Origin of the sequence: Celeribacter neptunius (genome assembly GCF_900113955.1) — a bacterium.
Lineage (GTDB): Bacteria > Pseudomonadota > Alphaproteobacteria > Rhodobacterales > Rhodobacteraceae > Celeribacter > Celeribacter neptunius.
Genome location: NZ_FORH01000001.1, coordinates 290,279 through 344,493 on the forward strand (window position 1 = coordinate 290,279; position 54,215 = coordinate 344,493).

A 54,215-nucleotide genomic window follows, 5' to 3' on the forward strand; every position below is an offset into this window, starting at 1 on the left:
GTGTCCGATGTCACGGCCTTCATCGACGCGTTCAAAACGCCCGCGGGGTTGGAGAGCCGATATACCGGCACCTATGGCGCGTCCTATGCCTGTGCCGCGGGCTGGTTCAACCCCTATGACTGGTGCGATGTCAACGATGGGTACAACGGATATGTCTGGAACATCAGCGGCGACAGCTGGTACGAGACCTTCGCGATCCGCGATCTCTCGCCCGTGCCGGTTCCGGCGGGTCTGCCGCTTCTGGTCGGGGCGCTCGGTGGCCTTGGTCTGATGCGCCGTCGCAGCGCGAGCCGCGGCTGACCGATCCGCTTCGACATCCCCCGCACACACATCCGTCGTAAACACATCCCTCGTAAACGCAGACACCCGCGCCATGGCGCGGGTGTTGTGGTCTGTGCGTCGCTCTTGGTGGAGAACGGGGGCCGCTTAGCCCGCCTGACGCTCGTCAAAGCTCAGGGCGATGAAAGAGGGCAGGTGGTCGCCGAGACCGATGACCTTGGTGTCATCATCCTTGCGGCCCCGGCCACGGCGGGATTTGCCCTCGGGCTTGTCCTGACGGTCCTGGCGGCGCTCTTGTCTCGCCTCTTTCGGGGGCTCTTCGCTGCGGGTGTCTTGCCCGGCGTCGGCCGAGCCGGACTCGACCGCGGTCTTCTCTTCGGCTGGCTTGTCACTCTTGCGCTTGCGGGTCCGCGTCCGCTTCGGTTTCTCGGACTTGACCGCTTCTGCCTCGGACGCCTCTTCGCTCGGCTGGCCCAGCGGGTTCTCGAGACGCGGGATCTCTTTCGCGATCAGGGCTTCGACATCGGCGAAATTCTTTTCATCGCGGGGCTCGCAGATCATGATCGCCTTGCCGTCGCGACCGGCACGCCCGGTGCGGCCGATGCGGTGGACATAATCCTCGGCATGGCCGGGCACGTCGAAGTTGAACACATGGGTGATCGAGGCGACGTCGAGACCGCGCGCCGCCACATCGGAGGCCACGAGGATCTTGATCTCGCCATTGCGGAACTTCTCCAGCGTCGCGTTGCGCTGCGACTGGTCCAGGTCGCCATGGATCGGCGAGGCCTGATAGCCGTATTTGTTCAGCGATTTCGAGACGATATCCACATCGGTCTTGCGGTTACAGAAGATGATGCCGTTTTTCAGCTTCTCACCCTCGGCGTCGATCAACGCGCGCAGCAACTGACGTTTCTCGGAGGCGGCACGGTCGCGGCGCGAGCCTTTGAACATCACCACATGCTGTTCGATATTCTCGCCCGAGGTGGCCTGGCGGGCGATCTCGATCCGCGCAGGCGCAGAGAGGAAGGTGTTGGTGATGCGTTCGATCTCGGGCGCCATGGTGGCCGAGAAGAACAGGGTCTGGCGGGTGAAGGGCGTCAGGCCGAAAATGCGTTCGATGTCGGGGATGAACCCCATGTCGAGCATCCGGTCGGCCTCGTCCACCACCATGACCTTCACATCGGAGAGAATGAGCTTGCCACGTTCGAAATGATCGAGAAGCCGGCCCGGGGTGGCGATCAGCACATCGACGCCCTTGTCAATGAGCGCATCCTGTTCCTTGAAGCTCACGCCGCCGATCAGCAGCGCCTTGGTGAGTTTCATGTACTTGGTGTACGTGTCGAAGTTCTCCGCCACCTGCGCCGCCAGTTCGCGGGTCGGGCAGAGCACCAGCGAGCGCGGCATGCGCGCACGCGCCCGGCCACGCGCCAAGTTGGTGATCATCGGCAGCACGAAAGAAGCGGTCTTGCCGGTCCCGGTCTGGGCGATGCCCAGAACGTCCTTGCCCTCCAGAGCGGGCGGAATGGCGCCGGCCTGAATGGGGGTCGGGCTCTCGTAGCCGACATCTTCGATGGCTTTGAGAACTTTCGGGGCGAGATTGAGATCGGTGAACTTGGTCAAATTGTGCCTTTCGCGATGTACGGCTGTTAAATGGCCGCAAATACCCGCGCGGCCCGCCCGGCCAGATTGCCGGTACGTCTTTGGACCGCCTTCTACGCCGCACGGGCACAAAGGTCAAGAAAAGCCGCGAAAAGCAGGTTCGGGAGGCCTCGGAGCTGGCCGAGCCCGGTTCCCTGCGGCGAAGCCGTGGGCTCAGCCGCCGACGATCACCGCGTTTTCCAGTGTGGCCGCCTGCCAGGTCTCCGGGTCGAGCATCGGCCGCATATCGCCGCGCAGGGTGATCCGCGTGCCCTCTTCCAGCCCGATGATCGGCTGGTCGAGATTGACCTGAATCGAGGCGCCGTGCTCGCCGGAGCCGCAGAACGGGCAGAGCCCCATGTCGGACACCAGGATCAACTGGGAGACATCGGCGCCCGGGGTGAGCGGCACGGCATAGCCGGTGAGCTCCATCCCGTCGACGCCGTTCTTGAGCCGCTCGGGAAAGCCCTTTTTCACCTCATAGCTGGTCTCGGTGACGATTTCTTCGATGCTGATCCCCTTGAGATCGTCCCAGCCCGGGGCATCGGCGAAGGCGGCAGAAGACAGTGTGGTCGCAGAGGCGGTGAGCCCGGCGGTGAGGGCGAGGCGGCTGCTGTAGGTGAGGGTCATGTGCAATCCTGGTGCGTGTGCTGTCGTTGGCCACAGCTTAGCGATCTTATCGGAATTGGGAATCCCCGTGTCGGAGTTTTTTCCGGTCTTCGGCGAAAAAACGCAGGTGTGCAGAGGTTTAGCTTTGTTTCGCGGCGCGTCTGGCGCGTGCCCGGCGGAATTTGTCGCGGATCACCATCAGGCGGCGAAAGACCGTGCGCGGGCTGGCGTTGATCTCGTCGAGCAGGCTTTGTCCCAACAGCCCGGCGCCGGTCCCGTCGAGCGCTGTCACGCTTTCATGCAGGTGGTGGATGATATGGATGTCGAGATCGCCGCCGCTCACGGAATAGGGCTCAAGCCCCAGGGACACCGCGTCATTCTTGCGCTTGCCCAGGGGGAAATGTTCCGCCGCGGAGAGACCGGAGAAATTGCGCTCGCTATCCGCGAGTTTCATCATCCCGGTGACCAGGAACATGTCCCGGCCCAGCCGACGCTCTGCCTCGGTCCGTCCGAAATCGCCAAAGGTCCGGAGCGCCGAGATTTTCCAGCGCGGGCTCAGCAGTTTGGTGAGAAATTCGGCCTCCTCGTCCCAGAGCCGGTGCCAGAGGCGCTGCATCTGAGGATCAAAGGGCCGGCGGCGCGACAGCATGATCAAGACGGCAGTGAGATGGAACAGCTCCGGCTGATTGGCCAGCCGGTAGGCCATCCATTCGACATTCTCACGATAGCGCTCCGGCGCCGGTTTGCGCAGCTCGCAATCCCCGCGCGGCGGCAGGATGCGGGTTTTCAGCGGCGCAAAATCCATCTCCGGATCGGGCAAATTCCCGTCCAGATCGACAAAGGCGACACGCTCCGCCTCGAGCTGGGCCGTGATCGCGTCATAGCCCTGCGGATAGGTGCTGTCCGGCTCTGGCGCGGGGGGCTCTGTCGGCGGGGTGGACATCGTCTTGGTTCTAATCTCTCGGTCTAAATCAATGATTTTGAGACAGCTTAGAACGTCACGCCGCCCGGCTGCAACCGTGCAGGGGCGACGTGTCCTTTTCGGGGCGGGCAGGTCGGCGGGTATCGGACCTGCGGATGTCGGACTTGGCGATCAGGCCGCGATCAGCTTTGACATCCCGTGGTCGCGGCGCTTGCGTTTGAACAGGCCCAAGGCGCCAAGTCCGGTCAGGATGAGCGGCATCCCGGCGGGCAGGGGGACGGCCGGGATGCCGCCGGTCACGGTTCCGCTGATGAACGCGTAGGTGTTGTTGTTGTCATCCACGGCGACGCCAAACAGCGAAGAGGCCGGCGCAGCATGGCTGAACATGAAATCCCAGGCGCTCTCGCCTGCCAGAATGCCGGTGGCATCGAGCATCTGGTAATAGTTGGCATAGCCATCGCTGCCGAGCGCATCGCCGAAATCGCCAAACAATGCCTGTGCGCTGCTGGTGTTGCTGTAATAGTCATCCCAGAGCAGGTTGTCGTTCCAGTTGCTGCTGCTCAGATTGAAGGCCTCCCAGAAATCGCCGGTATAGGGATCGCCGGAAGAATAGCCGCCGGTGTCATTGGAGACGGTGATGAAGCCGAGGCTGCTGCCGTCGATGCCGGCCACCGAGCTGGGGTTCGGGTTGGTGACGCCAAAACCGATCAGCGTCAGGTTCGAGGTGTTGTTGTGGATCGTGTAGGCCCCGCCGGTGGAGGTGGCACTCTCTTCGACCCAGAACGCGTCATAGGTGCTGTCGATCACCACCGGGGTGGCGTCGGCGATCGTGGCGGTCAGGGTGCTGGCGAAGGCGGCTCCCGCACAGAGCGTGAAAGCGGCCGAGAAGGCGACTGATATTGCGATTGTGCGCGTCGCCTGTGGGATGTGTGAACTCATGAAAATTGCTCCGATTAAGCTTAACAGGTGGTCAAGTTTAAGAGCGTCTTCTCGGATCTCGCATCGCCCATATGGGGTAGGGTGGCCTTCCGGGGCGCGCCAGAGCGGGGGAAGAAAACATCACGCCGCCGGGCGGTTCGGCCGGGCGGCGTGACACTGTCTTGGCAGGGTGCGTCGGGTGACTTACGCGCCGTGCATTTCCTTGGTCGCCGAGAGCGTCAGCTCCGGGTAATCGCGCTCGATCCGGTCGATGTCCCATTGCAGACGCGTCAGGAACACCGGGTCGCCGTCGTGATCGTAGGAGATATGCTGTTTGTTGGCGTTGACAAACTTGTCCAATTCCAACTTCGGACCGGTCACCCAGCGCGCAGAGGTGAATTGAGACGCATCAAATCGAACAGGCAGCCCGTATTCGAGCTCGATGCGCGAGGCCAGCACCTCGAATTGCAGTGCGCCGACGACGCCGACGATGAAGCCGGAGCCAATCGCCGGTTTGAAGACTTTCGCAGCGCCTTCCTCGGCAAATTGCATCAGCGCTTTCTCGAGGTGTTTGGCTTTCATCGGGTCGCCCGCCCGCACGCCTTGCAACAGCTCGGGCGCAAAGCTCGGGATGCCGGTGACGCGAATGTCCTCGCCCTCGGTCAGCGTGTCGCCGATGCGCAGCTGACCGTGGTTCGGAATGCCGATGATGTCGCCGGCATAGGCCTCTTCCGCCAATTCACGGTCGGAGGCGAGAAACAGCACCGGGTTGGAGATCGCCATCGGCTTTTTTGTGCGCACATGGGTGAGTTTCATGCCGCGTTTGAAATGCCCCGAGGCGAGACGCACGAAGGCCACGCGGTCGCGGTGTTTCGGGTCCATATTGGCCTGCACCTTGAAGACATAGCCCATGACCTTTTTCTCGTCCGGGCTGATCGCGCGCGGGGTGGCCCTTTGCGGCTGCGGCTCGGGGCCGTATTTGGCGATCCCGTCCATCAGCTCCTGAACCCCGAAGGAATTGATCGCGGAACCGAACCAAATGGGTGTCAGTGTGCCGTCGAGAAAGGCCTCGCGGTCAAAGGCTGGCAGCAGTTCGCGCGCCATTTCGAGCTCTTCGCGGAGCTGTTCCAACAGATGCGCGGGCACATGGTCCGCCAGTTTCGGATCATCGAGCCCCTCGATCTTGATGCTCTCGGCGACCTTGTTGCGGTCGGCGCGATCCATCAGTTCGAGCCGGTCATTGAGCACGTCATAACACCCCAGGAAATCGCGCCCGACGCCGATCGGCCAGGATGCGGGCGTCACGTCGATCGCCAGGTTTTCCTGAATCTCGTCAATGATCTCAAGCGTATCGCGGCTCTCGCGGTCCATCTTGTTACAGAATGTCAGGATCGGCAGGTCGCGCAGGCGGCAGACCTCGAACAGTTTCTGGGTCTGACTCTCCACGCCTTTCGCGCCGTCGATCACCATGATCGCTGCGTCTACCGCCGTCAGTGTCCGATAGGTGTCCTCGGAGAAATCCGAGTGGCCGGGCGTGTCGACGAGGTTGAAGCGATGCCCGTCGAAATCAAACGACATGGCCGAGGCGGAGACCGAGATGCCCCGGTCCTTTTCCATCTGCATGAAGTCCGACCGCGTGCGCCGCGCCTCGCCCTTGGCGCGCACTTGACCGGCCATCTGGATCGCGCCCCCGTACAGCAGGAATTTCTCCGTCAACGTCGTCTTACCGGCGTCCGGGTGCGAGATGATGGCGAAGGTCCGGCGACGGGCAATCTCCGGCGGCAATTCGGGGGCGTTATGCGAGCGATCCAACATGGCGCTCATATACGTGCGGGCGCGACGCTGGGCAATGGGGAATGGATCAAAGAGGGGAAACGACAGGGGCGCTTTGTGGACGAAGCGGACATTGGTCACCTGGGAGCTGAGCCGTGACACGCCTGCCTGTAGGATGGCGCTCTGACGCATGTTCCGCGCGCTTTATGGCGCAAAATGCATCTACGATCCGAGGTTTGCGTTCCGGTGAAATGCGCCAGCCTGCGGGGACAGGCAGGCGCAGGCGCGGCGGCTTCGCCTTGTCCCGCGCCCCGGAAGGGCCAACCTCCCCATAGGACTTTCAGCGGCCGTTGCGAGGCTATAAGGGGAGCGTGTCATTCGATCCGCTTGGCGGCATAAGCGTCCTGCCGCCAGTGGCTCAGCTCCCCGAGGCGCTGCGCAGGATGTCGGCGGCCACCGAAGGCTCCAACATGCCGTCGCGCAGCTCGAAGGCGCGGGGCGTTTCGGCGCTCATCCGGTCCGGGGCGATCCTGGCCTGCACATCTTCCGGCAGGAAGGGGCGGACACGGCTATCGACGAACATGCTTTCGGCGGCGATGCCCTCGGCATAGATGATTTCGTGGCTGTCGAAAAGCAGCTGGAAATACTCGACAAAACCGCCATCCGACTGGATCACGCTTTTGCCATTCACCAGCAGTTTGGCCTTGACCAGCACCTCGGCGCGACCGGCATGGATGGCATCGCGGCGCTGGTAGATGAAAATCCGGTGATGCGGCGAAACGGTCAGATCCTTGGAATTGTTGAGCGCGCCCTGCTTGATCACGATGGGGGCAAAGGCACCGGTGGCACGCACGGTCTGGGCGCCGATCCAGCGCACCTCCTGCGGCCCGTGATCGCGGGTCAGAACCCGATCGCCGATCGCGATCTCTTCAATCGGTTTCTGCATGCCGTTCGACAGGGTGATCCGGGTGCCACGGGTGAAGGCGACACAGGCGACATCCGAGAGCCGGGTGCGGGCGGTGTCCTGATCGACCTTGACGAGCGCATATTCGATGTCCGGATCGAGCGGCGCGAAGGGCAGAAAGAACACCTCTTCGATCAGGCCGCCGTCGTCGGTTTCGACCACCACAAGAAGCTCGACGGTCGTGCCCGAGGTGCCCATGAGGGTGGCGATACAATCGAGATGGAGCGCATGGCCCGGGTGGCCGAGCTCGGTGTCTTCGCCGATGTGCAAGGCCTCGCCGGAGACGATCACCGACAGGCGGCCGCGTTCGGCCTGTTTTCGCAGCTGGTAGACATCCGCCAGTTCGATCTCGGCGGCATTGCACAGCCCGTCGCCCAGATTGACGCCATTGATCACACGGAACTCATCGGCCCGATAGACGGCAAGGCTCTGCACCGGCAGACCGGTTTCCACCGTTGTGCCGGCCTGCGCCGTGTCTCCGTTCGATCCCCCGATCATTTCGTTCTCCGATACCCCAATATGGTGTTTTTGCGATCGGGCGACCTCGGTGCCCGGTTTGGAAAACGCCATCTACTCACCATCCCAGCCCCGCGAGTATGCCGGGCTTGCCCCATTTTGTACATAGAAACGCTACACATAGCCTATGCGGCTCCTACGGTGCTTTAACATTGCGATCATGGGCGGAAACAGTGGCCGGATTTGGGCGAGACTGGTGCATTATGTGGCGAAGTTGCAAAAAACGCCCGGGGGAAACATATGCGGACAGTCCCCGCATCCATTTCCCGTTACAGTGCGACTCACTTTTGGGGCCACGATTTTGGGGCCACGATGCGTTCGATGCTCCCCGGTCCGGGGGGCCGGAGGCGCGATGTGCAGGGCGGCTTCAGAGGCTGCCGAGACATTGCCGGAGGTGACTTTCCCGGTGCCGCGCCCTACAACCTGTCCTGAGGCTCGGGTGGCGCGACAGGCGCCGGTCGACATGCCGTCACACGCCAGGACATGCCGCGGCGACGGCCAAGATAACTGCAAAGGCAAAGGAGAGGGATATGGATCTGGGGATCAAAGGCAAGCGGGCATTGGTCTGTGCTTCGTCAAAGGGGCTGGGACTGGGCTGTGCCCGGGCGCTGGCCGAGGCCGGCGTCGATCTGGTGATGAACGCCCGGGGCGTCGAGGCGTTGGAGGCCGCAGCCGCCGATATTCGCACCGACTTCGGCGTCGAGGTCGTGACCGTGGCCGCGGATGTGACCACCGAAGCGGGCCGGGCCAGGCTGTTGGAGGCCGCCGAGGGCGTCGACATCCTCGTCAATAACGCCGGCGGCCCGCCGCCGGGCATGTGGACCGACTGGGATCGCGAGGATTTCATTCAGGCGCTCGACGCCAACATGCTGGCGCCGATTGCGCTGATCAAGGCGCTGGTGCCGGCGATGATGGAGCGCGGCTGGGGCCGGGTGGTCAATATCACCTCGGTCTCCGTCAAGTCGCCGATCGGGGTGCTCGGCCTGTCGAACTCGGCACGCGCCGGGCTCACCGGCTATGTCGCCGGGACCTCGCGGCAGATCGCCGATCAGGGCGTGGTGATGAACAATCTCCTGCCCGGGTTCCACGCCACCGACCGGATGGTCGGCATGGATCGCACACAGGCCGAGGCCGCCGGCACCACCCCGGATGAAATCCGGGCGGATCGTTCCAAGAGCATCCCCGTCGGCCGCTATGGCACGACCGAGGAATTCGGCGCCACCTGTGCCTTCATGTGTTCGCAATTTGCGGGCTTCATGATCGGACAGAACATCCTGCTCGACGGCGGTCAGTTCAACTCGACCATGTAGGGTCTGCTGACCTGTGTCGCCTGAGAACCGGACCTGAGAAGGGGATTCGGAGAAGGGCCTGAAAATCGGACCGGAGAAGGGCTCAGCGCATCGCGCTATGTCCCGCTCCGGCATCGGCGGCGCTGTAAAGTCCAGGCAGCTCGAAAAGGCTGTCGACCCGCTGTTGCAGGGCGGTGATCTGGGTCTGGTTGAGCGAGACAAGACCGCCGCTTGTGACCGTGAGGCCCGGCGCCGCGCCAGGCTTGCCCGTGCCGGTCCAGTCGGCGGCCATGTCCTGCAGCCGTTTCAATGGGGTCAGCATGATGCTGGTCTCGCGATAGGCCTCGGCCGCGGCCCGAGACTGGCTCTCGGCCCGGGCCGCGGTCTCGTCCGTGGCTCCGGCCTGTTCGCTCGCGGCCGCCACCTCGTCGAGCAAGCTCTGGGTCACGGCCTCGCCCTGAGCCATCCGGTCGGCGATGCGGGTGATCGCCTCCAGCGCCACGGAAAGCCCGTTCTGGGCCTGGGATGGCCCGCTTTGGGTGGCCGCGGTGACGGAGGATGCGGCCTGCGACAGGTCGGTCTTGGCTGTGGCGGGCTGCGCAGTGTCCGTTTGTGCAGTGTCCGTTTGTGCATTGCCCGCCTGAGCGTTTTCCTCGGGAGCGTTTTCCGCCTGAGTGGTTTTTACCGCCGGCTCGGGCAGCGTTTCCTGTTGGCTGTCGTGAGAGGCGCCGGCGTGTCCGGCACCATGGTGCGACCGGCTTTGCAGCCAGAACACCGTGCCATCGGCAATGGCCTGCGGTGTTTGGCCTGCGGTAAACTCCGGGGGCGCCGGGCGTGTGTGGCGGGGCACCGCGCCGGCGCTGCCCGTTTGCGCCGGCGTCGCGGACAGCCAGGGTTGGAACAGCTGATGAAGCAGGGCAGAGAGCGGAGAGGCGCTGAACTGGACAGAGAACATGGTGAAACCGGACGCAGGAGCGGGCACTCGGCACATTCGGCGCGGAGGCACGCGGGACATGTCCGGGCTTCGCCGGGTTTGTGCCCGATTTTTAACAAAATTCGACCTCTGGGCGCCAGAAAAAGGTAATCAAATCGTTAACATCGGGCTTAGTGGGCGCGCTCCGCCCTGTTTTGGCCTGAATTCGGCCGGTATTGCGATCTGTCTGGCAAGGCTCTGACTTTACCGTGATCCCGGCTGGACCTGAGAGGCGTTCTGACGCAAGAGTAGGGCGCGAAACGCGACAGGATGCCAGGCAGGCAGAGGAGACACGCATGAGCCACGCGGATGTTCAGGACTATTACGGCAAGGTGCTTCAGGGCAGTCAGGATCTGAAGACCAACGCCTGTTGCAGCCCGGATGATCTCTCCGACGCTCTCAAATCCGCGCTCTCGAATGTCCATGACGAGGTGCTGTCGCGCTATTATGGCTGCGGGCTGATCGCGCCGGAGATGCTCGAGGGCGCGCGCGTGCTCGATCTCGGCTCTGGTTCCGGCCGCGATGTCTATGCGCTGGCGCAGTTCGTTGGTGAAGCGGGCTTTGTCGTGGGCGTCGATATGACCGAGGAACAGCTGGAGGTGGCGCGGCGTCATCAGGACTGGCATCGCGAGCGCTTTGGCTACGGCAAATCCAATGTGGAGTTCCATCAGGGCTATATCGAAAAGCTCGACGCGCTGCCGCTGGAAGAGGGCTCCTTCGACGTCATCGTCTCAAATTGCGTGCTCAATCTGGCGATGGACAAACCCGCCGTGCTGCGAGAGGCCTTCCGCTTGCTGAAACCGGGTGGCGAGATGTACTTCTCGGACGTCTATGCCGACCGGCGGGTGCCCGAGGCGCTGCGCTCCGATCCGGTGCTCTATGGCGAATGCCTCTCCGGCGCGCTCTATTGGAATGATTTCGAATATATGGCCCGTGCCGCCGGCTTTGGTGATCCGCGTCTGGTGACACATCGCGAACTCACAGTCGAGAACCCGGAGCTCGAGGCGAAAGTGGCGCCGATCAAATTCATGTCCGCCACCTACCGTCTGTTCAAACTCGATCTCGAGCCGGAATGTGAAGACTATGGCCAGGCGGTGATCTACAAGGGCACCATGCAAGGCGCGCCGCATCTGTTTGAGCTCGACGCGGGGCACAGGATCGAGACGGGGCGGGTGTTCCCGGTCTGCGGCAACACGTTCAAGATGCTCAAGGAAACGCGGTTTGCGCCGCATTTCGAGTTCATCGGCGATTTCTCCAGCCATTATGGCGTGTTCGCGGGGTGCGGTGCGACGAGCCCGTTCGATAGTCTGAGCGAGACCGGCGCGGCGCAGGCGGGCGGCAGCTGTTGCTAAGCGTTCCGCGCCCTGTTAGGGATCTTGAGAGTTTTTGTAAGACAATGAAGCCCGCCCCGTGACCGATCCCCGCCTTGAAATTCGCAACATCCGCCGCCGTTTTCAGGGCCGCGAGGTGGTCTCCGACGTCTCGCTCAAGGTGATGCCGGGGCAGGTGACCTGCCTGTTGGGGCCTTCGGGCTGCGGCAAATCCACGACGCTTCGGATCATTGCCGGCGTCGATATGCAGGACGAAGGCGAAATTTATGTCGACGGGCAATTGGTCTGTGACACCGTGTTCCGGGTGCCGCCAGAGCAGCGCTCGATCGGATTGATGTTTCAGGATTTTGCACTTTTCCCACATTTGACGGTCTTCGATAACGTGGGTTTTGGCTTGAAAGGGCATAAATCCGATAAACGTGCCCGGATCGAAGAGCTTCTGGACAAGGTCGGGTTGCTCTCGGCCATCGACAAGTTCCCGCATGAGCTGTCGGGCGGCGAGCAGCAACGGATCGCATTGGCCCGGGCGCTGGCCCCCAAGCCCTCGATCATGCTGATGGACGAGCCGTTTTCCGGGCTCGACGAGCGGCTCAAGGATGATATCCGTGACAGCACGCTGGATGTGCTCAAGGCCGAGAACACCGCCGTGCTTCTGGTCACCCATGAGCCGCATGAGGCGATGCGCATGGCCGATGAGATCGCGCTGATGCGCGACGGCAAGATCGTGCAGCAAGGCGCGCCCTACAATATCTACAACGCCCCGGTGGACCGCAAGGCGGCGGCGTTTTTCAGCGATATCAATGTGATCCGCGGCACGGTTCAAAAACTTGCCGTGACCACCGCCTTTGGCGAATTCCTCTGTCCCGGTCAGCCCGATGGCACCGAGGTGGAGATCGTAATCCGGCCGCAGCATCTGCGCATCGATTTCGACCGCGACGGGCGTGGCCCCAATCCGACGCCGCAGGACGGGACGCCGGCCCGCGCCACGGTGCAGCGGGCGCGGTTCATGGGGCGCGAGAGCCTCGTGGAATTCAGGATGGAGTTCGACGGTTCGGTGCTCAAGGCGACGGTGCCCTCGGTGTTTCTGCCGAAACCGGGCACGCCGATGTGGCTGATGATGCGCCGGGACCGCTGTTTCGTGTTCCCCACGCCTGCAGCCTAGCTCCGGCGACTTAATCGCGGTTTTTAAACGGTTTATGCGCCTGTTGATAGGCGATGAAATCCTCGAGCGTCTTGCCCGGTTCGTCGTGGAACGTGGCGCCGGTGTCGATCACGCTCTCGATCCGGTCGACCCGGAAGGTGCGGAACGCCGCGCGCGCCTCGCACCAGGCGCTCATGGTCCAGACCCGGCCCCAATAGTTGAGCTGCAAGGGGCGCACCAAGCGCGTCGAGCTTTCGCCGGAGAGCGCCAGATAGGTGATGCGCAGCACCTTTTGTTCACGCACCGCCTGTCGCAAGAGCGGCATATGCCTGTAGCCCGCCCGGGCGTCGGCAAAGGCAAAGGGATGCACCGCGTAGCCCCAGCCGGCCGCCGGCGGGCCGGTGTTTTCCGGCAGCACCGCATCGATCTTTTCCGCGAGACTCCTGGCGCTGTCCGCCAGCTCCGGATCGGAGGCCTCGCCGAGGATCGCCACGGCGAGATGCAGTGCCTCGAGCTCGCCCATGGTGAGATTCATCGGCGGCAGGGTGATCGGCGCGGTGATCATGTAACCGACGCCGCGTTCGCCCTCGACCGGCACGCCGGAGGCCTTGAGCGTCGCCATATCGCGCCAGATCGTGCGTTCGGAGACCTCGACGCGCCCGGCCAGTTCGCGGGCGGTATGAAGCTGCCCGTCGCGCAGGATCCCGATGAGATCGAACAGGCGGTCGCTGCGCCGGATACCGGTTTCCTTGCGACCGCCTGCCATCACGTTACGCCGCTTCCAGATCGGCCGCTTTGGCGAAGATCGGCGGGGTGCGGTGCATGATGACGCTCTCGGGCTTCACCAGCGCCATATAGGGCGCCGCCGCCGGGTGATCGCGAAAGCCCGCATCACAGGCCTCCATCGTCGCCTGATCGGCCCAGCTGATCTGATCGACCCAATTGCCGTCTTCGCGCTTGTAGAGCGCCCGGCCGAGATAGCCGGGGAAGGTGAGGAAATAGGCCTCCAGATCCTGCGCGCGCGCCGCGAGATCCGTCTCCGTGGCGCCTTCGGCCAGTTGGAAGATCACAGTTTCAATCATCTGAATATTCATGGTCATTTTTCTCCGATTCGAGGTTTCGATGACCTGAGAATGGCGCTCGACAACTGACATAAACCTGTCTGTTGAGATTTTCCAGCCTGTTGCGCCGCGGCAATGTTGTGCATCGACCGCCAAAACGCGTTTTTGCGCTTTTCCTCTCTGGATCGCCGTCCTAATCCTTGTTCCCGAGATTTGTGACGGGTCTTTTCACGGCCCGCTGAAAATGGAGAGACACATGCTCAACAATATCGGCCTTCCGGGTCTTCTGCTCATCGCCGTCGTGGTTCTGGTGCTCTTTGGCCGCGGCAAGATTTCCGGCCTCATGGGCGAAGTGGGCAAAGGCATCACCTCGTTCAAGAAAGGCGTCGCCGAGGGCACCAAGGAGATCGAGGACGAAGCCGCCTCTGTCGCCAAGGACATCACCCCCGAGGACGAGAAAGACAAAGCCTGAGGGCTTGGGCCTGAAGGCTTGGCTTTCGAAGGAAGACCTTCGGCGGGCGGGGCAGGGTGACCTGCCTCATGTGATGTGGCAATTGGACAAGGCGGTGCGGGATGTTTGACATCGGCATGTCAGAACTCTTGGTGGTGGGCGTGGTGGCCCTGATCGTGGTCGGTCCCAAGGACCTGCCGGGGATGTTCCGGACGCTTGGGCGATTCACCGCCCGGGCAAAATCCATGGCGCGGGAGTTTTCCCGGGCAATGGAATCTGCGGCGGATGAGGCCGGGGTGAAGGATGCGGCGGACGCGCTCAAGGGCGCGGCCAATCCGAAGAAATTCGGTCTCGACAAGCTCAACGAGGCGGCGGACACATTCGAGAAATGGGACCCGATGAAGGCCGCGGACGGCAAGGCCGCGCCGAAGACGACGGATCTGCAAAAAGACGAGCTGAGCCCCGATCGCGCGGAAATGGCGCAAAAGATCTCGGATGCGGCGGCCAAGAAGGCGACAGAGCGACAGGCGGCGGAAGCCGCGGCAGAGCAGGAGGCCAAACCGGCTCCGGCGGCCGCGACGGAAGCCCCCGCGCAAAAGCCGGCAGCAAAGAAAGCTCCCGCCAAGAAGGCCCCAGCCAAGAAAGCGCCAGCCAAAAAGGCAGCAACCCCGAAAGCCGCGGCCAAACCCGCGAAGAAACCGGCTGCAAAACCTGCCAAGAAGACCGAGGATAACGCATGAGCGACAGCGATATCGATGACAGCAGCGCGCCGCTGATCGAACATCTGGCGGAACTGCGCACCCGTATCATCCGCTCGGTTCTGGCCTTTGTCGTCGGCATGGTGATCTGTTTCACCGTGGCCGGGCCGATCCTGGATTTCCTTCTGGTGCCGATCGAGAAGTCCATGCGGGCGCTGGGCAACCCGAACCCGGTGATGCAATACACCGCGCCGCAGGAATATTTCTTTACCCTCATTCGCATCTCCATGGTTGGCGGTCTGGCCGTGTCTTTCCCGGTGATCGCCTATCAGCTCTGGCGCTTCGTGGCGCCGGGTCTTTACCGCAATGAGAAGAATGCCTTTCTGCCCTTCCTGATCGCCTCGCCGGTGCTGTTCCTGATGGGCGCGGCCTTCGCGCAATATGTGGTCGTGCCGCTGGCGATGACCTTCTTCCTGGGCTTTGCGGATCTGCCGTCTTTCGTTGGCGCTCTGGTGAGCAACGGCGGCGACGTGGCCGCGGCCTCGACGGACAGCGGTATCGACATCGTCTTCAACGGCAAGGTCAACGAAAGCCTCGATATCACGCTGAAAATGATCGTGGCCTTCGGTCTGTGTTTCCAGCTGCCGGTGCTTCTGACCCTGATGGGCAAGGCCGGGCTGGCCACCGCCGCCGGTCTGCGCGGCACCCGCAAATACGCGGTTGTCGGCATTCTGACCGTCGCCGCACTGGTGACGCCGCCGGATGTCACCACCCAGCTCATCCTCTTCACCGTGGTCTACGGGCTCTATGAGATTTCGATCTTCCTCGTTGCCCGGGTCGAGAAGAAGCGCAATGACGAGCTGCGTGCCGCCGGTGTGCTCGACGAGGATGACGATATTTTCGCCGAATTCGACGAGGACGACTGATCCCGATGAGTGACGACACATTGACACGGATTGCAGAGGCGCTGGAGCGGATGGCCCCGGCGCCTCTGGCCGCACCCGATTTCGAAACGGCCGAGGCCTATGTCTGGCACACCGAGCCGGATGCCTTGCAGCCGGTGCCCAGGGTGGCCCGGGTGGATATCTCGCTGCTGATCGGGGTCGATCGCGCCCGCGACACGCTCCTGGAGAATACGCTGCAATTCGCCCGTGGCCTGCCTGCGAACAACGCGCTCTTGTGGGGCGCGCGCGGCATGGGCAAGTCCTCGCTGGTGAAATCCGTCCATGCGGCGGTGAACGCGCAAGGCCTGCCCTTGAAGATCGTCGAGATGCAGCGTGAGGATCTGCCCTCCGTGGCACGGCTCCTGCATCTTCTGCGTGGCTCCGAGCATCGCTTCCTGTTGTTCTGCGACGATCTGTCGTTTTCGCACGATGACCAGCATTACAAATCCCTGAAAGCCGTTTTGGATGGCGGCATCGAAGGCCGGCCCGAGAATGTGCTGTTCTACGCCACCTCGAACCGCCGCCACCTGATGCCGCGCGACATGATCGAGAACGAGCGCAGCTCCGCGATCAACCCGTCGGAAGCGACCGAGGAAAAGGTTTCGCTCTCGGACCGGTTCGGGCTCTGGCTCGGTTTCCATCCGTGCTCGCAGGACGAGTATCTCGAGATGATCCGGGGCTATTGCAACGCTTACGGCGTCGAGATCGACGACGAGACGCTGCGCGCTGAAGCCATCGAGTGGCAGGCCACACGCGGTTCGCGTTCGGGCCGTGTGGCCTGGCAATATTTCACCGATCTGGCCGGGCGGATGGGCGTTACGCTGGGGTGATTTCAGCAAAGCGGATTATAGGGAAACAAAAACGGGCGCCAGTGAGCGCCCGTTTTGTTTTGCCTGTCGCTGCGGGTCAGTTCAGATAGGGCGTCGGATCGACCGTCTGGGTGCCCTTGAACACCATGAACTGCAAAGCGTTGAATTCGTTCGCGGTCACCTTGGCGATGGTCTGGCCTTTCTTGACCCTGTCGCCCTTCTTGACGCTGATACCGTCGATGAAGCTGTAGGCCGTCTGCAAGCCATCGCCGTGATCCACGACCATGATCTTCACCCCGTCGGCATTGGTGGAAATCAGCTTCACCGTGCCGTCCTTGGCCGCTTTCACCGGCGTGCCGGAGCTGGCGGAGAACAGGATGAATTTCGACTTGGTCTTGTCATAGTCGCGGATGATCGCGCCGGAGACCGGTTTGACCATTTCCGCGCTCGAGGTCTGGGTGGCGCCGAGATCGGCGGCGGGTTTGGTTTCCTTCGGCGCGGGCACGGCCGCTGCCGGATCGGGCAGGGGCTCTGCCGCCGAGGGCGGGGTGGGCGTCGGGGTGCCGGCCCCCGGCTCGGTCTCGGCCACCTGTTGAACCGGCGCTTCGGAGGCCTTGACCGGGATCAGCAGGTAACGGCCTTCCTGCACCTCGAGATTGGCGCCAAGTCCGTTCCAATCGGCCAGCGCGCGCACCGAGATGCCATATTTGCGGGCGATGGAATAGGCGGTCTCACCGCGTTTGACCTGGTGGCGCACCGGTTCCATGCCGCCGATCGGGTCGGAGGCCTGAGCCTGCGTCATCGTGGTGGTGGTCACGCTCTGCGTGGTGCCGCCGGTGTTGGTCGCGGCATTGTTCAGCGCCTCGTCGGTCAGCGCCGTGATGTCGATTCGCTCGCCGGAGGCAATCGTGCCGGCCTTGGTCGTGGCGGAAGAGCCGTCGATGCGGCGCGGCAGGGCCACGACCTCGCCTTCGCGCAGCGAGACATCGTCGGTGATGCCGTTGTAGCGCGCCAGCTCGGTGGCCGGGATACCGGTGCGGGCGGCCACCGAGGCAATGGTGTCGCCGCGTTGGGCCACGGCGACCTGATAATTCGGATAGGAAATGATACCGTTGGCATCGGGCACCGGTTTCGACACGGTCTGGGCCTCGCTGGCCGCCGGTGCCGTGGTGAACCCGTCGGTCAGCCCGCGCAGGTCGAAATCGATCGGCTTGTCGCAGGCCGCAAGCGCCAGGGCGGCGGACCCGGCCAGCAACAGCTGCAGGGCGCGCAGGCGCGGGGATCGTACGGATGAAATCGTCACGGTGCTCATGGCTCTCTTGTCCTCAATTCCTGGGGACGGCCTCTTGGGCGCCCCGATCGCCTTTCTTGGCGAAGGCTTACACTCTTATCGTTTCAAACGCCGTCATTCCTGTCCCATCCCTTCGACGAGTGGGACGAAACGCACGGCGCGCAATTCTTCATATTCGAAACCCTGCTCGGTCTTCGTCACCTTGATGAGGCTCTGAACCGCGTCAGACTGCCCCACCGGCACCACCATGATACCGCCTGTTTTCAACTGCGCCAAGAGGGGGCCGGGCGGGTCTTCGGCGGCGGCGGTGACAATTATGCGATCAAAGGGCGCTTGTTCCGGCAAGCCAAACGAGCCGTCCGAGGACATGGAGGTGATATTGACGATGCCGAGACGATCGAACACCGTTTGCGCCTCGCGCACCAGCCTGGCATAACGGTCGACGGTGTAGACCCTGCGCGCCAATTGGCTGAGGACCGCCGCCTGATAGCCCGAGCCTGTGCCGACCTCCAGGACCTTGTCGCGCGGCTGCACATCGAGCGCCTGGGTCATCAGGCCCACGACCGAGGGTTGCGAAATGGTCTGGCCGCAGGCGATCGGCAGCGGCATGTCCTCATAGGCGCGTTCGGCGAAGATCCCGCGCACGAAATCGCCGCGGTCGATCTTTTCCATCGCCTGAAGCGTGCGCCCGTCGGTGACGCCCTTGGAGCGCAGCGTGTAGAGAAACTGCATCTTGGCTTCGGGCGTCATCACCATCAGAAGGCACTCTCCAGAGCGTCGAGCCGGTCATGCGCCGTCAGATCGGCGCGCATCGGCGTGACCGAGATATGATCCGCGAGATTGGCGCTCACGTCGGTGCCCGGGCCGGTGTCGACCGATTGTTCGGAGCCGCGCACCCAGAGGAAGCGCCGACCGGTCGGGGAGACCTGCCCCTCGATGCCGAAACCCGCAGTCTGGCGCCGTCCCTGCCGGCAGATCAGCGGCGATTTGGTGTCGGCGGCCGGGATCGGCGGGAAATTCACATTGTAGAACAGCCCGTAATCGCGATCCTCGTCCCAGGGTGCGGCGAGAAGACGCCGGACCACCTCGGCGCCGTGCCGGGCGGCGCTCTCGAACGGGTCTTCGGCCTGATAATTGCGCGGGCCGAGGAACTGCGACATGGCGATGGATTTCACCCCTTGCAGCGCACCCTCCATGGCGCCGCCGATAGTGCCGGAATACATGACATTTTCGCCCGCATTGTTGCCGCGGTTGACGCCGGAGAGCAGCAGATCGGGCTTTTCGGGCAGAATGTCGTGCAGGCCAGCCAGGACGCAATCGGCGGGCGAGCCCTCGGCGGCCCAGCGGCGCGGTCCGAGTTCGGTGATCATCGTCGGATGCGAATAAGAAATGCAATGGGCGACCCCGGATTGCTCGAAGGCGGGCGCCACGACCCAGATCTCGCCCGCAGGCCCCGCCACCTCGGATGCGATCTTTTCGAGCGTCTTCAGGCCGGGGGCGTTGATGCCGTCGTCATTGGTGATCAGGATACGCATGGGGCTGCTTTCTCTTGTGTTGTCCTATTCCTTAAAGCAGGCTTGGAATCGCGGCAAGTCGCCCGCGACCTCTGCGCGGAAAAACCCGGAGCAATCCGGAAAAATAAGGAGATCTCCCATGGTCACGCCCGTTTTGGATGCCGTTGCGGTCACGGCGAAAGACATCGAACGCGCGATGGCGTTCTACACGGTGTTGGGGTTCGATTTCGAGGGTGGCTTTCTCTCCGACGACCATGTCGAGCCGGTGCGGCGCCCGGGAGAGCCGCGGCTGATGATCGACAGTGCGGCCTTGATGGAAAAACTCACCGGCGAAGCGCCGCGCGCGCCCAATCACTCGGCCTTTGCGCTTCTCTGTGACACCCCGGCGGAGGTGGACGGCATGGCGAAAGCGGTGGAAGAGGCCGGCTTCTCCGTGCTGGTCCAGCCCTGGGATGCCTTTTGGGGCCAGCGCTACGCCACGGTTTCCGACCCGGATGGTTATCGCGTGGACCTGTTCGCGCCCTTGTGAGCCTATGTCCCTGAGTGCATCCGAGACCTTCAGGGAAAACATCACTATGTCAGGAAGAGTTCTCGAGATAGTGTTGCAGAGGGTGGCGGTGTTCCGGCAGCGGCTGCAGCCCCGGTTTGCGCATTTCGAATTCCTTCAGGAACGCGCGTGGGTTCTCCATGCTCAGGTCTGAGAGATCGCGCGCGTCATAGCGCCACCATTCCGAGGCCTGCAGGGCATCGGCAATGTCCATATCGAACCGGTCGCGGATCTTTTTCGCGGGGATGCCGCCAACAATCGTATAGGGGGCGACATCCTTGGTCACCACGGCGCCATAGCCGATGATCGCGCCGTCATGAATGGTGATTCCTCCCTTCAGCGCCGCATTGTCGGCGATCCAGACATCGTTGCCGATGTTGATCGGGGCCGGCGTGTTGTCGAAACTGCGGGGCATAGGCGAGTCGTCACGGGCATAACGCTGATAATGCCGACGCTTGTAGAACATCGGGCTGGTGCTCACCCAGTCGGCCGGATGGTCCACGCCCAGCCTGTGGACGCCTCGGCCGATGGAGCAATACCGACCGACATGGGACAGGCCTTCGATAAAGCTCTGACTGTAGCTGAACGCCCCGAGAGGTAGGAAACCCTCCTGCGGATGCTGACACATCGGTTCAAAAGCCACGTCTTCCCCAGAGAGAGCCTGTCCCTTTTGCACGCGTGGATAAAAGCGGATGCGATATGTGTCGTAGAGATGTGAAAACTCGGCTTGGCTCAAATGGCGCATCGGGGCGGCTTCCTGTGCAATTGCCTCGGTCTGGCGGAGGTTTTCCGGAGACTCTATCTCGCGCAGGCGGGTTTGGCGATGGGCTGGGATGCGCAGGGGACGCGCCGAAGGCACATAGGACACAGAAGAGAGTAGAGAGGAGAGCACAGAGCGCGGGCAAGCGCCACAGCGGCGCAGGCGTGGTCCGGCTATTCGTGCTTCAGAGCAGGGCGATGTCCTTCAGCAGACGCTCTGCCTCGACACTCGGGTGGGTGAGTGTCTCGCGCTCTTCGCCCGGGAAGAACCGTGCCCGGGTGGCGGTGGGCATCGGATTGGGCGTCAGGATGTGGATGCGCGGCGCGGTCTCGACATTGGCGCTTTCGGCCTGCCAGCTTTTCGCCATGGCGATCTGCGCGGCTTTCGAGGCGCCGTAAGCGCCAAAGAATTTCTCGCCGGCGTGATTGTCCTCGAAAAACAGCACATCGGCGGGGGCGGCGGCCATGTTCAGGAGCGGCGAGACCATCGGAATGAGCTTGCCGGTGGCGATGACATTGGTGTTCATCGTGCGATCGAAATCTTTCGGGTCCATGTGGTCCGCAGGCGACAGGAGTTGCGCATAGACCGCGGTATGGGCCCAGAGGTCGAGATGCCCCCAGCGGTCATAGATGCCGCGACAGAGATGCGCCATGGCATCCGGGTTGGTGATATCCATCGGGGCCAGCGTGGCTTGACCGCCTTTGGCCTTGATCCGGTCATCGAGCTCTTCGAGCGCGCCGGTGGTCTTGGCCACGGCGACGATGTGATAGGCGGGCGCCAGTGCCTCGGCGAGAAAGAAGCCAAGGCCGCGCGAGGCGCCGGTGATCAGGGCGATTTTCGTGTTCTCTGTCATGGGGCTTGGTGTGGCGCTTGTGCGCCGATGCGTCAAGAGGGTTTGAACGCGCTGCGCGCCAATGTCCCGCTGGCCTCGTAGAGATCGATGAGCTGGTCGAGCGAGATGTCCGGTATCGCCTCCAGGGTCACCGACGGCCGCGCGGTTCCGTCGCCGAAAGAGAGGGTCACAGGGCTGTCCTGAGGTGCCAGTGGAGAAAGATCATTGGCCAGCGTGGCGAGCGTGTCACCAGGCACCGCGCCGCCGTCCAACAGCTCGAGATAGGCGTAGAAGACCGGGTGCGGCACCTCGACCCAAAGCGCCACCATCAGCGCCTCGGCGGAGCCGCGAATGGGCAGGGCGAGCGTGGCACAGAGGTAGCGCCCATCTGCAAAGCGGCACAGTTCGGACGCCAGCTGATCCTCGCCCGCCTTGACAAAGGGGGCTTCTCCACGGGCCTCATGCGGCCAGTCCGACGGGTGATCGAAGCCGATGTCAATAACGCCACCTTGGCTTTGCAAGGCCCGCCAGCGCGGATCGAGATCGAGGAGGGAAGTCATGGTCAGTCTACCAAATGGGGCCGCATGTCGTTTCCGGTCGCGGCGTAGATGTCGAGAAGGTGGTCGAAGGAGATACCGCTTTTTTGTGCTTTGAAGAGCGGGCCTTCTTGCGCATGCAGTGAAGGCCGCTGGCCTCGCTTTCCCGGAATAAGGTCACAAGCGACGTGTTCGTCCTCGCCAAGATCGAAGCAAGGAAAGCTATTGGAAAGCCAGGAAAATGCGCCCTCAAAGTCGTCATCTCCGCTCTCGGATTGGATGAGACGCCGAAAACTTTCTTCGCTGAGGCTGCCCCAGCAACCAAATGAAAAGCTCTGATCACAGCCCCGAATGGGCAGAGGAAAGACGCAGCGCACGAAGAAATCGCCGGCATGCAGGCAGGTATCGGAGTTCAGAAAGTCCTCACCGAAACGAAATTCGCCGGGGCCGTTATCGTGGGAGGTTGGATGAGACCATGTCGTAGGCGCATGAAAGCCAATGTCAAAGACGCCTTGCATGGGCTTTCCGCAGCAGGGGCAAGGGCCGTTGTCCCCCATGAAACGCTTCCAGCGCGGGTCCTGATCCAGAGAGTTGGCGAGATCTGTTTCTGAAGTTTGGGGAAGGCGTTTGCCGAAAATGTCGCGCAAACGCCGCATTGCCACTTATTCCGCAGCCGGTTTCAGCTCGAAGCCCTTGGCGAGCATATCCGTGGGTGCGACCGGGTATTCACCGGAGAAGCACGCGTCGCAATATTGCGGTTTGGCGTTGTTGCGGCCCTCGGCGACGCCGGCGGCGCGGTAGAGCCCGTCCAGGGAAATGAATTGCAGGCTGTCCACATCGAGATGCTGACGCATTTCCTCGACCGTCATCTGCGCCGCTAGAAGCTTGTCACGATCCGGCGTGTCGACGCCGTAGAAGCACGGCCACATGGTGGGCGGCGAGGCGATGCGGAAATGCACCTCGGCGGCGCCGGCGTCCAGCAGCATATCCTTGATCTTGCGAGACGTGGTGCCGCGCACCACCGAGTCATCGACGAGGATGATGCGCTTGTCGCGAATGAGCGCCCGGTTGACGTTCAGCTTGAGACGCACGCCCATGTTGCGGATCTGTTCGGAGGGCTCGATGAAGGTCCGGCCCATATATTGGTTGCGGATGATGCCCATGCCGTAGGGGATGCCGCTCTCATGGGCAAAGCCAATGGCCGCCGGCGTGCCGCTGTCCGGCACGGGGCAAACCAGATCGGCCTCCACGGGCGCTTCTTTGGCCAGCTCGACACCGATCTGACGGCGGGTCTCATAGACCGAGCGGCCTTCGAGGATCGAATCCGGGCGTGAGAAATACACATGTTCGAAGATGCAGAAGCGCGAGGCCTGCTGCTCGAACGGTTTCGAACTGGTGAGCTTGCCATCGTCGGAAATCACCACCATTTCACCAGGCTCGATCTCGCGGACGAACTCGGCGCCGATGATGTCCAATGCACAGGTTTCAGAGGAGAGCACATAGCCTTTCTCGCCGATCTTGCCGAGAACCAGCGGCCGCACGCCGCGCGGGTCGCGCACGCCGATGAGCTTGGTGCGGGTCATGGCAACGACCGAGAAGGCGCCTTCGACCCGGCGCAGCGCGTCTTTCATCCGTTCCGGGATATTGCGCTGCAGGGACCGCGCCATCAGATGAATGATGCATTCACTGTCCGAGGAGGATTGGAAGATCGAGCCGCGTTCAATGAGCTCGCGGCGCAGGCTGTCGGCATTGGTGATATTGCCGTTATGGGCAATTGCCGCGCCCCCCATGGCGAATTCGCCGAAAAACGGCTGTACATCGCGAATGGCGGTGGTGCCTTTCGAGCCGGCGGTGGAATAGCGGACATGGCCGATGCCGATCGAGCCGGGCAGGGTCTCCATCACCTTTTGCGAGGTGAAATTGTCGCGCACATAACCGAACCGGCGGGCCGATTGGAAATTCGCTTCCGGATCATAGGTGACGATGCCGCCGGCTTCCTGGCCGCGGTGTTGCAGCGCGTGCAATCCGAGGGCGATGAAGGAGGCAGCGTCGGTGACACCGACCGCGCCGAAGACACCGCATTCCTCCTTCAGCTTGTCATCATCGAACGGGTGAGACGGGGGCATGGTGCGCATATTGCCGGGCTCCGAATCCTGTAGCGGGCGTTTTCGACCCTCCTTTAAGCCCTTGTGGCCCGAGTGTCACGAAAGGATCACATAGCTTTTTGTCACATCGGCAGGTGAGCGGGGCCAGTATGGCCTTTGTGCGGAAGATCTGTTCAGCCCTGACGGCGCGCGATGAGAAAAAGCGCATCCGCCCCCTCGGGCCTCCAATCCACCTCGATGTCGAACCCGTTGGCGCGGATCTCGGCCCGCAGCGCCTCTTCGGTAAAGGCGGTGACCGAGGGCAGAAGCGGCAGGAGACGCAAGAGCGGTTGCAACAGGCGCAACAGCCGCGAATGCCCCATGCAGGTGGTCGACGAGACGAAGATGCCGCCGGGTTTGGTGAGCGCCGCCGCCCTGTCAATCGCGCCGCGCCAATCGGGCAGGAGATGCAGGAGCGACAGCATCAAGACCGCGTCATAGGCGGGCGGGGCGGTGATCTCATCGAGGCTTTTGCAGTGAAAGGTGACGTTGTCGATCTGCTCGGCCGCGGCGCGGGTCTCTCCGACCGCCAGAAGTTTTTTCGAGAAATCGCAGGCGGTGACCGAGCGGACATGCGGCGCGTGGTTGAGCGCGGTGGCGCCGGAGCCACAGCCGATCTCGAGCAGATCCCAATCGGGGCGCAATCTCTCGCGGGTCAGCTCGAGCTTGCGTTGATACACCGCCTCATCGGGAACCGGCGAGGCGAGGTATTTCCTGGCGATGAGATTCCAGAACAGCGGCGAGCTGGCCATGCGGCGTTCCAATCTGGCAACGAGGGGCTGCCCCAGAGCTAAGAAAAGGCGGCCCCGCATTCAAGCGTGCCGCCTCCGATCTCTTGCAATGTCACGACATTTTCGTGTTTTTGGGTGCACGCGGCGTTTATTGCGTGCAGGTCGAGACCAGGCTCTCGTAGCGCTGGGTGATCCAGTCGGGGGCAGAATCCGGCAGGCTCTCGTCGATCTTGTCTTGAGAGCGGGCAAAGACTTTCGCGGTGCGCGAATTTTCCAGCGCCGCAATCGGGTCGCCGGTGGAGACACGGTCGACGATCACCAGCGCGATCGCCACGAGAATGATGCCCCGCAGCACGCCGAAGAGAAAGCCAAGCCCCTGATCGATGCCGCCCAATGCCGAGCGTTGCACGGCGGAGGAGAACAGCGGCGTGAAGATCGACACCACGATCAGCGCCAGCGCGAAGACCGCGAAAAACCCGGTGATCACCGCCAATTCGCACGACCCGGAAATATAGTCCCCGAGATAAGGGACCTCTTTCACCAGCGGCACCGCTTTCGGGGCGAAGATATAGCCCAGAATGGCGGCGATGATCCAACCGGCAATGGCCATGCCTTCACGCACGAACCCGCGGCTATAGGCCAGAATGGCCGAGACAATGATGACCAATGCGACGATACCGTCGATGATTGTAAAGCCTTCCATGACGCCTCACTTTGTTATGTGCGCGCCACCCGCGCCGTTATGTGCGCGCCACCCGCGCCGGTTTTCCCGGTGCCTAGCCTGCGCCGAATATTTCTCCGACAAATCCGATCAGATCGCTCATTTGTCGCAATGCCATACCGCTCTTTTCCCCGGCTTTCGAATGCGAGGGGGCGATGGCAGAGGAAAAACCAAGTTTTTTCGCTTCTTTCAACCTGTTTTCGGTCTGACCGACGGGTCTGAGCCCGCCGGAGAGCGAAAGTTCCCCGAAAACCACACAATCTTTCGGCAATGCGGCGTCTTCGCGGGCGGACAGAAGCGCGGCGGCGACGGCCAGATCGGCGGCGGGTTCGGAGACTTTCATGCCCCCGGCGACATTGAGATACACATCGAGCCCGGCAAAGGGGATGCCACAGCGGCTTTCCAGCACCGCGAGGATCATGGCGAGCCGGGAACCATCCCAGCCGACCACGGTGCGGCGCGCCTGGGCATGCGGTGAGGGGGCGACAAGCGCCTGAAACTCCACCAGAACCGGCCGTGTGCCCTCGATCCCGGCGAAAACCACCGATCCGGGCACCGGTTCGTCGCGTTCGGACAGGAACAGCGCCGAAGGGTTGGTGACTTCGGACAGCCCGTCACCGGTCATCTCGAACACACCGATCTCATGCGCCGGGCCAAAACGGTTCTTTACCGCTCTGAGCAGGCGGAACTGATGACCGCGCTCGCCCTCGAAATACAGGACCGTATCGACCATATGTTCGACCACGCGCGGGCCGGCCAATTGGCCCTCCTTGGTGACATGGCCGACGAGCACGACGGAGACGCCACGGGTCTTGGCGAAGGTCACAAGTTCGTGCGCGGCGGCGCGAACCTGGCTGACCGAACCCGGGGCGCTCTCGACATTGTCGGCCCACATGGTCTGGATGGAATCGATGATCACCAGATCGGGCTGTTCCGCCTCAAGCGTGGTGAGAATGTCGCGCAGGTTGGTTTCGGCCCCGAGCTGTACCGAGGCCTCCGCCAATCCAAGCCGTTGAGCCCGCATCCGCACCTGGGCGCTGGCCTCCTCGCCAGAGATATAGATCACCTTGAGACCCGCCCCGGCGAACTTTGCCGCGGCCTGCAACAGAAGCGTGGATTTGCCGATCCCCGGATCACCGCCCACGAGAATGGCCGAGGCCGGCACCAGACCGCCGCCCAGCACCCGGTCGAATTCATCCATGCCGGAGGCGGTGCGTGGTGGCGGGGCCTCTTTTGCCGACAGAGACGAGAGCGGGATTTCCTTGCCGCGCATGCCGCCCAGGGTCTTTTTCGACGGGCCAGAGGCCGAGAGCGGCTTTTCCTCGGAAATGGTGTTCCACTCGCCACAGCCATCGCAGCGGCCCGACCATTTGGTGGTGACTGCCCCGCAATTGGCGCAGACGAAATTCTTTTGGACCTTGGCCATAGCGTTTTCCTGTCTTGGCTCTCTGCTCGTTCTTGCTTCGTTCTACTCTGTGCGCCCGGCAGGTTTCAAGCCAAAGCTTGTACCAGAGCCCGTCAGGGGGGACCTGTCAGGCCGGGACGTGTCTTTTTCCGGCCAGAAGGCTCAACCCGAGACTCGCCAACACGCAAAAGGTGAACAAATACAATCCCCAGCCCATTTCCAGCCGTCCGACACCGATGCCCTTGGCGACGGTGATATAGATGGCGATGAGAAAGACATCGGCCATGGCCAGCCGACCGAGCTGGAACAACAGCGGCTTGATGCGGGCGGGCAGGCGGTTTGACAGCAGCCCCTCGAGCGCCAGCACCTTGGCAATGGGCGCGATCAGGGCAAAGAACACCACCACGAGGGCAAGGAAGATATCCGTATGCCAGAGGCTGCGGATGCCGGAGAGCACCGAAATTTCGGATTGGAAGAACACCGGCAGAAGCCCCGCTTTCATCAGCGGTGCCACCCAGGCGATGGGAAACAGGATCAAAAGCGACATGTTGGCGAGGCGCAGCTTGGTCATGGCTCAACAGGTGGCCCGAGAGGCGCCGGATTGCAAGGGCGGGATGTTTGCGCCGTGAGAGTGCGCGCAGCCCCGTGGGGGAGCGCTCTCAGCGCAGGGTCTCGATCGGCCCGTCCGGAGACCCGGTGATGAATTGCGTGAGATAGGGGTCATGCGCCGCGTCCATCTCGGCGACCGGCCCGTGCCAGCGGATCTTGCCGCCGTGCAGCATGGCGACCTTGTCGGCAATCGCGCGCACAGAGGACATGTCATGGGTGATGGTCACGGCGGTGGCGCCCATTTCGACGACGATCTCGCGAATGAGCTCGTTGATGACGCCGGCCATGATCGGGTCGAGCCCGGTGGTCGGCTCGTCGAAAAAGATGATCTCCGGATCGGCGGCGATGGCGCGGGCGAGGCCCACACGTTTCTGCATCCCGCCCGAAAGCTCGGCGGGGAAGAGATCGGCGACATCGGGGCCGAGACCGACGCGGCGCAGCTTGGCGATGGCGATCTCCTTGGCCTCCGCGCGCGGGCGTTTCAAAGATCCGCGCAAGAGCCGGAAGGCGACATTTTGCCAGACCGGCAGGCTGTCGAACAGCGCAGCGCCTTGGAACAACATGCCAAAGCGTGCCAGAAAGGCGTCGCGATCGCCGGTCGCCGTGACGTCTTCGCCGGCGACCTTGATCTGGCCCTGATCCGGGCGGATCAGCCCGAGGATGCATTTCAGCGTGACCGATTTTCCGGTGCCGGAGCCGCCGATGATGACACAGCTTTCGCCCTTCGCGACCGAGAGATCGACGCCGCGCAAAATCTGTTTCGCGCCAAAGGCTTTGTGGACGTTCTTGAGCTCGATCATGTGGAGAAAAACGCCTGTGTCAGAACGAAATTGGCGGCGAGGATCAACACGGCGGCGGCCACCACCGACGATTTGGTCGCCCGGCCCACGCCCTGGGCGCCACGGCCGCTGTGCATGCCGAAATAACAGCCCATCAGCGTGGCGATCACGCCGAAGGCCGCGCCTTTGACGAGCGAGGAAATCACATCGGGGGGTTCCAGAAAATCGACGGTGTTCTGCAGATAGGTCGCCGGGTTGAAGCCCAAGGATTGCGTCGAGACGAACCAGCCGCCGAACACCCCGATCGTGTCGCCCACGGCCACGAGCACGGGCACGGTGACGAGACCGGCAAAGACCCGCGGTGCCGTGAGGTATTTCATCGGATCGGTGGAGAGCGTGACCAGCGCGTCGATCTGTTCGGTAACTTTCATCGTGGCGATTTCGGCGGCGATCGACGAGGTCACCCGTGCCGCCATCATCAGCCCGACCATCACCGGGCCCAGTTCGCGCACCACGCCCAGGGCGACGATCTGCGGCACCACCTGTTCGGCGGAGAAACGCGAGCCACCGGCATAGATCTGCAGCGCCAGCGCGCCGCCGGTGAAAATCGCGGTGAGGCCGACGACCGGCAAGGAGAGATAGCCGACATGCACCAGCGCATGCCAGAATTCACGACCGTAAAACGGCGGGGTGATAATATGGCGAAAGGCATCGAGCGCGAAACGGGTCACACGGCCGACGGTGGCCAGCGCGGCCAGAACGGTCGCACCGAGCAGGGCCAGGGGGCGTGTGATCAGCGCGCTCATCCTCGGATCATCCTTCTGCTCACCCGAGGTAGCGGCGATGGTAGCGCGCGCCCAGAGAGGTGAGGATTTCATAGCCGATGGTCTGGCCGATCTCGGCGAGATCGTCGACCGTCTGGTGTTCGCACAGGAGATCGAGCGACCGCGGCACCTGGCTGAGATGGGTGATGTCGACGGTGATCAGGTCCATCGACACGCGGCCCACCAGCGGGCAGGGGGTCGCGCCATCAAACAGCATTGCCTTGTTGGAGATCAGCCTTGTGATTCCGTCGGCATAGCCAGCGGAGACGGTGGCAATGCGCGATGGCACTTCGGCGGTCCAGCTGTTGGAATAGCCGACGGTTTCGCCGGGCATGACGTCGCGGGTCTGGATCACCGGGCATTCGAGCTTGACCACCGGCTTGCCGGCCTCGAAGGGGAAACCGCCATAGAGGCCGATCCCGGGACGCACCAGATCGAAATGATAGTCGGGTCCCAAAAGCAGCCCGCCCGTGGCCGACAGCGCCCGGCGGACCTTGAGCCCGTCGGTCATCTCGCGAAACGCGGCAAGCTGCTGCGCGTTCATCGGATGCTCCGGCTCGTCCGAACAGGCCAGATGGCTCATCACCAGATCGGGTTTCGCCTTGATCACCAGCGCCTTGACCGCGTCCCATTCGGCGGGCTCTAGCCCGAGACGGTTCATCCCGGTGTCGAGCTGAATGCCGAAAGACGCGCCCGGGAGCGCCTCGAAATGGCGGGTGATCTGATCCAGCGAATTGAGCATCGGGGTGAGATGCATATCCGCGATCATGTCGGTGTCGCCGGCCATATGGCCCCCGAAGACGCCGATCCAGGGGCTGGGGCCGACCGCATCGCGGAGCGCAACGCCTTCTTCGGCGGCGGCGACGAAAAAGCTCTTCACGCCGGCTTTCATCAGCGCGCGGGCGGCCTTGCCGACCCCCAGCCCATAGGCGTCGGCCTTGACCACGGCGGCGGTTTCCACCGTGTCTGCGGAGAGGGCATCAAGGGCGCGCCAGTTGCCGGCGAGCGCCCCGAGATCGATATCGAGTGTAGAAGTAGCCATGTCGCTGTTTCTGACGGCGCGGTGCAAGAGTCGCAAGCGCAAAGCGCCGTGATGGAGTGTCGTTGATGATTATTCGGTTTCGAAATTGTTGTAGCTCTCGGGCGCGAGGTTGCCGAAGCGGGTGAATTGCGCCTCAAAGCTGAGCTCCACCGTGCCGATCGGGCCGTGGCGCTGTTTGCCGAGGATCACCTCGGCCTTGGCGTGCAGACGCTCCATATCGGCCATCCATTTTTCCATCGCCTCGAGATTGTCGTCATCGGGCTTTTCACGCTCTTTGTAATATTCGCCACGGTAGACGAACATCACCACGTCGGCGTCCTGCTCGATCGAGCCGGATTCGCGCAAATCCGAGAGCTGCGGCCGTTTGTCGTCGCGGGATTCCACCGTCCGGGAGAGCTGCGACAGCGCGATCACCGGGATGTTCAACTCCTTGGCGATGGCCTTGAGACCCATGGAAATCTCGCCGATCTCCTGCACCCGGTTGCCCTCGGTCCGCGAGGTGCCGCGCACAAGCTGCAGATAGTCGACGATCAAGAGATCGAGCCCATGGGTCCGTTGCAGGCGCCGCGCTCGGGCGGCGAGCTGGGAAATCGGGATCGACGGCGTGTCGTCGATATAGAGCGGGCAGGACTCGAGTGTCTTGGCGGCATCGACGAAGCGGCGGAATTCCTCCTCGGTCATGTCGCCCTGACGGATCTTGTGCGAGGAGATTTCCGAGGCTTCCGCCAGAATACGCGCGGCGAGCTGTTCGGCGCTCATCTCGAGCGAATAGAAGCCGACGACGCCGCCCTCGACCGCGCCCTGTTTGCCATCGGGCAGGGTGCCCTTTTTATAGCTCTTGGCGATGTTGAAGGCGATGTTGGTCGCCAGCGAGGTTTTCCCCATCGACGGACGCCCGGCGAGAATGATCAAATCCGACGGGTGTAGCCCGCCCATCTTCTTGTCGAGATCGATCAGCTTGGTTGCCACCCCGGCCATGCCGCCGCCTCGCTCATAGGCGGCGTTGGCGTTCAAAACGGCCTGCGTCACGGCGGAGAGAAACGAGGTGAACCCGGTCTCGCCCTTGCCCTGTTCGGCGAGGGAGTAAAGCCGCTGTTCGGCGGCGACGATCTGTTCGCCCGGATCGCGCGCGTCGGCGCCGGACGCCGCAGAACCGGCGATCTCATTGCCCAGCTCGATCAGCTGACGGCGCAGGAACAGATCATAGATCAGCTGCGCATAGTCGCGCACCGCATAGGTCGAGATGGCCGAGGCCGCCAGACGCGCCAGATAGGCCGGGCCGCCCAGTTCCTGCAACCCCACATGATCTTCCATATAGGCCTTGAGGGTCACCGGTGAGGCGAGCATGTTTTTCGAGATCCGCTCGGCGGCTTTCTCGAAGATATCCTTGTGCACCGGGTCATAGAAATGTTCCGGCGCAATAATCGACGCGATCTTGTCGAAGACATCGTTATTGGTCAGGAGCGCGCCCAGAAGCTGTTGTTCCGCTTCGATATTATGCGGCACGGCGCCGACGTAGGAGGTGATCACAGAGCTTTGCGCCGGCTCGTTTGACGCGTCGTTGTCACCCGCGTTGTCTTCACGTCTGTCTTGTAGATTTGCGACTTCGTTCATCCCGTCCGGCCTCATGTTTTTGATCCCGCGAGTCGCGCCGTGCCCGCGGATTTGCATGTTCTAAACCAAGCGCGCGCAGGGAGGCAAAATGTATATCCTGTGGATAACTCACAGGCGTCCGGACAGGCGCCCGGAGCGGTCGAACCCGCCGCGCGTAAACCGCCCTGACACAAGGAAAAACGCCGCCGGGACGAGCGGTCACCGGCGGCGCATAAATTTTTGGCGGACCGTGGAATGCGGCAGGGAGACGCGGCGGGACCGCGCCGAGTACCTCAGCCTTTCTTGTGCTTTTCCTGCCAGGCGCGCGGCGCGCCGAGGAAATGTTCGACCTCGGAGAGCGTGGCCTCATTGAAGACCTTCTGCTTCTTCGCCTCTTCGAGAACATCCCACCAGGTGCAGAGCGAAATCAGCTTCACACCGTGATCGCCCAGCGTCTTTTCGGTCTCCGGGAAGATGCCGTAATAGAAGATCACCGCGGTCCAGTTACAGCTCGCGCCGGTCTCGCGGATCGCGTCGACGAAGGAGAGCTTGGAGCCGCCATCGGTGGTCAGATCCTCGACCAGGAGCACGCGCTGGCCCTCGCTCATTTCGCCTTCGATGCGGGCGTTGCGGCCGTAGCCCTTGGGCTTCTTGCGCACGTAAGTCATCGGCAGGCCGAGACGTTCCGCGACCAGTGCCGAGAAGGGAATGCCCGCGGTTTCGCCACCGGCGATGTTGTCGAACGCCTCAAAACCGGCTTCGCGCATGATCTGCACCGCCATGAAATCCATCAGCGTCGAGCGGATGCGCGGATAAGAGATCAGCTTGCGGCAGTCGATATAGGTCGGCGAGGGCAGACCGGAGGCGAGGATGAACGGGTCTTCCGGGCGGAAATTCACCGCGCCGATTTCCAGCAGCATCCGCGCGGTCAGCCGGGCGATCTCGGTCTCGTCGGGAAAGGAGGTGGGGATCATTGTCGAATGTCTCTCTTTGGTCTTTGGCTGCCGTTGATGATGGCGGTCTCTGGCTGCTGTCTCTGGCGGCTTACGCCTCGACGCTCCAATGGAGCGGCATTTGCGGATCGAAGACGGTCACAGGACCGTTTTCCGTGTCAATCTTGCTCGGGTATTGCACCGGGGCGCCCTTTTTGAGGGTGATCGAGGCCTCGTTGAGCGGCAACCCGTAGAACCTCGGGCCGTTGATCGAGGTGAACGCCTCGAGTTTGTCCAGAGCGCCCTCCTGCTCGAACACTTCGGCGAGGATCGACATGGTGTTGGTGGCGGTGAAACAGCCGGCGCAGCCACAGGCGTTTTCCTTGGCGCCGTCGAGATGCGGGGCCGAATCCGTGCCGAGGAAATAGCTCGCGTCGCCTGAGGTGGCGGCCTCCACGAGGGCCAGGCGGTGCGTTTCGCGTTTTGCCACCGGCAGGCAGTAGTAATGCGGTTTGATGCCGCCGACGAGGATGTGGTTGCGGTTGATCACCAGATGATGCGTGGTGATCGTCGCGCCGAGCTTGTCGCCGCCCTCGCGGGCATAATCGGCACCGTCCTTGGTGGTGATATGTTCCATCACCACCTTGAGATCGGGGTTGGCGCGGCGGATCGGATCGAGCACCGTGTCGATGAAGACCTTTTCGCGGTCGAAAATATCCACGTCGGGGGTCACCACCTCGCCATGGATGCAGAGCGGCAGGCCGATCTCGGCCATTTTTTCCAGCACCGGCTTGACCTTGGCAAAATCCGTCACGCCCGAAGACGAGTTGGTCGTGGCACCGGCCGGGTAGAGTTTCACCGCTTTCACCAGACCCGAAGCATGCGCCAGGGCAACATCGTCGGGGTCGGTTTCCTCGGTGAGATAGAGCGTCATCAGCGGTTCGAACGTGCCGCGTCCGGGATTGGCCTTGAGGATGCGTTCGCGATAGGCGGAGGCATCGTCCATCGTCACCACCGGGGGCACGAGGTTCGGCATCACGATGGCGCGGGCGAAATGGCGCGCGGTTTCGGGCAGGACGGCCTTGAGCATCGCGCCATCGCGCAGATGCAGGTGCCAGTCGTCGGGGCGGCGGATGGTGAGTGTCTCGGTCATGGGCTTGGATTACTCTTTTCATCGGCAAAGTGCTAGAGGACAGATCGCGCTTATTTTTTGAGCGTTTGGTTGATTTTTGAGACGGGTTCGGGGCGGAATGCGCCGCACAGGATTGAAGCCCGCCGGAGAGTGCCGCTAGTCTCGGAGCGATCCAAAGACCCGAGGGTAAGGACCCGATGCTCGACGCGCCCGACATGCCAGTGACCCCGACGATGCAGCGCGTGCGCGGGCGGGCCCATGTTGTCATGGGGGCAAAGGGGCTCAGGGATCTGCACCAGTCCGGCTCCGCCAAGGCGATGTTGCCAAAGGTGCATTCGAAAGTGCCCGAGGTGGTTTTTCTCAACACGTCCGGAGGGTTGACTGCAGGCGATCGGCTGGATTACCGGCTCGAGGTCGAAGACGGCGGGGCCTTGCTGGGCACCACCCAGACCGCCGAGCGGGCCTATGCCTCGGTCAAAGGCGGCGCTGATGCCGAGGTCGCGGTCGATCTGGTGGCGGGCCGGGGCGCGAGGCTCGACTGGCTGCCGCAGGAGACCATCCTGTTCGAGACATCGCGCCTCTCGCGCCGCACCTCGGCCGAGATCGCCGGCGATGCCCGATTTCTGTTCACCGAGTCGCTGGTGCTCGGGCGTGCCGCGATGGGCGAGGTGATTGAGACACTGCATCTCACCGACCGGCGCGAGATCCGCCGGGCGGGTCGGCTCGAATTCCTCGAGCCGCTGGAGATCGACGCCGGGCTGCTGGCAGAGCGCGAGCATCCGGTGACCTTGAACGGCGCGCGAGCGATTGCCACCATCGGGTTGTTCGAACAAGGCGCCGAGGCGCTGGCCGAGGTGCTCAAACCGATCACCCAGGACGGCGTCACCGCCGGGGTCTCCGGCTGGAACGGCAAACTGCTGATCCGTGCCATGGCGGGCGACGGTTATCCGCTGCGCCGCTATGTGGCGCGTATTTTGAAACAGATCAGGCAGGCGGATCTGCCGCGGGTCTGGCAGGTCTGACAAGACGCAGAAACAAGACAGAGAACGAGGGATGATATGAACCTGACGCCCAGGGAAAAGGACAAGCTTCTGGTCTCGCTCGCCGCCATGGTGGCGCGCGGGCGTCTGGAGCGCGGTGTCAAGCTGAACCACCCGGAGGCGATCGCGCTGATCACCGATTTCGTGGTCGAGGGCGCGCGCGACGGCAAGGCGGTCTCGGAGCTGATGCAGACGGCGGCCCATGTGGTGACGAAAGACATGTGCATGGAGGGCATTCCCGAAATGATCCACGAGGTTCAGGTCGAGGCGACCTTCCCCGATGGCACGAAACTCGTCACCGTCCACCATCCCATTCGCTAAGGAGCCTGTCATGATCCCCGGAGAATATTTCATCGAAGAGGGCGAGATCGAGCTCAACGCCGGCGCCGAGGTGACCACCGTCACCGTGTCCAACACCGGCGACCGCCCGGTGCAGGTCGGTTCGCATTACCATTTCTACGAGACCAACAGCGCCTTGGATTTCGACCGCGAGGCGGCGCGGGGCAAACGGCTCGACATCGCCGCCGGCACCGCCGTGCGCTTCGAGCCGGGGCAGACCCGCGAGGTGGATCTCGTGCCGCTCTCAGGCGCGCGCGAAGTCTACGGGTTCAATCAGAAAGTGATGGGTGAGCTGTGATCCGCAAGGCGCTCATAACTCTGACGTTTCTTCTGCCTTCGGCGGCCTTTTCCGAGGGCACGGATTGGGGTGCCGATTGCGAGAATGCGATGACGCAACGGGACATGAACCTTTGCGCTTATGAGGCGTGGATGCGCGCGGACGAAGATCTGAATGACATCTATGGCTGGGCCATGGGTGTTGCCAAAGGGCGGAGCGAGGCGACCGCCGAGGCGCTGCGCACGGCGCAACGCGCCTGGATCCCCTATCGCGACGCCGCCTGCGAGGCCGAAGGGATCATGTTTGAGGGGGGCACGATCCAGCCGCTCATCCTCTTCACCTGCAAAGAACACCTGACGCGCCAGCGCACCGAAGAGATGCGCGCCGTCTATGAGATGAATTGAGAGGTTTGACACATGCCTGCAAAAATTTCCCGCGCCACCTATGCCGATATGTTCGGGCCGACCACCGGTGACAAGCTCCGTCTGGCGGATACCGATCTGATCATCGAGGTCGAGCGCGACCTGACCGCCGAGCTGGCCGGGGCGGGCAAGAATGCGCCGCTTTATGGCGAAGAGGTCAAATTCGGCGGCGGCAAGGTGATCCGCGACGGCATGGGCCAGTCGCAAAAGAGCCGCGCCGAGGGGGCCGTCGACACGGTGATCACCAATGCGCTGATCCTGGATGTCACCGGCATTTACAAGGCCGATATCGGTCTCAAGGATGGGCGCATCGCGGGCATCGGCAAGGCGGGCAACCCGGACACCCAACCCGGTGTCACGATCATCGTCGGACCCGGCACCGAAGCCATCGCAGGCGAGGGGCGGATCATCACCGCCGGCGGTTTCGACAGCCATATCCATTTCATCTGTCCGCAACAGATCGAAGACGCGCTGCATTCGGGCCTCACCACCATGCTGGGCGGCGGCACCGGTCCGGCGCATGGCACGCTCGCGACCACCTGTACGCCGGGGCCCTGGCATATCGGCCGGATGTTGCAGGCGCTCGATGGCGTGCCGATGAACATCGCTCTGGCTGGCAAGGGCAACGCCAGCCAACCCCAGGCGCTGGTCGAGATGATCAAGGCGGGGGCGGCGGCGATGAAGCTGCATGAGGACTGGGGCACCACCCCGGGCGCGATTGATTGCTGCCTTTCCGTGGCCGATGACATGGATGTGCAGGTGATGATCCACACCGACACGCTGAACGAGAGCGGTTTCGTGGAAAATACCGTGGCTGCGATGAAAGGTCGGACCATCCACGCCTTTCACACCGAGGGCGCGGGCGGTGGCCACGCCCCGGATATCATCAAGGTGGTCGGCGAGGAGCATGTGATCCCGTCTTCCACCAATCCGACCCGGCCCTATACCGTCAACACGCTCGAGGAACATCTCGACATGCTGATGGTCTGTCACCATCTCGACAAGTCGATCCCGGAGGATGTGGCCTTTGCCGAGAGCCGCATTCGCAAGGAAACCATCGCCGCCGAGGACATCCTGCACGATATGGGGGCGTTTTCGATCATCGCCTCCGACAGTCAGGCCATGGGGCGCGTCGGCGAGGTGCTGATCCGCACCTGGCAGACCGCCGACAAGATGAAGAAACAGCGCGGGCGTCTGTCCGAGGAGGTCGGCGACAATGACAACGTGCGGGTGAAACGCTATGTCGCGAAATACACGATCAACCCGGCGATTGCTCATGGCATGTCGACCCAGATCGGGTCCATCGAGGTGGGGAAACGCGCCGATCTGGTGATGTGGAACCCGGCGTTCTTTGGTGTGAAACCCGAGATGGTCCTCTTGGGGGGCTCCATCGCCGTGGCGCAGATGGGTGATCCGAATGCCTCCATCCCGACGCCGCAGCCGGTCTACACCCGCCCGATGTTCGGCTCCATGGGGCGCGCGGTCGAGAATTCCGCCGTTTTGTTCGTAAGCCAAGCGGCGCAGGCCGATGGCATCGGCAAACAGCTCGGGCTGGCAAAACAAACCGTGGCGGTAGAGAACACCCGCAATATCGGCAAATCCTCGATGGTGATGAACAATGCGACGCCTCAGATCGAGGTGAACCCCGAGACCTATGAGGTGCGGGCCAATGGCGAGCTCTTAACCTGTGAACCGGCGAAAGAGCTGCCGATGGCGCAGCGCTATTTCATGTTCTGATGACGGAAGTGGCAGCGCGGTCCCGGTCTGCGGCATTTCTTGGCGAGATGTTGCGCAAGGCGAGGGGCCGCGCGCCCGGCAATTGTTTGTTTAAACCGATGCGCTACCGTGAGGACATAGGGAGGAAACCCACGAACGATGAGGTTTCCGGACATGCAGCATGTCGCCAATATTGCCATTCTCACGCCGAGCCTGCGCGACAGGCTCGATCTGTTCTTTGCCACGCTGGGGCAGGGGGTGAACGCCTATGCCGTCAGGCGCAAGCGGCTGGGCGAACTGGCCCGGCTCGACGCGATGAGCGATGCGGAGCTTTCGGCGCTGGGCACCACACGCGAGCGCATCCCGCATTACGTGTTTCGCGATCTGTTTTCGGTCTGAACAGGGTCTCTGCCGGGGCGGGGCCCCGTCCAGAGAAAGGAAAAGGGAGCAAGCCGAGCGATCTCGGTGCTTGCTCCTTCATGCGTCTTGCGCGGCGCTCTGACGCTGTGCTCAGCGGCTCAGCGGGCTTCGATGGCGGGGAAGGGCGCGTCGCGGCCCACCGCGCGCGGCAGGACCGTCATCGCATCGTCTTCGTCATGTTCCTCGAGACGGATCGAGGTCACATGTTTGGTCGAATAAAACCGCTCGTCGTCGAGGATGTCGCGCGGCAGTTTCGAAATGTCGAAGACCTGATAGGCGGTGCGGCTGACCACCACGTCGCAGGTAAAGCCCGGGTAGCGTCCGGAAGTGTTGCCCTGCAGAAAGCGCGCCTCGAGCGTGGCTTCGCGGGCTTTCAGCTCGGCGATCTTGCCGCGCAAACGGGCCAGCTCATCGACGGGCGAACGGGTCATATACATCGAATTTCTCCTTCTGGATCCAGTCTCTCCGGGGTTTCCCCGGAACGTGTTCAAATGTCGCTGCCGGAGACGAACCGGCGCGAGGCGAAGGGCGTGCTGGTCGGTTTGAAATCGTCGTCGGTGTCGAGCGCCGAGGTGTCGTTTTCGGGCGCCTCGAAATCGGCTGTCTCATCAAAACCGTCGGCGAATTTCCGATCCGCCTCGGCCTCGAGCGACTGGCTCAGATCGAGCGCATCGGGCAGGGTGGCCGCCTCGAGCGGCGCATCGGCCTCGGCCATGACCTGGGCGATCTCTTCTTCATGCAGGCCAGCGAGCGGCATGAGATCGGCATGCTCGGTCGGGCGCAGGTCGCGCGGCGTGGCGGTTTCGGGCGCGTCAGATCCATCGACCAACGGCATGGCGGGGCTGGCAGCCCGCAGCGGGCCGCGTTTCAGGCCGAACGGGTCCTCGGCGCTGGTGAAAGCCTCCATGTCCGCATGGTCCTCCACCGCCTCGCCCGCTGTTTCGTCTGCCGTCTCGTCCGAAGGGGCGTCCGGAGCCGCTTCTTCTGCGATTTCCACGGTGTCGGTCGTAGTGTCGGCCATGGTGTCGGTCATGACGCCTGTCACAGGGTCCGTCGCGAACGGGGTGTTCTCGTGGGCGACCGCATCCAGCTCGCCGGACATGTCTGCGAACGCCTCTGCAATCGGGGCATCGGGAACCGGGGTGTCCGTGATCCGTTGGTCGAGCACCGGTTCGGACGCGCTATCAAGCATGCTGGCGAAAGGATCGGCCTCTTCGGGCGGCACGCCGATGGTCCGCATCTGCGGCTGGGCCGGTTCGGCCCCGGGCATTTCGGCGACTTCCGGCGTGTTTTCTGCGGTGTCCACAGCATCAAACGAAACTGTATCGAACGAAGCGGGCGTGTCCAGGAGCTCGGCCTCAAAACCGCTGTCCGGCGCCGCCTCAGGGATGTCGTGCTCGGCCAGTTCCGTTGTGTCCGGTTTCGCCGTCTCCAGCTCGGGCGCGGCGGTCCATTCCATTTCGACGTCATTCTCGGGCGCTGTCGTCTCTCCTTCGGCAGCCACGTCTTCAGTTGGCAGGTCCTCGGTCGGCAGATCGATTTCGTCGGACGGAAAACCCGCGTCCGCGACAGCCTCTGCGAAGGCCGGGGCGAGATCGTCGCCCAGTTCGAATTCATCCCGCAGCTCGTCCTGCAGATCGCGCTCTGCCGGATCGTCCAGCTCCGCTTCGCCGCTCTGTGCGACGGCCGTGGCGCGCGGCCAGAGCAGCACCACGGTCTGTTCTTCGGTGGCAAAGAAATGCGGGTCATTGAGAATCGCCGTTGGCAACTTGCCGGGATCGACCCGGGTCGGGCGGCGGGTCTCGATCACCGCGACACGGTTTGTGCCGGAAACGTCCTGCGTGCCGGTTTCGGTGGCAAAGGTCCGGATTTCATCGCAAAGTTCGGCCTCGCGTTCACGCAGCGCCGCGATTTGGGCGCGTAGGTCAAACAGCGCGTCAACGGCATCAAGCGGGGTCTTGTCTTGCGGCATAGAGGTCATGGGCAGGGTCTCCTTGCCTTTCATTTGCCGCCGAGTCGGTTAAGAAAGTCCCAATTCACTATAAGGAGCAGGGAAATGAGTGGAGCAAAGGCCTATGAGCTGCGTCCCGGAGCCGGGACCGAGGCAGAGGATTTCGTGGCGCTGAGCTATGATCAGCGGCTGTTGCGGCGCAAGAAGCTGACCACGGAATCCGGGGCCTCGGTGTTCATCGATCTGCCGCAGACGGTGTCGATTGCCGAGGGCGACGGGTTTGTCTGCGAGGATGGCACGGTGATCGGGGTGACGGCTGCCGCCGAAGAACTTTACGAGGTGACCGGCGAGACGGTGACGCGCTATGCCTGGCACATCGGCAACCGTCATACGCCCTGCGAGATCGCGCCGGATCGTCTGGTGATCCAGCGCGACCCGGTGTTGAAAGCCATGCTGGTGCAACTGGGCGCCGAGGTGTCCGAGATCGTTGCGCCCTTTACCCCGGAAGGCGGGGCCTATGGCCATGGCCGCACCATGGGGCATGACCACGGGCATTCCCATGATCACGGGCAGGCTCACAGCCACGATCACGATCATTCGCACGATCATTCGCACAGCCATGCGCATGACCATTCCCACAGTCACGATCACGTGGGTGATCATAGCCATTCCCACGGGCACCATCATCATTCCCATGACTGACAGATCCATCTCCGATCGCGCGCTTCTTACCCTGACCCAATGGCTGTCCCCGAGCTTTCCGCTGGGCGCCTTCGCCTATTCGCATGGGCTGGAACTCGCCGTGGCCGAGGGCGCCGTGCGGGATGCCGAGGGTTTGGAAACATGGTTGCGGGCGGTCCTGCAACGGGGTGGCGGGCGGGTCGATGCCTGGCTTTTGTCGCTGGTGTTGCAAGGTGCGGAGGCGGCGGAGATCGCCGATCTGGCGGAAGCCATCGCTGGTTCGAAAGAGCGCCTCGCCGAGACACTGGAACAGGGCACGGCCTTCGTGAAAACTGTGGCGCAGATGGGCGGTGAGGCGCGTCCGCCCCGGGCCCTGCCGGTGGCGGTGGGCGAGGCCGCTCGCCGTCTGGACCTGCCTCCGCGCACGGTGATTAGCCTTTATTTGCATAGCTTTATCTCGAATCTCGTCTCGGCCGGTGTGCGCTTCATCCCGCTCGGTCAGGCGGCGGGGCAGCGCGTGCTGGCACGCCTGCATGGTGAGATCGAGGCGCTTGCCGATCAGGCGCTGGGCGCGACCATCGACAGCCTCACCACCGGCGCATTCGCCGGCGATCTGACCGCGATGCGGCACGAAGACATGGACGTTCGGATATTCAAGACCTGAGGCGTGTGCTCGGGCGAAAGACAGAGACAGGAGACAAGACATGGCATCCCCAAACGGACCTTTGCGCGTGGGTATCGGTGGCCCGGTGGGCGCAGGCAAGACGACGCTGACCGGTGCGCTGGCGAAAGCGCTGGTCGAGAAATATTCCATCGCGGTGATCACCAATGACATTTACACCCGCGAGGATGCCGAGGCGCTGATGCGGCAACAGATCCTGCCGATGGAGCGCATTCGCGGTGTCGAGACCGGCGGCTGCCCGCATACCGCCATTCGCGAAGACGCCTCGATCAACCTCGCGGCCGTGGCCGATCTCAGCGAAAAATTTCCCGATCTGGACGTGATCCTGATCGAGAGTGGCGGCGACAATCTCGCCGCGACCTTTTCACCGGAGCTGGCCGATCTGACGCTCTATGTCATCGACACCGCCGCCGGGCAGGACATTCCGCGCAAACGCGGCCCCGGGGTGACGCGCTCGGACATGCTGATCGTCAACAAGCTCGATCTCGCACCCTATGTGGGGGTCGACCCGGAGCTGTTGGAAGAAGACACCAAGCGCGCCCGTGGGGCGGGGGCCTATGTCATGGCGGCGCTGAAACAGGGGCAGGGCGTGGCCGAGGTGGTGCGCTTTGTCGAGGAAGAGGGCGGGCTCGCCTGAGCCTCTCCTGATGCTGATGGCGCCAGAATAAGGGCTGCGGTTGACCGCAGCCCCCGTATGATGCCCCTCTATAAAGCCGTGTTTGAACCCAGGGTGAGGCGGGCTCCGCTTCGGACCGTCGCGCTCCCGGCTCAGGCCTGTTCCATCTTGTTGAGCGGAGCGGCCAGGGGGATGCCCTTTTCGTCGAGCGTGGCCACGGCCTGCTCATAGGCTTTGCGGAAGCGTGGGGCGTGTTTGCGCTGGCGCAGCACATGGCGGCACAGAAGCGCGGTCTGATAGGGGCGTGCGCCGGCGGCGAGTTCCGACAACAGGCGTCGCTGATAGCCGCCATTGAAATGCCGGTTGCGCAGAGCGCGGGTGATCACACGGGGGGTGAGCGTGCCCAGCATCGCGGCCTCGAGGATCGGGGCGAGGGCTTTCATCTCGATCATTTCATATTCCGGATCGCTGCCGAACAGGCGGCAGGGCACATTCGTGACATGCGGCTTGTGAAACAGCGCGGCATGCATGGCGTCCGCTTCGATGCGCGGATCGTAGAAGACATAGGCCTGTTCCGCGCCATCGATCATGTCCGGGGCAAAGCCGTAGCGGGAGGTGAAATCCATCCGCCGGGTCTTCGGAAAGCGACGATCCCAGCTCGCCAGACGGCTCTCGAGCGTGGCCTGCGGGGCGATGGTGATCACGGTCGCGCCGGGGGCGACGACCGAATAGGCCGCCGCGGCGTAGCCACAGGCCCCGGCGCCGTAGAACACCACCTGATCGAAATCTTCAAAGAAGCCCTCATCCACCAGACGGTCGAAATAGCGGTAGATCTTTTTCGAGCGGAACCAGTTGGCATTGTCGTCGGAGCTATGCGCCAGCAGGGTCAGGGACGACCAGCCCTGTTGCGAGGCCAGTTCCATGCCCAGGGGATAGCCCTTGTCGGTGCGTTCCGTGCTGCGTTCGAACGTGTCGAACGAGACCAGAAGCCGCGGCTTTTCATCGAGGAAGACGGCGCTGAACTGATCCCCGAGGCTTTGGAAATACCCCAGCTCGTCGCCCAGCGAGCGCACGCAGCCAAGCCATTCCGAACGCGGCAGGTCGGAAATGTCTTCGATATCCTGAAAAGCGTTTTGCAGCTCTGTGTCTTGCGTGTTCATGATATCTTCTTTCGCTCTCCGCAGCTCGCGTTCTACCCAAGCCGACATCCCTTCCTATTCCGTTACCGTCACAGGAAAATTCTGCGAGACACGGGGGATAGACGGGCACAATGGTTAATCGCTTGTTATCCAGTCTTCTTCTTCACATAGGGCGTTTTCGCGGCGCGCAAAAGGAATTCCGTTGATCTCCCTGTGACTGTCGCCATTCGGGAAACGGTGCCCGGATCCTGGCTGTTTTGATGTCCGGAGGAGGGGAGTTTCGGCGCGCAGGAGACCGGAATTGCGGCGAAATCCGTGCGCTACACGGCGGCTTTGCAATGGACGATTCTCGGGACCGGCGCGGTCCGAAAAAACGGGCCTTCGGATGCGGATCAGCCGAGGATGATGCCGATCGTCACGGCGCCCAGACCCATGGCCGAAATCAGAAGCGCGACAAGGTTGAGCGCCACGACCTTTTGCAGGCGGGCGCGGATTTCTTCGTCGCTGCCGCCCAGTTTCTTGGCCTTGAGCGCGGCGATGATGCAATAGGCCAAAAGCGCTACCCCCGCCAAGGTCAGCGCCACACCGCCCCAGATCAACCATTCCATGCCTGTCTCCCACGCTCATTCAGCTTTCAGGCATCGCCTAACGGCTCGGCCACGGTGAGGCAAGGGGAAAGGCCGGGGGGGGCGTCCAGAGCGGGCGGAGGTCGGGTTTGCGGGATGGAGCGGACGTTCGCAGTCTTGGTGCAAGTCGCACCTCGATGACGCGGGCGGTGGCGAGCCTGAGCGATGAGCCTCTTGATTTATCCCAGCCAAACCCGAGAAAGTTCAATACATTGTGCTTTCCTGACAAAATCGCCGCCGCGCGGGACGCGGTCATGCCAGAGGCATGCTTTCAGCATGACGATGTGCGGCGGCCTGTGGCCTTGATTCCGCACGAGGTGCTGAGTTCTGAACGTCCGACATGGCCCCTCAAACCGCCCCCCGTGGTGGCATTCTCGCCTGCACTCACTCCCGCACGACGAGACGGGTTTCTCCATCTACGCTCTCGGTGATTTCGCCAATGATCGCCGCCTGATAGCCCGCCTCATCCAAGGCCGCGAGGCATTTTTCTGTGCGCATCGGCGACAGCGCCGCCAGAAGCCCACCGGCGGTCTGCGGGTCGAACAGAAGATCGGCACGCGGCCCTTCGGGCCCCTCGTATTCCGCGGCATAGGCCCGGTTCGCCGGGTAAATCGTCGATTGCAGCCCGCGTTTCGCCAGGTCCAGCGCACCGGGCAGGACCGGGATGTCGTCGAGCCGGATGTCGGCGCTGACTCCCGAGGCGCGGCAGATCCCCAGAAGATGCCCGGCGAGCCCGAAACCGGTGACATCGGTCATCGCATGGGCAAAGTCGAGAATGCGCGAGGCCTCACCGGAGCTTTGCACCATCGAGCGATAGGCGGCTTCCATATCGCGGCCATTGGCTTTCATCTCCATTTCGGCGGCCAGCATCACGCCGGTGCCGATCGGTTTGGTGAGGATCAGCCGGTCGCCCGGGCGCGCGCCTTTCAGGGTGATCGGGTTGCCGACCAGCCCGGTGACGGTGAAGCCGATGGAGAACTCCGCCCCCATCGCCGTATGGCCGCCGATGATCTCGGCGCCTTCGTCGGCAAACAGGTCGCGGGCCGCCGCCATGATCTCGGCGAGCCAGCTTTCCTGCAGCGCTTCGCTCATTTTCGGCAGGGTCACCGTGGCCAGCGCCGCCTGAGGGGAGGCGCCCATGGCCCAGACATCGCCAAGCGCATGGGTGGCGGTGATGCGGGTCATCAGCACCGGGTCCTCGACAAAGGCGCGCAGGTGATCGACCGAGGCGACCTGCCAGGTGTCGCCATGGGTCAGGATCGCCGCGTCGTCGCCGGCAAGATGCAGGATGTCGCGGCGCTCGGGCCGCTCTGTGTCCGGCGTGGCCGAGAGCACGCGTTGCAGGATGTCACCGCCGACCTTGGCGCCGCAGGCACCGCACATCGGTTTCTTGCCCTCGACCTCTTCGCGCAGCCCCTGGGCCACGCGTTCCGGCAGGCGGGGCGGGGCCATCGGTGTCAACTCCTTGAGCTTGCGCATGAAGTTGCGGTCGATCCGATCCTTCCATTGCCACATGGCGGGGCCCGAGAGGCGGATGCCCGCCTTGTCGGCCAGCGCCGCCTTGGCCCCGAGAGAGATCAGCTTGAGATAATCGCGCTGCGGGTGATAGGGCAGCAGATCGGCCTTCTCCGTCCCGTCGGCGAGCACGGCGCGCAGGTTGTCGTAGAGGATCGGCGCCTGACGCACGGCATAGACGCCGGCCTTGGGCCGCGGCGCATGGGCGAGATGGGCGCAATCGCCGGCGGCGAAAATGCGCGGATCGGAGCTTTGCAGGCTGGGATTGACGGTGATGAACCCGTCGTGCAGCTCGAGCCCGGTATCCCCGAGCCAGCCATAGGGTCGTGCCCCGGCCGCCCCCAGCACGAACTGGGCGCCCAATGTGGTGCCATCGGCGAAGCTCACCCCGTCTGGCCGGATCTCGACCACTTTCGATTGCGGTCGGAGCCGGACGCCCGCCCGTCCGAGCGCCTTGAGCAGGGCGCGACGCGTGGGCGCGCGCATTTCGGTCAGGATCTCGCTGTGATCGATCAGCCAGACCTGTGCCGTGGCGATATTCCTGAGCGCATGCGACATCGCCATGGCCAGCTCGGCCCCGGCGACGCCGCCGCCGATCACCGCCACCTCGACCGGCGCACCGCTGCGCGCGCGGTCGCGAAACGTTTCCCAGCGGGTGGCAAAGGCCTCGAGCGGCTTGGCCGGGATGCCATAGTCCGTGAACCCCGGCAGGTCGGGCATGTCCGAGGTGATGCCGATGTCGATGGAGGCGACGTCATAATGGATCGGGGGTCGACCCGTGACGTGCACCAGCCGGGCCTCGCGGTCGATCGCCATGGCGCGACCGAGGATGGCGCGGGCGCCGGCAAAACGCGCCAGTTTCATGAGATCAAGCTCGAGAGCGTCGCGATCATAATGCCCGGCGACGAAGCCGGGCAACATGCCGGAATAGGCGGCGATGGCACCGGGGTTGATCACCGTGACGCGCACGCCGGGCAGGGGCTTCATGCCCCAGCGTTTCAAGAGGAGCGCATGGCTGTGCCCGCCGCCGATCAGAACAAGGTCTCGGGTGAGGGGAAGCTCATGCATGGCGGGTCCAGTCTCTGTTGCGGGAGGTCGGGCCCGCGGGGTCACGGGAAACCTGACCCTTTGCGCTGTGATTGGCAAGGGTGCTGGACGCCGCAGCCGCAACATGACAGTCTCGCTTCATGACACGCGAAGCATTTGATCCCGTAGAGTCGCGCGCTCTGGCGCGAAAGGTATTCCTGCAAGGTGTGGCGGCCGCCGATCCGGCCCATGCCGTTGAAGAGGCGCTGAAAAATCGCCATTTCGAAGATCCGATTATCATTGCCGTGGGCAAGGCGGCGCGGAGCATGGCCGAGGCGGCGATGCGCCATGTCAAATCCGACACGGTGATCGTGGTCACCAATTACGAGAATGCCAAGCCGCTGGCGGGCGCGGAGGTGCGCGCCGCCGGTCATCCGGTGCCCGATGCCGAGGGCGCGCGCGCGGCGCTTCGGGTCGAAGAGGCGCTGTCGCATGCGAAAGGCGATGTGATCGCGTTGATCTCGGGCGGTGGCTCGGCGCTCCTGCCGGCGCCGGTGCCCGGCGTGTCGCTCGAGGACAAGGCCGAGGTGAACAAGCTTCTTCTGGCCTCAGGCGCCGATATCGTGACGATGAATCTGGTCCGGCAACAGCTTTCGCGGCTCAAGGGGGGCGGGCTGTTGCGCGCCGCCGCGCCCGCCAAGGTCTCAGCGCTTTTGCTGTCCGATGTGGTGAATGACGATCTGCGGGCGATTGCCTCCGGGCCGACGGTCTCGCCGATCGGCACGCGCGAAGAGGCGGCGCAGGTGTTGCAGGATCTCGGGCTCTGGGACAGGCTGCCGCCTTCGGTCTCCGCCTATCTGGCACGACCGCAGCCGGATCTCGGCCCCTTGCCCGAAAGCGAGGTGCAGCTCATAGGTTCGAACAAGATCTCGCTTACCGCCATGGCGCGGGCCACCGAACATTTCGAGGCGGAGATGGCGGGCAAAGCGGGCCGGGTCCAGCTTTTCCCGATCCCGCTCGAGGGCGATGTTGCCGACGCGGCCGAGACCGTGCTCGATTGTGCCAAGGAAAGCGGGATTTTCCTGTTTGGTGGCGAAACCACGGTGAAGATCTCCGGCGACGGCATGGGCGGGCGCAATCAGGAGCTGGCGCTCCGTGTCGCCATGCTGGCCGAACAGATGGGGCTGAAGGACTATGTCTTCCTCTCGGGCGGCACCGACGGGCGCGACGGGCCGACCGATGCGGCGGGCGGGCTGGTCGATGGCGGCACCTTGGATCGCATGCGCGCGGTGGGGCTCGACCCGCTGGAAGTGCTCAAGCGCAATGACAGCTACCATGGGCTGCAGGCCGCCGACGATCTGTTGCAGATCGGTGCGACCGGCACCAATGTCGCCGATCTTCAGGTGATGATCCGGGGCTGAGGGTCGCCTTCGTCTCAGACCTTGCGGGCGAAGGAAAAGCCGTAGATCAGCTGATGCAGGCCCAGGGCGGCGCCTGCGACGATCGCGGCGATGGTCACCGGTGCAGAGTAGGCCAGCACGGAAAAGGCCGAGAGCCCCTGTCCGACGGTACACCCGAAGGCCACAACCGCACCGACGCCCATCAGCGCCGCGCCGCCGATCTGGCGTTTCAGCTCGCGCGGGTCCTCGCAGGCTTCCCAGCGGAAATGGCCGCGAATGAGCGAGCCGATGGCGGCGCCTGCCAGCACGCCGACGACCGAGCCGACGCCGAAATTCGGCGAAGCAGCCGAAGAGGTCATCAGATAGAACAACGTATCACCGATCGGCGCGGCGAATGTGTGCGACGAGACCGGTTCGGCCTCGAAGGTTGCCAGAGAGAGCCAGCTGGTGCCGGCCCAGCCGGAGACGATCGCGACACCGACGGCGAGCCCCCAGAGGATCAGCTTTTTATCCGCACGGAACGCCCGCGACGACAGCGACAGGGCGAGGATGATCAGGCCTGCGGCAATACCGGTGGTCACCGGCGAGAGGCCCAGCCATTGTTTCAGCCCATGCGCCAGCCCGGGCAGGGTGCCCTCCGCCGGGCGGGGCGGAAACAGCATCACCCGCAGCTCGGCCAGAGGACCGTTCAGGGTCACATAGGTCGAAAGCCCCATGACCAGCACGATGACGAAATTTCTGAGATCCCCGCCGCCCAGGCGCGCCAGAGCGCCGAAACCGCAATTGCCGGCCATGGCCATGCCGTAGCCAAAGATCAGCCCGCCGAAGATCGAGGCCAGCGGGGACCAGGCAAGCCCGAGATAGGGGGTCATGGCGGGGTCGAACTGGCCGAGCCCGATCAGGGTGAACGTGCCGAGGAGCGCCACGCCGAGCGCCACGCCCCATTGCCGGGCGCGCAGATCGGAGCCTTGATAGAGTGCATCTTCGATGGCGCCCATGGAACAGAAACGTCCCAAACGGGCGGCCAGCCCGAGGATCAATCCTCCAAAGCCGCCGATCAGGGCCGCGAGCAGCCCCGGTTCCATCATGTCCAGCATGGGGTTCCTCCCAAAATCCCTGAACGATGCGCGCGAGGTTTACTCGCTGCGCGCCGCTTTCGCGCCATCTATCGAACAGAACATGTCGTAGATGACTTCGAGGATGCGTTTGGGACGGTCGTCCGTCAAGGAATAGTAGATCGCCTTGCCCTCACGACGCGGTGTGACGAGCCCCTCGAGGCGGAGCCGGGCGAGTTGCTGGCTGACGGCGGCCTGTCGGGCCGAGAGGAGCTCTTCGAGCTCGGTGACGGATTTTTCGCCGGTCACCAGGTGACAGAGGATCATCAGACGCCCCTCATGCGAAAGGGCTTTCAAAAGCTGCGATGCATCGCAGGCGCTCGACATCATCACATCCATGTCCTCGTCCGACATGTTCTCCGTGATGACCGGTAAAGGCGAATTCACTTTGTCCACCCCACGTGTCCTTAAAGAGTTGTTTCGTTCCTCAGAATGCAATCTCGTCCATGATCGCATCGATGCCCGCCTGGGCGCATTCCGCGTCGAGATCCGGGCCAGGGGCACCGGAAACGCCGATCCCGGCCACTATAGAGCCTGATGCTTCAATCACAAGTCCGCCGCCCAAGGCAAGCGGTTCGGAAAGCTGGCGAATCCCCGACATCATCTCGCCCGGGGCGGTCAGCTCGCCGAGGCTCAGCGTGTCGGTGCGAAAGGAGACGGCGGTCCAGGCCTTGCGCTGGGCGGTCTCGAACACATGCAGGCCGGCATAGCGGTCGCGGACGTAAACCTGGGGGAGGCCGAAGCGGTCGACCACCATGACGCCGACCTGATAGCCGGCCTCGCGGCAGCTTTCCATGGCGGCCACGGCGGCGGTGCGGGCAACCTCGGGTTTCAGGACCTGAAAGGTGACGAAAGCGTCCTCATCCTCGGCGAGCGCTGGCGATGCCAATGCGGAAATGGCCAACAAGGCCATGAATTTAAAAGATTTCATTCGCTCCTCCCAGAGTCTTGTAAACAGATCTAATTGGTGGCGTCCTGGGCCTCCGCTCCCGGGGCGCTCATCGCCTCGATGTCGAAATCGCTATGGTCGCGCAGGGTGATGGTCAGCATCGTCCAGAACATTTCATCGCCGGCATAGCCCTCGATCCGGCCGCGTTCCGTGCCGTCTTCGATCAGCAGGAAAGTGGGGGTGAAGATCACCGGCCCCTTGGGTTTGAAGGCCTGTTGCGACAGGGCCGAAAGATCGACCCGGCGCAGCGGCGCGTATTGGCCTTCCGGGGTTTTGGGATAGATCGGTGCGATCTCTTCGTTCCAGCGGGCACAATAGACACAGCCCTCGCGTTCGACCATGACAAGTTCCATGGCAGAGGCAGGGCCCGCGGGCGAAAGAATCAGCACGCATAGGGCGAGTAAAACAGACGTAATTCTTGTCAACATTTGTATACCGATTGACGGGTGCGACATAATCAACATAATTTGAATGTGTGAATGACACAAGCCGCCGTGTTCAAACCGCCGACAAAGCGCGGTGTCAACGGGGCGGTCGGGGAGGAGCCCCGTCCGGACACAAACCGGAATTCACATTGGGAGGAAGAATGTTAGACGTGAATTTTATTTCGGCCCTTCTGGGCGGGCTTGTGGTGTTTTTTTCACCCTGCATCCTGCCGATCGTGCCGTTTTACCTGTCCTATATGGCCGGCACATCGATGTCGGAAATCAATGCCGAGGGCGAATTGGCCCCCGGGGCGCGCCGGCGCGCGATTCTCTCTTCGGTGATGTTCTCGCTCGGTATCATCACCGTTTTCGTTCTGTTGGGGGCGGCGGCGTTCTCGCTCAGCCAGGCGTTCCGCAGCCATCAGGATATTTTCCGCTTCGCCTCGGCGGCGATCGTCTTCGTCATGGGGCTGCATTTTCTCGGCATCATCCGAATCGGTTTTCTCAACCGGCAGTTCCAGATGCAGGCCGGCGACACCCGCAACATGACCGTCTGGTCGTCCTATATCGTCGGTCTCGCCTTTGCTGCCGGCTGGACGCCCTGTGTCGGCGGTGTGCTGGTCGGCGTGGTGATGATGGCCTCGAACGAGGCGACGGCGCTGCGCGGGCTGATCATGATGGTGGTGTTCGGCATCGGCATGACCGCGCCCTTCGTGGTGGCGGCGGTGTTCATCAAACCCTTCCTGCGGTTTGCGGCAAAGTTCCGCCGGCATCTGCCCAAGGTGGAAAAAGTGATGGGGCTGTTCCTCATCCTGTTTGCCATTCTGATTCTCACCAATTCGGTGAATGCGATCGCGGCCTGGATGCTCGACGCTTTCCCCGGTTTTACCAAAATCGGTTCAAAAGGGAGCCTGTAACATGTTGAATATCGCACGACGCAGCTTCATCGCCGCCGGTCTCGCGACCGGCCTGGCCGCCGGTCTTACGACGCTCGCATCGCCGAGCCTGGCGGTGGAGATGGGCGACGACGGGTTGCACAAGACGCAGTGGCAGCGCGACACGTTCAAGGATCTGCGCGAGGATCTCGCCGAGGCCAATGCCGAGGGCAAGCGGCTGCTCATTATGATCGAGCAGCGCGGCTGTATCTACTGCAAGAAAATGCATGAGGAGGTCTACCCGGACCCGGAAATCACCAAGATGATCGAGGACAATTTCTTTGTCATTCAGATCAACATGTTCGGGGATGTCGAAGTAACCGATTTCGACGGCGAATCACTGCCTGAAAAGGACGTGGTCCAGAAGTGGGGCATGCTGTTCACGCCGACCTCCATGTACTTCCCGGAACAGGTGGCCGAGGGGGTGTCGGCCAAGGATGCCGCGGTGTCGACCGTGCCCGGTGCCTTTGGCAAACTGACCACCTACAACATGATGCAATGGGTGCTGGATCACGGCTATGAGGGCGATGAGCCCTTTCAGAAATATCACGCGCGCATGGTTGCCAAACAGCAAGAGCAGGGTAAGCTAAACGTAAGTGAATAATACATCTTTTGCGGTGAGCGGCTTTCTGCTGCGCGGCAGTGCAGAAAATTCGATTTTTTGAATTTGTTCTTGCATTGCGACAAATTCGCACGCTACGGTATGCAGAACCAACAACGCAGATATGCGGGAATCCAAACACAGTCTTTTAGGGAGGAGACATGAAACGCATCGCAACCAGTCTTGTTGCACTCGGTCTGATGACCGGCGCAGCACTGGCCGAAACGGCCCCGGGCGACATTCAGTTCGACGAGTACGGCGCGGTTGAAGCCTCGCTGACCGGAACTCCCGGCAACCCCGACGAAGGTCGTAAGATCATGACCACGAAATCGATGGGCAACTGTGTCTCCTGCCATGAGGCGGTGGCCTATGCCGATGTGCCTTTCCCGGGCAATATCGGGCCGATCCTCGATGGCGCCGGCTCGCGCTGGAGCGAAGGCGAGCTGCGCGGTCTCGTGGCCAATGCAAAAATGACCTTTGAAGGGACCGTTATGCCGGCCTTCTACAAGGTCGATGGCTTCATCCGTCCGGGTGACGCTTACACGGGCAAGGCCGCGCCGGCCGATCTGCCGCCGATCCTGTCGGCCCAGCAGGTCGAGGATGTGGTCGCCTATCTGATGACGCTGAAAGACGAGTGATCGTCTTTCGACTTCCTGATCTCTAAGAGGAGCACTTACATGAATCTCACACGACGTGACGCTATGGCTCTCGGTCTCGGGGCGACGGCAGTGGCACTTCTGCCGCTCCGCGCCTCTGCCGCAGCCGATGACGCCATCGCCGCATTCACCGGAGGTGCCGAGGCCGGCGAGGGTGGCATCACCCTGACCGCCCCGGAAATCGCCGAAAACGGCAACACGGTTCCGATCTCGGTCGACGCACCGGGCGCCGTGGCCATCGCGGTCTATGCCACCGGCAACCCGACCCCGGGCATTGCGGTGTTCAACTTCGGCCCGCTGGCCGGTTCGCAAATGGCTTCCACCCGGGTCCGCCTCGCCGGCACCCAGGATGTGGTTGCGATCGCGAAAATGGCCGATGGTTCGTTCGTGAAAACGTCCTCGACCGTCAAGGTCACCATCGGCGGCTGCGGCGGCTGATCAACCGACTTATCTAGGAGACAAAGAATATGGCATCTGGTGTCAAACCCCGCGTGAAAGTCCCCAAGTCGGCATCTGCTGGCGAGGTCATCACGATCAAGACGCTCATCTCGCACCCGATGGAATCGGGCCAGCGCAAGGACAGCGACGGCAATATCATCCCGCGTTCGATCATCAATCGCTTCACCTGTGACTTTAACGGTCAGAACGTGATCGATGTGACGCTCGAACCGGCGATCTCGACCAACCCTTACATCGAATTCGATGCCACCGTGCCCGAAGCCGGTGAGTTCAAATTCACCTGGTACGACGACGACGGTTCCGTCTACGAGGATGCGAAGGCGATTGAGATCGCTTGACCAAGGCCCGTGTGCGCCCCGCCATTCGCGTGGGGCGTATGCCAACCCCAGGGAGGAGAGAAACGCATGAAAATCAATAAAATGCTCGGCACTGCTGTGGCTCTGACGGCGCTTGCCATCACCATGCCCGCCTTTGCCGATGAGAATGCGGAACTGGTGATCAACGGCGAGATCCCGATCGTGACCAAGACCGCGGCTCCGGCGCATCTCGAAGGGGCGCTCGACGAGATCATGTCCGGCTGGGTGTTCCGTTCGGATGAGACCCAGGCGATGGAAATGGACGATTTCGACAACCCCGCCATGCTCTTCGTCGAAGAGGCCATGGTGGCGTTCGAGACACCGATGGGCTCGGAAGGCAAGTCCTGTGCCGATTGCCATGACGGTCCGGAGAGCCTCGCCAATGTGCGTCCGACCTATCCGAAATGGAACGACGCCAAGGAACAGGTCTACAACATCCAGATGCAGGTCAATGACTGCCTCACCGAACGGATGGGCGCCGAGAAAGAGAAATACGACAGCCAGTTGATGAAGAACTATCTCGCGCTTCTGGCCTCTGTCGCACGCGGTACCCCGGTCAACGTCGCCATCGACGGTCCGGCCCAGCCGATGTGGGAAAAGGGCAAAGAGATGTACTATACCCGCTATGGTCAGCTCGAATTGTCCTGTGCCAGCTGCCACGAGCAGAACTATGGCAACTGGATCCGTGCCGATCACCTGTCGCAGGGCCAGGTCAACGGTTTCCCGGTGTATCGTCTGAAAGACACCAAGCTGACCAGTGCCCAGGGCCGCTTCAAAGGCTGTGTGCGTGATACCCGCGCCGAGACCTTCAAGCCGGGGTCCGAGGAATTCCTCGCGCTCGAGCTCTACGTGGCGTCCCGTGGCAACGGCCTTTCCGTCGAAGGCCCCTCTGTCCGCAACTAACCTTTTCGAGGCCCCGCTTGCGTGCCCGTGAGCGGGGCCTTCTCCCTCCCAATATATTCAAATTTACGCATAAAACCCGCATGCCCCCATGCGGATATGCGTCAGACAACGGAGTTCCACGCATGCTTTCCCGTCGTGATTTCCTTCAGGTGTCCATGGCAGCTTCGGCCATGGTGGGCGCCTCCGGCTTTGGCAATTGGGCGCGCCTCGCAGCGCAACAGGCCCTGACCCAGGACCAGCTCCTGGAATTCGATACTT

The 54,215-nt window shown here is 62.8% G+C and carries 62 protein-coding genes (2 of these 62 running past the window's edge); 26 read left to right on the top strand and 36 right to left on the bottom strand.

Translation table 11 applies throughout. The features are described 5' to 3' along the window. A protein-coding gene (locus BM151_RS01485) for a VPLPA-CTERM sorting domain-containing protein (RefSeq protein ID WP_090056141.1) crosses the window boundary here: on the top strand, positions 1 to 300 show its 3' portion. It extends 249 nt beyond the left edge of the window; 300 of the gene's 549 nt are visible here — the last part of the coding sequence; its start codon lies off the left edge, out of view; it ends in the stop codon at positions 298 to 300. A gap of 126 nt (positions 301 to 426) precedes the next feature. Here BM151_RS01485 and BM151_RS01490 read toward each other — a convergent pair whose 3' ends face one another. The 6 genes from BM151_RS01490 to BM151_RS01515 form a co-directional block, all read right to left on the bottom strand. After that, on the bottom strand, positions 427 to 1,899 hold the full coding sequence (locus tag BM151_RS01490; RefSeq protein WP_090056143.1) for a DEAD/DEAH box helicase: 1,473 nt from the start codon (positions 1,897 to 1,899) through the stop codon (positions 427 to 429). Positions 1,900 to 2,091: 192 nt separating this feature from the next. Beyond that, a complete protein-coding gene (locus BM151_RS01495) occupies positions 2,092 to 2,547 on the bottom strand; it encodes a hypothetical protein (RefSeq protein WP_245781063.1) in 456 nt (151 codons plus the stop codon). A gap of 118 nt (positions 2,548 to 2,665) precedes the next feature. Beyond that, positions 2,666 to 3,469, bottom strand: a complete 804-nt coding sequence (locus BM151_RS01500) for a hypothetical protein (RefSeq protein ID WP_090056147.1) — start codon at positions 3,467 to 3,469, stop codon at positions 2,666 to 2,668. Positions 3,470 to 3,619: 150 nt separating this feature from the next. Then, complete coding sequence (locus BM151_RS01505) at positions 3,620 to 4,387, bottom strand: VPLPA-CTERM sorting domain-containing protein (protein WP_090056151.1); 768 nt, start codon at positions 4,385 to 4,387, stop codon at positions 3,620 to 3,622. Between the two features lie 183 nt (positions 4,388 to 4,570). Then, entirely contained in the window at positions 4,571 to 6,181 is a 1,611-nt protein-coding gene (locus tag BM151_RS01510) for a peptide chain release factor 3 (RefSeq protein WP_090056153.1), read from the bottom strand. Between the two features lie 376 nt (positions 6,182 to 6,557). Then, positions 6,558 to 7,601, bottom strand: a complete 1,044-nt coding sequence (locus tag BM151_RS01515) for a Hint domain-containing protein (protein WP_090056156.1) — start codon at positions 7,599 to 7,601, stop codon at positions 6,558 to 6,560. Positions 7,602 to 8,149: 548 nt separating this feature from the next. On the opposite strand from BM151_RS01515, the gene BM151_RS01520 reads away from it, so the two are divergent. After that, a complete protein-coding gene (locus tag BM151_RS01520) occupies positions 8,150 to 8,929 on the top strand; it encodes an SDR family oxidoreductase (protein ID WP_090056159.1) in 780 nt (259 codons plus the stop codon). Between the two features lie 82 nt (positions 8,930 to 9,011). Here the strand turns inward: BM151_RS01520 and BM151_RS01525 are convergent, their stop codons facing one another. Then, on the bottom strand, positions 9,012 to 9,890 hold the full coding sequence (locus BM151_RS01525; RefSeq protein ID WP_143093013.1) for a hypothetical protein: 879 nt from the start codon (positions 9,888 to 9,890) through the stop codon (positions 9,012 to 9,014). Between the two features lie 287 nt (positions 9,891 to 10,177). Between BM151_RS01525 and BM151_RS01530 the strand changes: the two genes are divergently transcribed. Beyond that, entirely contained in the window at positions 10,178 to 11,233 is a 1,056-nt protein-coding gene (locus tag BM151_RS01530; RefSeq protein ID WP_090056166.1) for a methyltransferase domain-containing protein, read from the top strand. Between the two features lie 58 nt (positions 11,234 to 11,291). Beyond that, entirely contained in the window at positions 11,292 to 12,374 is a 1,083-nt protein-coding gene (locus BM151_RS01535; RefSeq protein WP_090056169.1) for an ABC transporter ATP-binding protein, read from the top strand. 10 nt (positions 12,375 to 12,384) lie between these two features. On the opposite strand, the gene BM151_RS01540 is transcribed toward BM151_RS01535, so the two are convergent. Next, positions 12,385 to 13,119, bottom strand: coding sequence for a helix-turn-helix transcriptional regulator (locus BM151_RS01540; protein ID WP_090056172.1), 735 nt, complete (start codon positions 13,117 to 13,119; stop codon positions 12,385 to 12,387). 4 nt (positions 13,120 to 13,123) lie between these two features. Next, positions 13,124 to 13,453, bottom strand: coding sequence for a hypothetical protein (locus BM151_RS01545; protein ID WP_143093014.1), 330 nt, complete (start codon positions 13,451 to 13,453; stop codon positions 13,124 to 13,126). A 217-nt stretch (positions 13,454 to 13,670) separates the two neighbouring features. Between BM151_RS01545 and BM151_RS01550 the strand changes: the two genes are divergently transcribed. From BM151_RS01550 to BM151_RS01565, 4 genes are all read left to right on the top strand, one after another. Continuing rightward, entirely contained in the window at positions 13,671 to 13,886 is a 216-nt protein-coding gene (locus tag BM151_RS01550) for a twin-arginine translocase TatA/TatE family subunit (protein ID WP_090056179.1), read from the top strand. Between the two features lie 101 nt (positions 13,887 to 13,987). After that, a complete protein-coding gene (tatB, locus tag BM151_RS01555; protein ID WP_090056196.1) occupies positions 13,988 to 14,605 on the top strand; it encodes a Sec-independent protein translocase protein TatB in 618 nt (205 codons plus the stop codon). Continuing rightward, positions 14,602 to 15,489, top strand: coding sequence for a twin-arginine translocase subunit TatC (gene tatC / locus BM151_RS01560; protein ID WP_090056199.1), 888 nt, complete (start codon positions 14,602 to 14,604; stop codon positions 15,487 to 15,489). The genes tatB and tatC overlap by 4 nt, the downstream gene beginning before the upstream one ends. A 5-nt stretch (positions 15,490 to 15,494) precedes the next feature. Beyond that, the gene (locus BM151_RS01565; RefSeq protein ID WP_090056202.1) at positions 15,495 to 16,337 is read left to right on the top strand and encodes an ATP-binding protein; all 843 of its coding nucleotides are present in this window, start codon (positions 15,495 to 15,497) and stop codon (positions 16,335 to 16,337) included. Between the two features lie 76 nt (positions 16,338 to 16,413). Here the strand turns inward: BM151_RS01565 and BM151_RS01570 are convergent, their stop codons facing one another. From BM151_RS01570 to surE, 3 genes are all read right to left on the bottom strand, one after another. Continuing rightward, positions 16,414 to 17,628 (bottom strand): LysM peptidoglycan-binding domain-containing protein, encoded by a 1,215-nt coding sequence (locus BM151_RS01570; protein ID WP_090056205.1) that lies wholly within the window; start codon positions 17,626 to 17,628, stop codon positions 16,414 to 16,416. 93 nt (positions 17,629 to 17,721) lie between these two features. Next, entirely contained in the window at positions 17,722 to 18,363 is a 642-nt protein-coding gene (locus tag BM151_RS01575) for a protein-L-isoaspartate(D-aspartate) O-methyltransferase (protein WP_090056209.1), read from the bottom strand. Beyond that, entirely contained in the window at positions 18,363 to 19,142 is a 780-nt protein-coding gene (gene surE / locus BM151_RS01580) for a 5'/3'-nucleotidase SurE (RefSeq protein WP_090056213.1), read from the bottom strand. The genes BM151_RS01575 and surE overlap by 1 nt, the downstream gene beginning before the upstream one ends. A gap of 118 nt (positions 19,143 to 19,260) precedes the next feature. On the opposite strand from surE, the gene BM151_RS01585 reads away from it, so the two are divergent. Further along, the gene (locus tag BM151_RS01585; RefSeq protein ID WP_090056217.1) at positions 19,261 to 19,650 is read left to right on the top strand and encodes a VOC family protein; all 390 of its coding nucleotides are present in this window, start codon (positions 19,261 to 19,263) and stop codon (positions 19,648 to 19,650) included. Between the two features lie 49 nt (positions 19,651 to 19,699). On the opposite strand, the gene BM151_RS01590 is transcribed toward BM151_RS01585, so the two are convergent. The 15 genes from BM151_RS01590 to pyrC form a co-directional block, all read right to left on the bottom strand. After that, positions 19,700 to 20,413: a CatB-related O-acetyltransferase gene (locus BM151_RS01590; RefSeq protein ID WP_090056221.1), complete on the bottom strand. Its 714-nt coding sequence runs from the start codon at positions 20,411 to 20,413 to the stop codon at positions 19,700 to 19,702. Positions 20,414 to 20,612: 199 nt separating this feature from the next. Beyond that, a complete protein-coding gene (locus tag BM151_RS01595; protein WP_090056224.1) occupies positions 20,613 to 21,281 on the bottom strand; it encodes an SDR family NAD(P)-dependent oxidoreductase in 669 nt (222 codons plus the stop codon). 32 nt (positions 21,282 to 21,313) lie between these two features. Next, entirely contained in the window at positions 21,314 to 21,820 is a 507-nt protein-coding gene (locus BM151_RS01600) for a DUF2199 domain-containing protein (RefSeq protein WP_090056228.1), read from the bottom strand. A 2-nt stretch (positions 21,821 to 21,822) separates the two neighbouring features. Beyond that, a complete protein-coding gene (locus BM151_RS01605; protein ID WP_090056231.1) occupies positions 21,823 to 22,452 on the bottom strand; it encodes a DUF2199 domain-containing protein in 630 nt (209 codons plus the stop codon). 6 nt (positions 22,453 to 22,458) lie between these two features. Continuing rightward, the gene (gene purF / locus BM151_RS01610) at positions 22,459 to 23,931 is read right to left on the bottom strand and encodes an amidophosphoribosyltransferase (protein WP_090056235.1); all 1,473 of its coding nucleotides are present in this window, start codon (positions 23,929 to 23,931) and stop codon (positions 22,459 to 22,461) included. Positions 23,932 to 24,074: 143 nt separating this feature from the next. Then, complete coding sequence (locus tag BM151_RS01615; protein WP_177212991.1) at positions 24,075 to 24,692, bottom strand: class I SAM-dependent methyltransferase; 618 nt, start codon at positions 24,690 to 24,692, stop codon at positions 24,075 to 24,077. A 127-nt stretch (positions 24,693 to 24,819) separates the two neighbouring features. Continuing rightward, positions 24,820 to 25,374 carry a CvpA family protein gene (locus BM151_RS01620; RefSeq protein ID WP_090056242.1) on the bottom strand — a complete coding sequence of 185 codons (555 nt, stop codon included), beginning with the start codon at positions 25,372 to 25,374 and terminating at the stop codon, positions 24,820 to 24,822. Positions 25,375 to 25,447: 73 nt separating this feature from the next. Then, positions 25,448 to 26,818 (bottom strand): DNA repair protein RadA, encoded by a 1,371-nt coding sequence (gene radA, locus BM151_RS01625; protein WP_090056246.1) that lies wholly within the window; start codon positions 26,816 to 26,818, stop codon positions 25,448 to 25,450. Between the two features lie 106 nt (positions 26,819 to 26,924). Then, positions 26,925 to 27,368, bottom strand: a complete 444-nt coding sequence (locus tag BM151_RS01630) for a paraquat-inducible protein A (protein WP_090056249.1) — start codon at positions 27,366 to 27,368, stop codon at positions 26,925 to 26,927. A gap of 88 nt (positions 27,369 to 27,456) precedes the next feature. Then, positions 27,457 to 28,206: an ABC transporter ATP-binding protein gene (locus BM151_RS01635; RefSeq protein ID WP_090056253.1), complete on the bottom strand. Its 750-nt coding sequence runs from the start codon at positions 28,204 to 28,206 to the stop codon at positions 27,457 to 27,459. Then, complete coding sequence (locus tag BM151_RS01640; RefSeq protein ID WP_090056257.1) at positions 28,203 to 28,991, bottom strand: MlaE family ABC transporter permease; 789 nt, start codon at positions 28,989 to 28,991, stop codon at positions 28,203 to 28,205. Before BM151_RS01640 ends, BM151_RS01635 begins: the two co-directional genes overlap by 4 nt. A 19-nt stretch (positions 28,992 to 29,010) precedes the next feature. After that, on the bottom strand, positions 29,011 to 30,051 hold the full coding sequence (gene alr / locus BM151_RS01645; RefSeq protein WP_090056261.1) for an alanine racemase: 1,041 nt from the start codon (positions 30,049 to 30,051) through the stop codon (positions 29,011 to 29,013). 69 nt (positions 30,052 to 30,120) lie between these two features. Further along, a complete protein-coding gene (locus BM151_RS01650) occupies positions 30,121 to 31,665 on the bottom strand; it encodes a replicative DNA helicase (RefSeq protein ID WP_090056264.1) in 1,545 nt (514 codons plus the stop codon). Positions 31,666 to 31,937: 272 nt separating this feature from the next. Continuing rightward, positions 31,938 to 32,618, bottom strand: coding sequence for an orotate phosphoribosyltransferase (locus BM151_RS01655; RefSeq protein WP_090056268.1), 681 nt, complete (start codon positions 32,616 to 32,618; stop codon positions 31,938 to 31,940). A 70-nt stretch (positions 32,619 to 32,688) separates the two neighbouring features. After that, positions 32,689 to 33,729: a dihydroorotase gene (pyrC, locus tag BM151_RS01660; RefSeq protein WP_090056272.1), complete on the bottom strand. Its 1,041-nt coding sequence runs from the start codon at positions 33,727 to 33,729 to the stop codon at positions 32,689 to 32,691. Between the two features lie 176 nt (positions 33,730 to 33,905). Between pyrC and BM151_RS01665 the strand changes: the two genes are divergently transcribed. The 6 genes from BM151_RS01665 (at position 33,906) to BM151_RS01690 (ending at position 37,901) form a co-directional block, all read left to right on the top strand. Continuing rightward, positions 33,906 to 34,730, top strand: coding sequence for an urease accessory protein UreD (locus BM151_RS01665; RefSeq protein WP_245781064.1), 825 nt, complete (start codon positions 33,906 to 33,908; stop codon positions 34,728 to 34,730). Positions 34,731 to 34,766: 36 nt separating this feature from the next. After that, positions 34,767 to 35,069: an urease subunit gamma gene (locus BM151_RS01670; protein ID WP_090056277.1), complete on the top strand. Its 303-nt coding sequence runs from the start codon at positions 34,767 to 34,769 to the stop codon at positions 35,067 to 35,069. Positions 35,070 to 35,079: 10 nt separating this feature from the next. Continuing rightward, positions 35,080 to 35,385, top strand: a complete 306-nt coding sequence (locus BM151_RS01675) for an urease subunit beta (RefSeq protein ID WP_090056282.1) — start codon at positions 35,080 to 35,082, stop codon at positions 35,383 to 35,385. Positions 35,386 to 35,474: 89 nt separating this feature from the next. Continuing rightward, positions 35,475 to 35,768, top strand: coding sequence for a lysozyme inhibitor LprI family protein (locus BM151_RS01680; RefSeq protein ID WP_090059080.1), 294 nt, complete (start codon positions 35,475 to 35,477; stop codon positions 35,766 to 35,768). Between the two features lie 12 nt (positions 35,769 to 35,780). After that, a complete protein-coding gene (gene ureC, locus BM151_RS01685) occupies positions 35,781 to 37,523 on the top strand; it encodes an urease subunit alpha (protein WP_090056285.1) in 1,743 nt (580 codons plus the stop codon). 138 nt (positions 37,524 to 37,661) lie between these two features. After that, the gene (locus tag BM151_RS01690; RefSeq protein WP_245781066.1) at positions 37,662 to 37,901 is read left to right on the top strand and encodes a hypothetical protein; all 240 of its coding nucleotides are present in this window, start codon (positions 37,662 to 37,664) and stop codon (positions 37,899 to 37,901) included. Positions 37,902 to 38,020: 119 nt separating this feature from the next. Here the strand turns inward: BM151_RS01690 and BM151_RS01695 are convergent, their stop codons facing one another. Together BM151_RS01695 and BM151_RS01700 are read right to left on the bottom strand one after the other, a co-directional pair. Then, positions 38,021 to 38,359 (bottom strand): hypothetical protein, encoded by a 339-nt coding sequence (locus BM151_RS01695; RefSeq protein WP_090056290.1) that lies wholly within the window; start codon positions 38,357 to 38,359, stop codon positions 38,021 to 38,023. A gap of 50 nt (positions 38,360 to 38,409) precedes the next feature. Continuing rightward, on the bottom strand, positions 38,410 to 39,903 hold the full coding sequence (locus BM151_RS01700; protein ID WP_143093015.1) for a hypothetical protein: 1,494 nt from the start codon (positions 39,901 to 39,903) through the stop codon (positions 38,410 to 38,412). Positions 39,904 to 39,978: 75 nt separating this feature from the next. On the opposite strand from BM151_RS01700, the gene BM151_RS01705 reads away from it, so the two are divergent. The 3 genes from BM151_RS01705 to ureG are packed head-to-tail and all read left to right on the top strand — an operon-like array spanning position 39,979 to position 41,873. Next, positions 39,979 to 40,575, top strand: coding sequence for an urease accessory protein UreE (locus BM151_RS01705; protein WP_090056298.1), 597 nt, complete (start codon positions 39,979 to 39,981; stop codon positions 40,573 to 40,575). Then, complete coding sequence (locus BM151_RS01710) at positions 40,568 to 41,218, top strand: urease accessory protein UreF (protein ID WP_177212992.1); 651 nt, start codon at positions 40,568 to 40,570, stop codon at positions 41,216 to 41,218. Before BM151_RS01705 ends, BM151_RS01710 begins: the two co-directional genes overlap by 8 nt. Before the next feature lie 40 nt (positions 41,219 to 41,258). Next, complete coding sequence (gene ureG, locus BM151_RS01715; protein WP_090056301.1) at positions 41,259 to 41,873, top strand: urease accessory protein UreG; 615 nt, start codon at positions 41,259 to 41,261, stop codon at positions 41,871 to 41,873. Positions 41,874 to 42,004: 131 nt separating this feature from the next. Here ureG and BM151_RS01720 read toward each other — a convergent pair whose 3' ends face one another. From BM151_RS01720 to selD, 3 genes are all read right to left on the bottom strand, one after another. Next, a complete protein-coding gene (locus BM151_RS01720) occupies positions 42,005 to 43,012 on the bottom strand; it encodes a phosphoadenosine phosphosulfate reductase (RefSeq protein ID WP_143093016.1) in 1,008 nt (335 codons plus the stop codon). Between the two features lie 371 nt (positions 43,013 to 43,383). Next, positions 43,384 to 43,599 (bottom strand): hypothetical protein, encoded by a 216-nt coding sequence (locus tag BM151_RS01725; RefSeq protein ID WP_090056308.1) that lies wholly within the window; start codon positions 43,597 to 43,599, stop codon positions 43,384 to 43,386. A gap of 402 nt (positions 43,600 to 44,001) precedes the next feature. After that, a complete protein-coding gene (gene selD / locus BM151_RS01730; protein ID WP_090056312.1) occupies positions 44,002 to 46,200 on the bottom strand; it encodes a selenide, water dikinase SelD in 2,199 nt (732 codons plus the stop codon). A gap of 119 nt (positions 46,201 to 46,319) precedes the next feature. On the opposite strand from selD, the gene BM151_RS01735 reads away from it, so the two are divergent. After that, positions 46,320 to 47,579, top strand: a complete 1,260-nt coding sequence (locus BM151_RS01735; protein ID WP_090056315.1) for a glycerate kinase type-2 family protein — start codon at positions 46,320 to 46,322, stop codon at positions 47,577 to 47,579. A gap of 14 nt (positions 47,580 to 47,593) precedes the next feature. Here the strand turns inward: BM151_RS01735 and BM151_RS01740 are convergent, their stop codons facing one another. The 4 genes from BM151_RS01740 to BM151_RS01755 form a co-directional block, all read right to left on the bottom strand. Further along, positions 47,594 to 48,655, bottom strand: a complete 1,062-nt coding sequence (locus BM151_RS01740; RefSeq protein WP_090056318.1) for a YeeE/YedE family protein — start codon at positions 48,653 to 48,655, stop codon at positions 47,594 to 47,596. Positions 48,656 to 48,694: 39 nt separating this feature from the next. After that, positions 48,695 to 49,027 (bottom strand): ArsR/SmtB family transcription factor, encoded by a 333-nt coding sequence (locus tag BM151_RS01745; protein ID WP_090059094.1) that lies wholly within the window; start codon positions 49,025 to 49,027, stop codon positions 48,695 to 48,697. A 73-nt stretch (positions 49,028 to 49,100) separates the two neighbouring features. Continuing rightward, positions 49,101 to 49,604, bottom strand: coding sequence for a GlcG/HbpS family heme-binding protein (locus BM151_RS01750; protein WP_090056322.1), 504 nt, complete (start codon positions 49,602 to 49,604; stop codon positions 49,101 to 49,103). Between the two features lie 29 nt (positions 49,605 to 49,633). Beyond that, a complete protein-coding gene (locus tag BM151_RS01755; RefSeq protein WP_342714529.1) occupies positions 49,634 to 49,963 on the bottom strand; it encodes a thioredoxin domain-containing protein in 330 nt (109 codons plus the stop codon). Between the two features lie 245 nt (positions 49,964 to 50,208). Here BM151_RS01755 and BM151_RS01760 point away from each other — a divergent pair, with 245 nt between their 5' ends. The 7 genes from BM151_RS01760 to soxB all read left to right on the top strand — a co-directional run. After that, positions 50,209 to 50,964, top strand: coding sequence for a cytochrome c biogenesis CcdA family protein (locus tag BM151_RS01760; RefSeq protein ID WP_090056330.1), 756 nt, complete (start codon positions 50,209 to 50,211; stop codon positions 50,962 to 50,964). A 1-nt stretch (position 50,965) separates the two neighbouring features. Beyond that, complete coding sequence (locus BM151_RS01765; protein ID WP_090056333.1) at positions 50,966 to 51,586, top strand: thioredoxin family protein; 621 nt, start codon at positions 50,966 to 50,968, stop codon at positions 51,584 to 51,586. A gap of 158 nt (positions 51,587 to 51,744) precedes the next feature. Further along, positions 51,745 to 52,221, top strand: coding sequence for a sulfur oxidation c-type cytochrome SoxX (soxX, locus tag BM151_RS01770; RefSeq protein WP_090056336.1), 477 nt, complete (start codon positions 51,745 to 51,747; stop codon positions 52,219 to 52,221). 39 nt (positions 52,222 to 52,260) lie between these two features. Further along, entirely contained in the window at positions 52,261 to 52,677 is a 417-nt protein-coding gene (soxY, locus tag BM151_RS01775) for a thiosulfate oxidation carrier protein SoxY (RefSeq protein WP_090056340.1), read from the top strand. Between the two features lie 29 nt (positions 52,678 to 52,706). Next, positions 52,707 to 53,036, top strand: coding sequence for a thiosulfate oxidation carrier complex protein SoxZ (gene soxZ / locus BM151_RS01780; RefSeq protein WP_090056343.1), 330 nt, complete (start codon positions 52,707 to 52,709; stop codon positions 53,034 to 53,036). A gap of 66 nt (positions 53,037 to 53,102) precedes the next feature. After that, entirely contained in the window at positions 53,103 to 53,957 is an 855-nt protein-coding gene (soxA, locus tag BM151_RS01785) for a sulfur oxidation c-type cytochrome SoxA (protein ID WP_090056345.1), read from the top strand. A gap of 122 nt (positions 53,958 to 54,079) precedes the next feature. Beyond that, positions 54,080 to 54,215, top strand: the beginning of a protein-coding gene (soxB, locus tag BM151_RS01790) for a thiosulfohydrolase SoxB (RefSeq protein WP_090056348.1). It continues 1,562 nt past the right edge of the window; the window shows 136 of its 1,698 coding nt (coding positions 1–136); it begins with the start codon at positions 54,080 to 54,082; its stop codon lies off the right edge, out of view.

Bases quoted from the DNA above. Each gene is read 5' to 3' on its own strand.
- BM151_RS01495 (WP_245781063.1), bottom strand. From the start codon at position 2,547: ATGACCCTCACCTACAGCAGCCGCCTCGCCCTCACCGCCGGGCTCACC.
- BM151_RS01500 (WP_090056147.1), bottom strand. From the start codon at position 3,469: ATGTCCACCCCGCCGACAGAGCCCCCCGCGCCAGAGCCGGACAGCACC.
- BM151_RS01505 (WP_090056151.1), bottom strand. From the start codon at position 4,387: ATGAGTTCACACATCCCACAGGCGACGCGCACAATCGCAATATCAGTC.
- BM151_RS01510 (WP_090056153.1), bottom strand. From the start codon at position 6,181: ATGTTGGATCGCTCGCATAACGCCCCCGAATTGCCGCCGGAGATTGCC.
- BM151_RS01515 (WP_090056156.1), bottom strand. From the start codon at position 7,601: ATGATCGGGGGATCGAACGGAGACACGGCGCAGGCCGGCACAACGGTG.
- BM151_RS01520 (WP_090056159.1), top strand. From the start codon at position 8,150: ATGGATCTGGGGATCAAAGGCAAGCGGGCATTGGTCTGTGCTTCGTCA.
- BM151_RS01530 (WP_090056166.1), top strand. From the start codon at position 10,178: ATGAGCCACGCGGATGTTCAGGACTATTACGGCAAGGTGCTTCAGGGC.
- BM151_RS01540 (WP_090056172.1), bottom strand. From the start codon at position 13,119: ATGGCAGGCGGTCGCAAGGAAACCGGTATCCGGCGCAGCGACCGCCTG.
- BM151_RS01545 (WP_143093014.1), bottom strand. From the start codon at position 13,453: ATGACCATGAATATTCAGATGATTGAAACTGTGATCTTCCAACTGGCC.
- BM151_RS01550 (WP_090056179.1), top strand. From the start codon at position 13,671: ATGCTCAACAATATCGGCCTTCCGGGTCTTCTGCTCATCGCCGTCGTG.
- tatB (WP_090056196.1), top strand. From the start codon at position 13,988: ATGTTTGACATCGGCATGTCAGAACTCTTGGTGGTGGGCGTGGTGGCC.
- tatC (WP_090056199.1), top strand. From the start codon at position 14,602: ATGAGCGACAGCGATATCGATGACAGCAGCGCGCCGCTGATCGAACAT.
- BM151_RS01565 (WP_090056202.1), top strand. From the start codon at position 15,495: ATGAGTGACGACACATTGACACGGATTGCAGAGGCGCTGGAGCGGATG.
- BM151_RS01570 (WP_090056205.1), bottom strand. From the start codon at position 17,628: ATGAGCACCGTGACGATTTCATCCGTACGATCCCCGCGCCTGCGCGCC.
- BM151_RS01575 (WP_090056209.1), bottom strand. From the start codon at position 18,363: ATGGTGATGACGCCCGAAGCCAAGATGCAGTTTCTCTACACGCTGCGC.
- surE (WP_090056213.1), bottom strand. From the start codon at position 19,142: ATGCGTATCCTGATCACCAATGACGACGGCATCAACGCCCCCGGCCTG.
- BM151_RS01585 (WP_090056217.1), top strand. From the start codon at position 19,261: ATGGTCACGCCCGTTTTGGATGCCGTTGCGGTCACGGCGAAAGACATC.
- BM151_RS01590 (WP_090056221.1), bottom strand. From the start codon at position 20,413: ATGCGCCATTTGAGCCAAGCCGAGTTTTCACATCTCTACGACACATAT.
- BM151_RS01595 (WP_090056224.1), bottom strand. From the start codon at position 21,281: ATGACAGAGAACACGAAAATCGCCCTGATCACCGGCGCCTCGCGCGGC.
- BM151_RS01600 (WP_090056228.1), bottom strand. From the start codon at position 21,820: ATGACTTCCCTCCTCGATCTCGATCCGCGCTGGCGGGCCTTGCAAAGC.
- BM151_RS01605 (WP_090056231.1), bottom strand. From the start codon at position 22,452: ATGCGGCGTTTGCGCGACATTTTCGGCAAACGCCTTCCCCAAACTTCA.
- purF (WP_090056235.1), bottom strand. From the start codon at position 23,931: ATGCGCACCATGCCCCCGTCTCACCCGTTCGATGATGACAAGCTGAAG.
- BM151_RS01615 (WP_177212991.1), bottom strand. From the start codon at position 24,692: ATGGCCAGCTCGCCGCTGTTCTGGAATCTCATCGCCAGGAAATACCTC.
- BM151_RS01620 (WP_090056242.1), bottom strand. From the start codon at position 25,374: ATGGAAGGCTTTACAATCATCGACGGTATCGTCGCATTGGTCATCATT.
- radA (WP_090056246.1), bottom strand. From the start codon at position 26,818: ATGGCCAAGGTCCAAAAGAATTTCGTCTGCGCCAATTGCGGGGCAGTC.
- BM151_RS01630 (WP_090056249.1), bottom strand. From the start codon at position 27,368: ATGACCAAGCTGCGCCTCGCCAACATGTCGCTTTTGATCCTGTTTCCC.
- BM151_RS01635 (WP_090056253.1), bottom strand. From the start codon at position 28,206: ATGATCGAGCTCAAGAACGTCCACAAAGCCTTTGGCGCGAAACAGATT.
- BM151_RS01640 (WP_090056257.1), bottom strand. From the start codon at position 28,991: ATGAGCGCGCTGATCACACGCCCCCTGGCCCTGCTCGGTGCGACCGTT.
- alr (WP_090056261.1), bottom strand. From the start codon at position 30,051: ATGGCTACTTCTACACTCGATATCGATCTCGGGGCGCTCGCCGGCAAC.
- BM151_RS01650 (WP_090056264.1), bottom strand. From the start codon at position 31,665: ATGAACGAAGTCGCAAATCTACAAGACAGACGTGAAGACAACGCGGGT.
- BM151_RS01655 (WP_090056268.1), bottom strand. From the start codon at position 32,618: ATGATCCCCACCTCCTTTCCCGACGAGACCGAGATCGCCCGGCTGACC.
- pyrC (WP_090056272.1), bottom strand. From the start codon at position 33,729: ATGACCGAGACACTCACCATCCGCCGCCCCGACGACTGGCACCTGCAT.
- BM151_RS01665 (WP_245781064.1), top strand. From the start codon at position 33,906: ATGCTCGACGCGCCCGACATGCCAGTGACCCCGACGATGCAGCGCGTG.
- BM151_RS01670 (WP_090056277.1), top strand. From the start codon at position 34,767: ATGAACCTGACGCCCAGGGAAAAGGACAAGCTTCTGGTCTCGCTCGCC.
- BM151_RS01675 (WP_090056282.1), top strand. From the start codon at position 35,080: ATGATCCCCGGAGAATATTTCATCGAAGAGGGCGAGATCGAGCTCAAC.
- BM151_RS01680 (WP_090059080.1), top strand. From the start codon at position 35,475: ATGACGCAACGGGACATGAACCTTTGCGCTTATGAGGCGTGGATGCGC.
- ureC (WP_090056285.1), top strand. From the start codon at position 35,781: ATGCCTGCAAAAATTTCCCGCGCCACCTATGCCGATATGTTCGGGCCG.
- BM151_RS01690 (WP_245781066.1), top strand. From the start codon at position 37,662: ATGAGGTTTCCGGACATGCAGCATGTCGCCAATATTGCCATTCTCACG.
- BM151_RS01695 (WP_090056290.1), bottom strand. From the start codon at position 38,359: ATGTATATGACCCGTTCGCCCGTCGATGAGCTGGCCCGTTTGCGCGGC.
- BM151_RS01700 (WP_143093015.1), bottom strand. From the start codon at position 39,903: ATGACCTCTATGCCGCAAGACAAGACCCCGCTTGATGCCGTTGACGCG.
- BM151_RS01705 (WP_090056298.1), top strand. From the start codon at position 39,979: ATGAGTGGAGCAAAGGCCTATGAGCTGCGTCCCGGAGCCGGGACCGAG.
- BM151_RS01710 (WP_177212992.1), top strand. From the start codon at position 40,568: ATGACTGACAGATCCATCTCCGATCGCGCGCTTCTTACCCTGACCCAA.
- ureG (WP_090056301.1), top strand. From the start codon at position 41,259: ATGGCATCCCCAAACGGACCTTTGCGCGTGGGTATCGGTGGCCCGGTG.
- BM151_RS01720 (WP_143093016.1), bottom strand. From the start codon at position 43,012: ATGAACACGCAAGACACAGAGCTGCAAAACGCTTTTCAGGATATCGAA.
- BM151_RS01725 (WP_090056308.1), bottom strand. From the start codon at position 43,599: ATGGAATGGTTGATCTGGGGCGGTGTGGCGCTGACCTTGGCGGGGGTA.
- selD (WP_090056312.1), bottom strand. From the start codon at position 46,200: ATGCATGAGCTTCCCCTCACCCGAGACCTTGTTCTGATCGGCGGCGGG.
- BM151_RS01735 (WP_090056315.1), top strand. From the start codon at position 46,320: ATGACACGCGAAGCATTTGATCCCGTAGAGTCGCGCGCTCTGGCGCGA.
- BM151_RS01740 (WP_090056318.1), bottom strand. From the start codon at position 48,655: ATGCTGGACATGATGGAACCGGGGCTGCTCGCGGCCCTGATCGGCGGC.
- BM151_RS01745 (WP_090059094.1), bottom strand. From the start codon at position 49,027: ATGTCGGACGAGGACATGGATGTGATGATGTCGAGCGCCTGCGATGCA.
- BM151_RS01750 (WP_090056322.1), bottom strand. From the start codon at position 49,604: ATGAAATCTTTTAAATTCATGGCCTTGTTGGCCATTTCCGCATTGGCA.
- BM151_RS01755 (WP_342714529.1), bottom strand. From the start codon at position 49,963: ATGGTCGAACGCGAGGGCTGTGTCTATTGTGCCCGCTGGAACGAAGAG.
- BM151_RS01760 (WP_090056330.1), top strand. From the start codon at position 50,209: ATGTTAGACGTGAATTTTATTTCGGCCCTTCTGGGCGGGCTTGTGGTG.
- BM151_RS01765 (WP_090056333.1), top strand. From the start codon at position 50,966: ATGTTGAATATCGCACGACGCAGCTTCATCGCCGCCGGTCTCGCGACC.
- soxX (WP_090056336.1), top strand. From the start codon at position 51,745: ATGAAACGCATCGCAACCAGTCTTGTTGCACTCGGTCTGATGACCGGC.
- soxY (WP_090056340.1), top strand. From the start codon at position 52,261: ATGAATCTCACACGACGTGACGCTATGGCTCTCGGTCTCGGGGCGACG.
- soxZ (WP_090056343.1), top strand. From the start codon at position 52,707: ATGGCATCTGGTGTCAAACCCCGCGTGAAAGTCCCCAAGTCGGCATCT.
- soxA (WP_090056345.1), top strand. From the start codon at position 53,103: ATGAAAATCAATAAAATGCTCGGCACTGCTGTGGCTCTGACGGCGCTT.